The sequence below is a fragment of the Rhizobium sp. CB3171 genome, from assembly GCF_029714265.1.
GTDB lineage: Bacteria > Pseudomonadota > Alphaproteobacteria > Rhizobiales > Rhizobiaceae > Rhizobium.
Genome location: NZ_CP121652.1, coordinates 2,501,745 through 2,558,819, shown reverse-complemented (window position 1 = coordinate 2,558,819; position 57,075 = coordinate 2,501,745). Strand labels below are relative to the sequence as shown.

The 57,075-nt window shown below is 59.9% G+C and carries 53 protein-coding genes, 1 tRNA gene and 1 pseudogene (1 of these 55 cut by a window edge); 40 read left to right on the top strand and 15 right to left on the bottom strand.

Translation table 11 applies throughout. The annotated features are described in order from the left end of the window. Positions 1–432: 432 nt before the first annotated feature. Positions 433–813, bottom strand: coding sequence for a TM2 domain-containing protein (locus tag QA648_RS12510; protein WP_283047239.1), 381 nt, complete (start codon positions 811–813; stop codon positions 433–435). Between the two features lie 55 nt (positions 814–868). On the opposite strand from QA648_RS12510, the gene QA648_RS12505 reads away from it, so the two are divergent. Together QA648_RS12505 and QA648_RS12500 are read left to right on the top strand one after the other, a co-directional pair. Continuing rightward, a complete protein-coding gene (locus QA648_RS12505; RefSeq protein WP_283047237.1) occupies positions 869–1,117 on the top strand; it encodes a helix-turn-helix transcriptional regulator in 249 nt (82 codons plus the stop codon). Between the two features lie 330 nt (positions 1,118–1,447). Next, a complete protein-coding gene (locus QA648_RS12500) occupies positions 1,448–1,630 on the top strand; it encodes a hypothetical protein (RefSeq protein WP_283047235.1) in 183 nt (60 codons plus the stop codon). 431 nt (positions 1,631–2,061) lie between these two features. Here QA648_RS12500 and QA648_RS12495 read toward each other — a convergent pair whose 3' ends face one another. Beyond that, positions 2,062–3,861, bottom strand: a complete 1,800-nt coding sequence (locus tag QA648_RS12495; protein WP_283047233.1) for a chloride channel protein — start codon at positions 3,859–3,861, stop codon at positions 2,062–2,064. 118 nt (positions 3,862–3,979) lie between these two features. On the opposite strand from QA648_RS12495, the gene QA648_RS12490 reads away from it, so the two are divergent. Further along, the gene (locus tag QA648_RS12490) at positions 3,980–4,417 is read left to right on the top strand and encodes a helix-turn-helix domain-containing protein (protein WP_283047232.1); all 438 of its coding nucleotides are present in this window, start codon (positions 3,980–3,982) and stop codon (positions 4,415–4,417) included. 42 nt (positions 4,418–4,459) lie between these two features. On the opposite strand, the gene QA648_RS12485 is transcribed toward QA648_RS12490, so the two are convergent. Then, the gene (locus tag QA648_RS12485; RefSeq protein ID WP_283047231.1) at positions 4,460–5,176 is read right to left on the bottom strand and encodes an SDR family oxidoreductase; all 717 of its coding nucleotides are present in this window, start codon (positions 5,174–5,176) and stop codon (positions 4,460–4,462) included. A 40-nt stretch (positions 5,177–5,216) separates the two neighbouring features. Then, positions 5,217–6,035 carry an SDR family NAD(P)-dependent oxidoreductase gene (locus tag QA648_RS12480; protein WP_283047229.1) on the bottom strand — a complete coding sequence of 273 codons (819 nt, stop codon included), beginning with the start codon at positions 6,033–6,035 and terminating at the stop codon, positions 5,217–5,219. 101 nt (positions 6,036–6,136) lie between these two features. Here QA648_RS12480 and QA648_RS12475 point away from each other — a divergent pair, with 101 nt between their 5' ends. Beyond that, positions 6,137–6,994 (top strand): helix-turn-helix transcriptional regulator, encoded by an 858-nt coding sequence (locus tag QA648_RS12475; protein WP_104824166.1) that lies wholly within the window; start codon positions 6,137–6,139, stop codon positions 6,992–6,994. Between the two features lie 27 nt (positions 6,995–7,021). Here QA648_RS12475 and QA648_RS12470 read toward each other — a convergent pair whose 3' ends face one another. Then, complete coding sequence (locus QA648_RS12470) at positions 7,022–7,345, bottom strand: helix-turn-helix domain-containing protein (RefSeq protein ID WP_104824165.1); 324 nt, start codon at positions 7,343–7,345, stop codon at positions 7,022–7,024. A gap of 73 nt (positions 7,346–7,418) precedes the next feature. Between QA648_RS12470 and QA648_RS12465 the strand changes: the two genes are divergently transcribed. The 8 genes from QA648_RS12465 (at position 7,419) to QA648_RS12430 (ending at position 16,668) form a co-directional block, all read left to right on the top strand. After that, on the top strand, positions 7,419–7,901 hold the full coding sequence (locus tag QA648_RS12465; RefSeq protein WP_283047228.1) for an SRPBCC domain-containing protein: 483 nt from the start codon (positions 7,419–7,421) through the stop codon (positions 7,899–7,901). A 454-nt stretch (positions 7,902–8,355) separates the two neighbouring features. After that, positions 8,356–10,965: a bifunctional lysylphosphatidylglycerol flippase/synthetase MprF gene (mprF, locus tag QA648_RS12460; RefSeq protein ID WP_283047227.1), complete on the top strand. Its 2,610-nt coding sequence runs from the start codon at positions 8,356–8,358 to the stop codon at positions 10,963–10,965. Then, positions 10,962–12,359 carry an AcvB/VirJ family lysyl-phosphatidylglycerol hydrolase gene (locus QA648_RS12455; protein ID WP_283047226.1) on the top strand — a complete coding sequence of 466 codons (1,398 nt, stop codon included), beginning with the start codon at positions 10,962–10,964 and terminating at the stop codon, positions 12,357–12,359. The genes mprF and QA648_RS12455 overlap by 4 nt, the downstream gene beginning before the upstream one ends. A 279-nt stretch (positions 12,360–12,638) precedes the next feature. Further along, complete coding sequence (locus tag QA648_RS12450) at positions 12,639–13,259, top strand: HAD-IA family hydrolase (protein WP_283051321.1); 621 nt, start codon at positions 12,639–12,641, stop codon at positions 13,257–13,259. A gap of 105 nt (positions 13,260–13,364) precedes the next feature. Then, complete coding sequence (locus QA648_RS12445) at positions 13,365–13,952, top strand: 5-formyltetrahydrofolate cyclo-ligase (RefSeq protein ID WP_283047224.1); 588 nt, start codon at positions 13,365–13,367, stop codon at positions 13,950–13,952. Between the two features lie 3 nt (positions 13,953–13,955). After that, on the top strand, positions 13,956–14,780 hold the full coding sequence (locus tag QA648_RS12440; protein ID WP_104824160.1) for a YmdB family metallophosphoesterase: 825 nt from the start codon (positions 13,956–13,958) through the stop codon (positions 14,778–14,780). 125 nt (positions 14,781–14,905) lie between these two features. Next, complete coding sequence (locus QA648_RS12435; protein WP_283047222.1) at positions 14,906–15,748, top strand: MBL fold metallo-hydrolase; 843 nt, start codon at positions 14,906–14,908, stop codon at positions 15,746–15,748. A 173-nt stretch (positions 15,749–15,921) separates the two neighbouring features. Beyond that, positions 15,922–16,668 (top strand): YebC/PmpR family DNA-binding transcriptional regulator, encoded by a 747-nt coding sequence (locus tag QA648_RS12430; protein ID WP_104824158.1) that lies wholly within the window; start codon positions 15,922–15,924, stop codon positions 16,666–16,668. Positions 16,669–16,735: 67 nt separating this feature from the next. Here QA648_RS12430 and QA648_RS12425 read toward each other — a convergent pair whose 3' ends face one another. Next, entirely contained in the window at positions 16,736–17,734 is a 999-nt protein-coding gene (locus QA648_RS12425) for an LLM class flavin-dependent oxidoreductase (RefSeq protein WP_283047220.1), read from the bottom strand. Positions 17,735–17,928: 194 nt separating this feature from the next. Between QA648_RS12425 and ruvC the strand changes: the two genes are divergently transcribed. The 6 genes and pseudogenes from ruvC to QA648_RS12395 all read left to right on the top strand — a co-directional run bounded on the left by ruvC (position 17,929) and on the right by QA648_RS12395 (position 22,325). Continuing rightward, positions 17,929–18,441 carry a crossover junction endodeoxyribonuclease RuvC gene (gene ruvC / locus QA648_RS12420; protein ID WP_028754576.1) on the top strand — a complete coding sequence of 171 codons (513 nt, stop codon included), beginning with the start codon at positions 17,929–17,931 and terminating at the stop codon, positions 18,439–18,441. Positions 18,442–18,518: 77 nt separating this feature from the next. Continuing rightward, entirely contained in the window at positions 18,519–19,133 is a 615-nt protein-coding gene (ruvA, locus tag QA648_RS12415) for a Holliday junction branch migration protein RuvA (protein WP_104824156.1), read from the top strand. A gap of 161 nt (positions 19,134–19,294) precedes the next feature. Then, positions 19,295–20,338 (top strand): Holliday junction branch migration DNA helicase RuvB, encoded by a 1,044-nt coding sequence (gene ruvB, locus QA648_RS12410; protein ID WP_028754570.1) that lies wholly within the window; start codon positions 19,295–19,297, stop codon positions 20,336–20,338. Continuing rightward, positions 20,335–21,237, top strand: coding sequence for a metallophosphoesterase (locus QA648_RS12405; protein ID WP_283047215.1), 903 nt, complete (start codon positions 20,335–20,337; stop codon positions 21,235–21,237). Before ruvB ends, QA648_RS12405 begins: the two co-directional genes overlap by 4 nt. A gap of 4 nt (positions 21,238–21,241) precedes the next feature. Next, positions 21,242–21,751: an NUDIX hydrolase gene (locus tag QA648_RS12400; RefSeq protein ID WP_283047214.1), complete on the top strand. Its 510-nt coding sequence runs from the start codon at positions 21,242–21,244 to the stop codon at positions 21,749–21,751. Positions 21,752–21,766: 15 nt separating this feature from the next. After that, positions 21,767–22,325: pseudogene (locus QA648_RS12395) on the top strand (DinB family protein). On the opposite strand, the gene QA648_RS12390 reads toward QA648_RS12395, so the two are convergent. The 3 genes from QA648_RS12390 to QA648_RS12380 are packed head-to-tail and all read right to left on the bottom strand — an operon-like array spanning position 22,294 to position 25,300. Further along, positions 22,294–23,220: an NAD(P)-dependent oxidoreductase gene (locus QA648_RS12390; protein ID WP_283047213.1), complete on the bottom strand. Its 927-nt coding sequence runs from the start codon at positions 23,218–23,220 to the stop codon at positions 22,294–22,296. The pseudogene QA648_RS12395 and the gene QA648_RS12390 overlap by 32 nt on opposite strands. After that, positions 23,217–24,080, bottom strand: a complete 864-nt coding sequence (locus QA648_RS12385) for a glycosyltransferase (protein ID WP_283051320.1) — start codon at positions 24,078–24,080, stop codon at positions 23,217–23,219. The genes QA648_RS12390 and QA648_RS12385 overlap by 4 nt, the downstream gene beginning before the upstream one ends. Beyond that, positions 24,080–25,300 (bottom strand): NAD-dependent epimerase/dehydratase family protein, encoded by a 1,221-nt coding sequence (locus QA648_RS12380; protein ID WP_104824150.1) that lies wholly within the window; start codon positions 25,298–25,300, stop codon positions 24,080–24,082. The genes QA648_RS12385 and QA648_RS12380 overlap by 1 nt, the downstream gene beginning before the upstream one ends. A 137-nt stretch (positions 25,301–25,437) precedes the next feature. On the opposite strand from QA648_RS12380, the gene ybgC reads away from it, so the two are divergent. From ybgC to glmM, 12 genes are all read left to right on the top strand, one after another. After that, the gene (ybgC, locus tag QA648_RS12375; RefSeq protein ID WP_283047211.1) at positions 25,438–25,893 is read left to right on the top strand and encodes a tol-pal system-associated acyl-CoA thioesterase; all 456 of its coding nucleotides are present in this window, start codon (positions 25,438–25,440) and stop codon (positions 25,891–25,893) included. Positions 25,894–26,317: 424 nt separating this feature from the next. Next, positions 26,318–27,040 carry a protein TolQ gene (gene tolQ / locus QA648_RS12370; protein WP_283047209.1) on the top strand — a complete coding sequence of 241 codons (723 nt, stop codon included), beginning with the start codon at positions 26,318–26,320 and terminating at the stop codon, positions 27,038–27,040. Positions 27,041–27,067: 27 nt separating this feature from the next. After that, a complete protein-coding gene (gene tolR, locus QA648_RS12365; RefSeq protein WP_028754561.1) occupies positions 27,068–27,526 on the top strand; it encodes a protein TolR in 459 nt (152 codons plus the stop codon). A gap of 9 nt (positions 27,527–27,535) precedes the next feature. Then, positions 27,536–28,855, top strand: coding sequence for a hypothetical protein (locus QA648_RS12360; protein WP_283047207.1), 1,320 nt, complete (start codon positions 27,536–27,538; stop codon positions 28,853–28,855). A gap of 38 nt (positions 28,856–28,893) precedes the next feature. Beyond that, entirely contained in the window at positions 28,894–29,277 is a 384-nt protein-coding gene (locus tag QA648_RS12355) for a hypothetical protein (protein WP_283047206.1), read from the top strand. A 20-nt stretch (positions 29,278–29,297) separates the two neighbouring features. Continuing rightward, positions 29,298–30,602 carry a Tol-Pal system beta propeller repeat protein TolB gene (tolB, locus tag QA648_RS12350; protein ID WP_283047205.1) on the top strand — a complete coding sequence of 435 codons (1,305 nt, stop codon included), beginning with the start codon at positions 29,298–29,300 and terminating at the stop codon, positions 30,600–30,602. 271 nt (positions 30,603–30,873) lie between these two features. Continuing rightward, complete coding sequence (pal, locus tag QA648_RS12345) at positions 30,874–31,407, top strand: peptidoglycan-associated lipoprotein Pal (RefSeq protein WP_104824144.1); 534 nt, start codon at positions 30,874–30,876, stop codon at positions 31,405–31,407. Between the two features lie 160 nt (positions 31,408–31,567). Continuing rightward, complete coding sequence (ybgF, locus tag QA648_RS12340) at positions 31,568–32,611, top strand: tol-pal system protein YbgF (protein ID WP_104824143.1); 1,044 nt, start codon at positions 31,568–31,570, stop codon at positions 32,609–32,611. A gap of 5 nt (positions 32,612–32,616) precedes the next feature. Further along, on the top strand, positions 32,617–33,939 hold the full coding sequence (tilS, locus tag QA648_RS12335) for a tRNA lysidine(34) synthetase TilS (RefSeq protein WP_283047203.1): 1,323 nt from the start codon (positions 32,617–32,619) through the stop codon (positions 33,937–33,939). A gap of 124 nt (positions 33,940–34,063) precedes the next feature. Beyond that, positions 34,064–36,007: an ATP-dependent zinc metalloprotease FtsH gene (gene ftsH, locus QA648_RS12330; protein ID WP_104824141.1), complete on the top strand. Its 1,944-nt coding sequence runs from the start codon at positions 34,064–34,066 to the stop codon at positions 36,005–36,007. A 303-nt stretch (positions 36,008–36,310) separates the two neighbouring features. Beyond that, a complete protein-coding gene (locus QA648_RS12325; protein ID WP_283047200.1) occupies positions 36,311–36,535 on the top strand; it encodes a GDCCVxC domain-containing (seleno)protein in 225 nt (74 codons plus the stop codon). Positions 36,536–36,838: 303 nt separating this feature from the next. After that, complete coding sequence (gene glmM / locus QA648_RS12320) at positions 36,839–38,191, top strand: phosphoglucosamine mutase (RefSeq protein ID WP_104824139.1); 1,353 nt, start codon at positions 36,839–36,841, stop codon at positions 38,189–38,191. A 76-nt stretch (positions 38,192–38,267) separates the two neighbouring features. Here glmM and QA648_RS12315 read toward each other — a convergent pair whose 3' ends face one another. Then, the gene (locus QA648_RS12315; protein WP_283047198.1) at positions 38,268–38,822 is read right to left on the bottom strand and encodes an SH3 domain-containing protein; all 555 of its coding nucleotides are present in this window, start codon (positions 38,820–38,822) and stop codon (positions 38,268–38,270) included. Between the two features lie 581 nt (positions 38,823–39,403). On the opposite strand from QA648_RS12315, the gene QA648_RS12310 reads away from it, so the two are divergent. Both QA648_RS12310 and QA648_RS12305 read left to right on the top strand, forming a co-directional pair. Further along, positions 39,404–40,258: an outer membrane protein gene (locus QA648_RS12310; RefSeq protein ID WP_104824136.1), complete on the top strand. Its 855-nt coding sequence runs from the start codon at positions 39,404–39,406 to the stop codon at positions 40,256–40,258. Positions 40,259–40,507: 249 nt separating this feature from the next. Further along, positions 40,508–41,338, top strand: a complete 831-nt coding sequence (locus tag QA648_RS12305) for an outer membrane protein (protein WP_283047196.1) — start codon at positions 40,508–40,510, stop codon at positions 41,336–41,338. Positions 41,339–41,347: 9 nt separating this feature from the next. On the opposite strand, the gene QA648_RS12300 is transcribed toward QA648_RS12305, so the two are convergent. Further along, positions 41,348–42,142, bottom strand: coding sequence for a glycosyltransferase family 25 protein (locus QA648_RS12300; protein ID WP_283047194.1), 795 nt, complete (start codon positions 42,140–42,142; stop codon positions 41,348–41,350). Between the two features lie 260 nt (positions 42,143–42,402). Between QA648_RS12300 and QA648_RS12295 the strand changes: the two genes are divergently transcribed. From QA648_RS12295 to QA648_RS12260, 8 genes are all read left to right on the top strand, one after another. Next, positions 42,403–43,581 carry a phosphoserine transaminase gene (locus tag QA648_RS12295; RefSeq protein WP_104824133.1) on the top strand — a complete coding sequence of 393 codons (1,179 nt, stop codon included), beginning with the start codon at positions 42,403–42,405 and terminating at the stop codon, positions 43,579–43,581. Positions 43,582–43,665: 84 nt separating this feature from the next. Then, positions 43,666–45,261, top strand: coding sequence for a phosphoglycerate dehydrogenase (gene serA / locus QA648_RS12290; protein WP_104824132.1), 1,596 nt, complete (start codon positions 43,666–43,668; stop codon positions 45,259–45,261). 137 nt (positions 45,262–45,398) lie between these two features. After that, positions 45,399–46,091 (top strand): lysophospholipid acyltransferase family protein, encoded by a 693-nt coding sequence (locus tag QA648_RS12285; protein WP_283051319.1) that lies wholly within the window; start codon positions 45,399–45,401, stop codon positions 46,089–46,091. Next, positions 46,088–47,038: a phosphatidate cytidylyltransferase gene (locus QA648_RS12280; RefSeq protein ID WP_104824130.1), complete on the top strand. Its 951-nt coding sequence runs from the start codon at positions 46,088–46,090 to the stop codon at positions 47,036–47,038. The genes QA648_RS12285 and QA648_RS12280 overlap by 4 nt, the downstream gene beginning before the upstream one ends. After that, complete coding sequence (locus tag QA648_RS12275) at positions 47,035–47,421, top strand: hypothetical protein (RefSeq protein ID WP_283047190.1); 387 nt, start codon at positions 47,035–47,037, stop codon at positions 47,419–47,421. The genes QA648_RS12280 and QA648_RS12275 overlap by 4 nt, the downstream gene beginning before the upstream one ends. A 4-nt stretch (positions 47,422–47,425) precedes the next feature. Further along, positions 47,426–48,076, top strand: a complete 651-nt coding sequence (locus QA648_RS12270) for a CDP-alcohol phosphatidyltransferase family protein (protein ID WP_283047189.1) — start codon at positions 47,426–47,428, stop codon at positions 48,074–48,076. Between the two features lie 200 nt (positions 48,077–48,276). Continuing rightward, positions 48,277–49,476, top strand: a complete 1,200-nt coding sequence (mnmA, locus tag QA648_RS12265; protein WP_283047187.1) for a tRNA 2-thiouridine(34) synthase MnmA — start codon at positions 48,277–48,279, stop codon at positions 49,474–49,476. Positions 49,477–49,641: 165 nt separating this feature from the next. Continuing rightward, positions 49,642–49,718: transfer RNA gene (locus QA648_RS12260), tRNA-Met, on the top strand. Positions 49,719–51,008: 1,290 nt separating this feature from the next. Here QA648_RS12260 and QA648_RS12255 read toward each other — a convergent pair. From QA648_RS12255 to QA648_RS12240, 4 genes are all read right to left on the bottom strand, one after another. Further along, entirely contained in the window at positions 51,009–51,239 is a 231-nt protein-coding gene (locus tag QA648_RS12255) for a hypothetical protein (protein ID WP_283047185.1), read from the bottom strand. An 831-nt stretch (positions 51,240–52,070) separates the two neighbouring features. Continuing rightward, complete coding sequence (locus tag QA648_RS12250) at positions 52,071–53,321, bottom strand: hypothetical protein (RefSeq protein ID WP_283047183.1); 1,251 nt, start codon at positions 53,319–53,321, stop codon at positions 52,071–52,073. 39 nt (positions 53,322–53,360) lie between these two features. Then, complete coding sequence (locus QA648_RS12245) at positions 53,361–55,409, bottom strand: glycosyl transferase (protein ID WP_283047182.1); 2,049 nt, start codon at positions 55,407–55,409, stop codon at positions 53,361–53,363. A gap of 326 nt (positions 55,410–55,735) precedes the next feature. After that, positions 55,736–57,075 carry the 3' end of a hypothetical protein gene (locus QA648_RS12240; RefSeq protein WP_283047180.1) on the bottom strand. 5,119 nt of this gene lie beyond the right edge of the window, so the window shows 1,340 of its 6,459 coding nt (coding positions 5,120–6,459); its start codon lies off the right edge, out of view; its stop codon occupies positions 55,736–55,738.

The following is a 57,075-nucleotide window of genomic DNA, read 5'->3' as shown; positions in this document are numbered from 1 at the left end:
CCCAAACCAATTATAGATGAACAAAAAGAGGCTTAAAACCAGTGCTAATATTATGATATTTTTCATAAAAATTCCATTCAAGCAACTCCGAATATTGCCTTGGTTGCACGCGCGCTAGCTGAGAACGTGCCAAACATACTTCGCTTACTTCTATTTTTGATTGTATATTGTGGGCTGGCAACAGCGCCTCGTGTTAGCGGGATGCGATATGGTCGGACGCACCTACCTAAATTTTCAGGCAAGGCTCTTGGACGTTGAAGCGCAGAGTGCGAACCATCCTTGAGATGGCCCCCGAACATGAACAAGGTCTAATCAGCTATACGCGATGGATTGAATGCTTCGTTCGAAGCCGCCAAGCGTTGTATCAATTGCGGCAACACCAGCAACCGAAAGAACTTGAGCAATTGGGCTCTCAAAAATTTACGGGAATTGTCATTTAGAAGCCGGCTCTTCCGCCACAGCTTGTGCAGTCGCGGGAAGCCCAATTTGAATATTGAAAACTGGTGCAACGGCGTTTGAATTGGTGTTTGTGTTGACGCCCGCACCGGCTTTGAGCCCGTTCAGGATATTCGTTTGTCGCACCATCGATCCAAGAAAGAACAGGTCGAACAATGTGCCAAAGCCGATCAACCCAAACGTAAAAAGCCATAGAAGCCCGGTCCAAGTCCGCCCCAGATAAAAGCGGTGAAGCCCACAAATTCCAATCGCCCAAAACGCCCACAACAAGAATGCTGTCAGCCCCTTCTTTTCCATCAACGTCTCCAAAGCAAGCTCATCTTTAAATTCAGAATGTCTAATATGGAATTTTTCCATATTTGGTATGTACCTATACTTGGTTAGCCCGGTCAACAGGACGGGGCGCCGGATCGTGGAAAAAACTATTGGATCAAGGGGACACAAGGCGCTCGTGGAATTAATCTGTCAAAAGCGCAAGGCGGCAGGCCTTAAGCAAGAAGACCTCGCCATTGTCCTACATGAGACGCAGCCATGGGTCGCTCATTTGGAAAGTGGGCAACGACGTATCGACGTTATCGAGTTTGTGAAGTTGGCAAACGCCATTGGATTTGACGCGGTGGAAGAACTGGAAAAGCTTATTCCGACGATTCTGAAGCCATAGCTGCCATACAGCGGCAGTATATCAAGAGCTGACGCCATTTGGTGTCGAGAACAGGCGACGGCGTATCGACGTGATCGGGTATATTGCTTTAGCTGAAGCAATCGGCTTTGATGCTGGTGATGCGTTGCGCCTCTTGATCTACGACATACGCCACTCACGGACCTGACGAAATCTGCATGCTTCGGAGGACGCGTCGCGCAACGTTCGGCTGTATGCGTCGTTCTGACACCGCCACCCCCCACAATCCAAGCTTTTTGGCTTCAATTGAAAATCACACTGAACATCGAAAGAACCGATAGAGGCGTTCGCGTCGTCGCGGCTGGCGACTACGTGGACATTATCGAAACGACATTCGTCCCACGTGAGCGCATCGGCAGGTTCGTTGCCGATCTGATCCTCGACCGTGTTTATCTGAGAGGCGCGCAGGTCACCATCAACGGTGCCATAGCCTTCGAAGCATTCGATGCAGACGGTGACTTCGACGCCTTTGTTCAGTTCATCGATGCCGCGTGAGACAGGATACAAAAATAGAACCGGCAATATTACTGTGAACATCGACAGCCAGCGGAACACTTCTGCTGCCCTCTGCAGAAAAAGCAGCTCAAATCGAGTGGAAATTTTGACACCGAGTGTTACACTGCCCGTCAGTTAACCGGAGCCGCAAGCGGAGAAAGATTAGAGAAGAACGTCTAGGTTGAACTTGTTTTTAGTTCATTTTCTAACGTTAAAACAAAGAGTTGAACCACGGGGCCATACTCGATCCAAAGGGAGCTGTCCCTGACCAGGCTCGTGGGCCTGGACACACGGCGCCCACCTACGTTTGTAGGCGCCCAGGATCGTAAACATCCATCGGTCGTCGTGGATCGCTCTTCCTTTCCTGACTTTGCAAAGAAAGGCAGCGTTGCGGGATTGTTGTTGCCCCGCTGACGCCGTTCCTCCTCCTCTTAACGTTTCGCGCCGAGATAGGCACCGCGCTCGAATTCCGAGCGGTTGGCGGCGCTGCGTAGGCGCAACAGGTCCTTGCGGGCGATGAGACCGACAAGGATACCGGTCCGTTCGTCGACAACGGGAACACGGCCGGTATCGGCATGGATCATGATATCGGCGACGCGGCCAACCGTGTCTTCAGGATGAGCGACCGGAATGGACGTGTCCGAGATCAAGTCATAGAGCGTCTGACCGGCGAGATCGGGCTCATTCTGCCATCGTAGCGCATCCGCGCGCGAGATCATGCCGACCAAGCGGCCATCGGCCTGGACAACGGGATAGAAGCGATGGGCATCCGGCTGTTCGGTCAATTGCGCCAATGCCTCTGCGACCGGCATGGTGGCGGGAAGCGTATTCACCTTCGCAATCATGATGTCGGCAGCGCGGGTCAATTCGAACGGATCGATGCCATATTCGCGGGTGATGTGCTGGCCGCGGCGCGCGATCTTTTCCGTCAGGATCGACCGCTTCAACAGCAACACGGTGACCGCATAAGCGGCGACGGTGGCGGCAAGCAGCGGCACGAGCGCATGCATGTCGCCGGTCAATTCAATGGCGAAGAAGGTGCCGGTCAGCGGCGCGCGCATCGTGCCGCCCATCATCGCGGCCATGCCGAGCAGCGCCCAAAAGCCGGGATCTCCGGGCAGAACGAGGCCGACAAGCCAACCGAGCGTGCCGCCGAGGATGAGCAGCGGCGCAAGCACGCCGCCCGACGTTCCCGATGACAATGCCACCAGCCAGATGCCCGCCTTGACCAGGAGAATGGCGACCACCGCAACCGCGACGACATGGTCGTTCAGCAGGTCGGAGATGATATCATAGCCGACGCCGAGCGCGCGCGGCTCGATCAGTCCGCCGAGGCCGACAACGAGGCCGCCGAGGGCGGGCCACCACATCCAGTGAATGGGGAGTTTCTCGAAGGCGTCTTCGATGCGGTAGAGCAGCGTCGTCAAGAGGCCGGATTGCAGGCCGGACACGATGCCGAGGCCGGCGGCCAGCAGGATGCTCCACCAGTTGAGCGCCATGTCGAAATGGGCCGGGAAAAGCGGGCGGCTGCCGATCAGCAGGGGCCGCCAGGTGATGGAGACGCAGGATGCGATCACGACCGGAATGAAGCTGCGCGGCTTCCATTCGAACAGCAGCAATTCGACGGCGAGCATGACGGCGGCGATGGGCGAGCCGAAGATCGCGGTCATGCCGGCGGCGGCACCTGCGACCAGCAGCGTCTTGCGCTCGGCGGCGCTCAGATGAAAGAACTGTGCGAACAGCGACCCGATGGCGCCGCCGGTCATGATGATCGGCCCTTCAGCGCCGAACGGGCCGCCCGTGCCGATCGAGATGGCGGAAGAGAGCGGCTTCAGGACCGCCACTTTCGGCGACATTCGGCTGCCGCCGATCAAGATCGCCTCGATTGCCTCCGGAATGCCGTGGCCGCGGATCTTTTCCGAACCGTAGCGTGCCATGAGGCCGATGACGAGGCCGCCGATGATGGGCGCGGCCACCATCCAGGGGGAGCGCGCGACGGTGCCCAGCGACAGCGGTTCGACGCTGATCTTGAACAGCCAGACCGCGTTGGTGACGAGCGCAATGAGGTTGATCAGCGCCCAGGCCGACAGGGCGCCGCCCGTGCCCACGACCAACGCCATGGCCGCAAGCACTAGTACGCGCTTGTCCGTTGTAAAATCCCCATTGTCTTTCCGCGAAGCGCCACCCGAGAAATCATGGGCGGGCCGATGATGTACGTTGATATCCTGCATGGAATGCTTTCTGTGCTAAAGCGCGGCGGCAAACTGGCCGAAACTGCAATGGCAATTATATCGTAATGCGATATAAATCAACGGCTGAAAACAGAATGTATTTGTGAGGAAGATGGGATTGGCGCGGGAATTGGATGAGACGCTATCGCAGGCGGACTACGAGGCTCTGGCGACACTGCGCTATACGCTGCGGAAATTCATGGATTTCAGCACCTCCGCAGCCCATCAGGAGGGACTGCCGCCGCAGCAGCATCAGGCGCTGCTGGCGATCAAGGGCAATCCACAGAGCGAGACGATGACCATCGGCATGTTGGCGGAACGCCTGCTGATCGCGCCGCATACGGCGACTGAATTGGTCGGCCGGCTGATCGATGCCGGCTATGTCACCCGCCATCCCGATCCGGCTGACAAACGCCGGCAAACGCTGCAGCTGACGGAAAAATCGGAAGAGATACTGCGCCGGCTGACGGCCATTCACCTCAGGGAGATCCGGGACATGGCGCCGGAACTCATCGATATCCTGACGCATCTGCAGGCGGATGTCGGCGGCAAATGAAGAGGCCATTGCCGTAGATGATCGGCAATGGCGCGGTCGCAGTTATTGACCGAGACGGATGCCTCCGTCGCAGATCAGCGTGTGGCCGGTGGTGAAACCGCTGCCGATCAGGAAGGCGATGGCTTCGGCGATCTCTTGCGGCCGGCCGACGCGTCCGACCGGCGTGCGTGCGGCGAAGCTTGTAAAGGCCGGCGCCTTCTGTTCCTCGCCGAGGAAATCCCACCAGGGCGTGTCGACGACGCCGGGCGAGATGCAGTTCACCCGGATTGGCTTCAGCTCGACGGCAAGAACTGGCGCAAGGGCAGCGATGGCGGCGTTGACGGCTGCAAGCCCTGCTGTTCCCGGCAAGGCTGCCTGTGCCGAGACAGCGGAGACGAAGGTGATGCTGCCTTCTTTCGAGAGATAGGGAAGACAAGCCTGGGCGCAGGCAAAATGTGCCATCGTCTTCTGGTCGAAACCCTTCTTGAGATCGGCAAGGTCGACGGTTGCGAAGGGGCCACCGCCATTGCCGCCGCCGAGTGCCAGGACGAGATGATCCAAAGGCCCGATCGCCTGGAAAATCTTGGCAAGACCGGTGAGGTCGGCGGCGTCCATGGCGATTGTGGCGACATCGCCACCGAGGCTTTGTGCCGCCGCCTGGAGCTTTGTCTCATCGCGACCCGTGATCGTCACTCGATATTCTTTTTCGAGAAGATGGGCGGCGGTCGCAAGGCCAATGCCGGACGAGCCGCCAATGATGACGGTGTGTTGGGATGACATGGTTGTCTCCTTGTTGGATGGCGAAGATGGAGAGGTCTGTTCAGGCGAGACCTGTGAGCTCGTCGCTGAGACTGCGCAGCCGCTTGCGCGCGGCCGCGTCATAGGCCTGGGCATCGGCGCGGGAAGGGCGCTGCCCGTCGTAGTAGAGGCCGGTGCGTCCTTCGAGGTCGGCGCCCGCAACCAGATTGAGAATGGCGTCGGCGCCCTGATCGACTGTGCTCATGGGTGACACGCCGGCCTGGCGCACCATGGTGGTGTCCATGTAGGTCGCGGGGTGCAGGCAATTGACGGTGATACCAGAGCCCGCCAATTCCTCGGCGAGATCGAAAGTAAACATGATCTGCGCCAGCTTGCTCTGGCAATAGGCGCGCACGCCGCTATAGCCGTGCGTCAGCATGACATCGGAGAAGTCGATCGGCTGTTGACCAACCGAGGAAACATTGACGATGCGGGCGAGGCTGCTCGCCTTCAACAGCGGCAGCAGGCAGCGTGTCAGCAGGAAGCCGGCAAGATAGTTCACCGCAAAGCGCAGTTCGTGCCCGTCGCGGCTGACCTGACGTCCCGCATCGCCGCCGCCGGTGCCGATGCCGGCATTGTTGACCAGAATGTTGAGGCGCTCATGATCGCGCTTGATAGCGTCGGCCAGGGCACGGACCTCATCCAGCGATGAAAGATCGGCGGGATAAAAGGTGGCTTTTCCGCCCGCGCCGCGAATGCTGGAAAGCAGGCTTGCAGCGCGTGCCTTGTCGCGCCCATGCAACAGCACCATGGCGCCGGACGCAGCGAGCCTTTCGGCAACCCGGCGGCCAACGCCATCGGTCGAGCCGGTGATGAGGATCGTCTTGTCGCTCATGTCCATCGCAATCACCTCTATTTTGTACATGCGGTGATATTTGGCAGTTTGCGAAAGCGACAAACAGTTCCGGTTTTATCCTAGTATTCATCCTGCTATGATGAGCGATGACCATCAATCAAAACCAAACTATTCTGGACGCCAGGCGCCGCGAGTTCGGTGCTTTCCTGCGCTCCCGCCGCGAGAAGCTGACGCCGGCAAGCGTCGGTCTGCCGGATGGATTTCGCCGGCGGACGCCGGGGTTGCGGCGCGAAGAGGTAGCGCTGCTCGCCGGAGTCGGGGCCACCTGGTACACCTGGCTGGAGCAGGGGCGGGATGTGCGTGCCTCGGCGGAAGTGCTGTCGGCGCTTGCCGATGCGTTGCGGCTCGATCCGGCGGAACGACGGCATCTCTTCACCTTGAGCGATCGGCCATCAACAGAAGTTCCCTCGCGTGGTCCGGAAGAGGTGCCTGAATCGCTGCGACGGATGCTCGCGAGCCTCACTGGGCAACCCGCCTATGTCCTCGGCCGGCGCTGGGATGTGCTTGCCTGGAACCCGGCGGCGGTGGCTCTTTTCGGCGATTACGGCTTGTTGCAGGGCGACGCGCGCAATAGCGTCCATCGGGTGTTCACCGATCCCGCGCATCGTGTGCTATTGGTCGATTGGGAGATCGTAGCGGCAAATTCGCTCGCCATGTTCCGTGCTGATAGCGCCCGCTACGCCGGCGATCCCGATTTCGAACGGCTGATCGCCACGTTGACGCAGACAAGCCCGGAATTTCGCGCCTGGTGGCCGAGACAGGAAGTGCTGCGGCCGCTCGCAGGCTGCAAGCGATTGCGCCATCCCCAAGGTGGGCTGATGACGTTCGAATATACCGCGCTTGCCGTCATCGACCGGCCGGATATGAAGCTCGTTGTCTATACGCCCCTGGAGGAGGACGGGACCGGCGGGAAACTGAAAACACTCCTGGGCGCGAAAACCTGATTGCGGTTCATACCACCGCATAGGGCCTCAGCCCTCCAGATCGCTTTTTAGCCGGTCAAGGATCGACAAGGCGTGGCCGGCATAGGCGCTGATCCAACGGTCGTGAATCTGCTTGATCGGCAGGCTGTTGAGATGGTTCCAGCGCTCCCGGCCTTCCTTCTTGGCGATCACCAGATCGGCCTCCTCCAGCACCTTCAGATGCTGCATCACCGTGCAACGGTCCATATCCGCAAAGGTCTCGCAGAGCATGCCGGTCGTCCTCGGGGCTTCCTTGAGCAAGTCGAGGATTTCGCGTCGGCGACGGTGCGCCAGGGCTTTGAAAATGAGGTCGCTATCCGATTCGCTTGACATGTTATGTTTTTATAACATAAAATCCCTGGTCGCAATGGAAAAGCAACCACACTCGGAAAGCGGAGGAGAAGTCATGACCTTGAATGTTCGTATTTCGGGACGCATCGGCCGCAAAGTGGATGAGGTCTTCGATGCCGTTGTCAATCCGAAGAAGCTCTCGAGCTATTTCACCACCGTCGGCGGTGCCAGCGCGCCGCTCGTGGCGGGGACGACCGTGATCTGGTGGAAGAACGCGCCGGTCGAGGTCAACGAGGTGGAAACCGACCGGCGTATCGTCTTTCATTGGGATGGTGGTACCGGCGAAGACGGCGCGCGCTACAGGACGAAAGTTGAGATGACGTTCGAACCGCTCGACGACGGCGGCACCTTGGTAACGATCGAGGAATCCGGCTGGCGTGAGGACGCAGCCGGCCGACGTGGCACCTATCTGAACTGCGAGGGCTGGACGCAGATGCTCTGCTGCATGAAGGCCTTCGTCGAATACGGCATCAATCTGCGCGAGGGTTTCTTCCTGAGTGAAATGCGCGGCGAGCCAGCGGAAGCGCCGGATCGGTAAAGTGGCGGCAGCGCTCATGCGCCGCAATCAGACATTCTTCTCGGCGGCGCGTGCCGCCAGAAGCAGCGCTGACCTGACGCCAGGTACGACGGTTGTCGCGTCGACCTGCAGATCACCATTTTTCTGGCAACCAAATTGGCGGATGTCGCCAAAAGATGTGACCTGGCCAGAATTTCCTGATAGAGGGCTGCGTTGATCGCAGGCCACACAGTTCACTTTTCTGTGTGGAAAAGCTCAAAATCCGGGTGAATGACAAATTCCTTTAAATAATAACAGATTCATTGCTGGCGGAACGGGTCCTGCGCCAAAATTGCCCAAATTCAGAATGATGGGAGCGCTCGAGAAAAAGAGCCCGTCGAAAGAAGTGCTGGCGGTAACACACACAGACGCAGATTGCCGTTACTGCATATCCGAGCAAACGGGACCGGCGAAAGCCATTTCAAACAGGTAGAGCATGTCGACCCCAATCGATCTGGAAAAAGCCGATGAGGACCTAGAGACGCGCGGCGGCATAAGTGGGTTCTTGAACCGCAATCGCACGCTGATTGTCGCTATCCTTACCGTCGCCGTCTTCGGTATCGCTGCCTATGCGATCTTCGATCTGACGAACGAGGTGCGCTATGACGATGTCGTGCACGCGCTGGCGACGACGAAAGTCTCATCCATCGTGCTTGCCCTGTTCTTCACGGGTCTCAGTTTCTTTTCGCTGATCTTTTATGATCAGAACGCGCTGGAATATATCGGCAAGCGGCTGCCGTTCCCGCATGTGGCGCTGACCTCCTTCAGCGCCTATGCCGTCGGCAATACCGCCGGCTTCGGCGCGCTCAGTGCCGGCGCCATCCGCTATCGGGCCTATACCCGGCTCGGCCTGTCCCCGGACGACATTACCCGCGTTATCGCCTTCGTGACGCTGGCCTTCGGCCTTGGCCTTGCCGCGGTCGGCGCCATCGCGCTGCTGATCATCGCCGACGAGATCGGCCCGCTGATCAATGTCGACGGCCTTTGGCTGCGCCTGATTGCCGGTGCCATCATCGCTGCGCTTGCCTTCGTTATCATCGTTGGCCGCAATGGTCGCGAGGTGCGGATCGGGCCGATCGCCATTCGCCTGCCGGATTCGCTGACCTGGTCGCGGCAATTCCTGGTGACCGCGGTCGACATCGCCGCTTCCGCCTCCGTACTCTATGTCTTGCTCCCGGATTCGGCCATCGGCTGGCCGGGCTTCTTTGCCATCTACGCCATCGCCGTCGGCCTCGGTGTGCTGAGCCACGTTCCGGCCGGCTTCGGCGTTTTCGAGACGATCATCATCGCCTGGCTCGGCAGCTCCGTGAACGCCGACGCCGTTCTCGGTTCGCTGGTTCTCTACCGCGTCATCTACAACGTGATCCCGCTGGCGATCGCGATCCTTGCGGTCTCGGCGGCGGAACTGCGACGTTTTGTGGACCACCCGGCCGCCTCGAGCATGAGGCGTATCGGTGGCCGGCTGATGCCGCAGTTGCTGTCGACCTTCGCGCTTTTGCTCGGCATGATGCTGGTATTTTCGAGCGTGACGCCGACGCCGGACAGGAACCTGGAATTTCTTTCCAGTTTTCTGCCGCTGTCACTTGTCGAAAGCGCGCATTTTATCTCCAGCCTTCTCGGTTTGGCGATGATCGTTGCCGCCCGTGGCCTCGGCCAACGTCTCGATGGTGCCTGGTGGGTTTCGATCATCTCGGCGGTTTTTGCGCTGTTGTTCTCGCTGCTGAAGGCCATCGCAGTGGTCGAGGCTGCGCTGCTCGCCTTCCTCGTTTTCGGCCTTATCGTCAGCCGCCGATTGTTCACGCGCCCGGCTTCGCTGCTCAATCAAGCCCTGACCGGGGGGTGGCTGACAGCAATCGCTGTGATCTGCATCGGCGCCGTCGTCATCCTGTTTTTCGTCTATCGCGACGTCGAATACAGCAACCAGCTCTGGTGGCAGTTCGAATTCACCGAAGAAGCGCCGCGCGGACTTCGCGCCGTGCTCGGTATCTCCATCGTCTCGTCGGCGATCGCGATCTTCAGCCTGCTGCGCCCGGCGACCGCGCGCCTGGAGCCGGTTTCCGACCATGCCGTCGAACGGGCCGTTGAAATCGTTCGCAAGCAAGGCATTGCCGACGCCAATCTCGTGCGCATGGGCGACAAAAGCATCATGTTCTCCGAAAAGGGCGACGCCTTCATCATGTATGGCAAGCAGGGCCGTTCCTGGATCGCCCTGTTCGATCCGATCGGGCCGCGGCACGCGCTTCCCGAGCTGGTCTGGCGCTTCGTCGAAACCGCCCGTTCGGCCGGCTGCCGTTCGGTCTTCTATCAGATATCGCCGATGCTTTTGTCCTATTGCGCCGATGCGGGTTTGCGTGCTTTCAAGCTCGGCGAACTGGCGGTGGTCAACCTTTCCAATTTCGAGCTGAAGGGCGGCAAATGGGCCAATCTTCGCCAGACGGCGAGCCGCGCTGTGCGTGACGGACTAGAATTTGCCGTTATCGAGCCGCAGCATGTGCCCGATGTCATCGATCAGCTTGCCGAGGTTTCGGAATCATGGCTTGCCGATCACAACGCCAAGGAAAAGGGTTTTTCGCTCGGCGCTTTCGATCCCGACTACGTGGTGTCGCAGCCGGTTGGCGTGTTGAAAAAGGATGGTAAGATCGTTGCTTTCGCTAACATCCTGATGACGGAGACCAAGGAGGAGGGGTCCGTCGATCTGATGCGCTTTTCACCCGATGCGCCGAAGGGATCGATGGATTTTCTGTTCGTGCAGATCCTCGAGTATCTGAAGCAGCAGGGCTTCCAGCGCTTCAACCTTGGCATGGCGCCGCTATCAGGCATGTCGAGACGGGAATCGGCGCCGGTTTGGGACAGGGTCGGCGGAACCGTCTTCGAACACGGCGAGCGCTACTATAATTTCAAAGGGCTTCGTGCCTTCAAATCCAAATTTCATCCCGAATGGCAGCCTCGTTACCTGGCCGTTTCGGGAGGTGTCAGTCCAATGATCGCGTTGATGGATGCCACATTCCTCATCGGGGGCGGACTTAAGGGGGTCGTGAGGAAATGATCTTGAAATACGCAATGTCATTGGCTTTCGCATTCATGTTGACAACGGGCCTACTGGCATCAGGCGCGGCGAGAGCGGACGAGGACGATACCAAATACGATCTCGGCATGATCTCTCCGCCGCACATCATGCGTCCACAGGGCAAGGTGACGAGCGAGGTCGTGCTGATTTCCGACGCTGCCGGCTGGGGCGACAAGGAAAAGGGCGTCGCCGAAAAGCTCGTTGCCAACGGCACTCTGGTCATCGGTATCGATTACCCGTCCTTCCTGGCATCGCTCAATAAGTATGACGTCAATCAGAATGACGGCTGCATCTACATGGTCTCCGATCTGGAGTCGCTGAGCCAGCAGGTGCAGCGCTCTTTTGCCGACAGCACCTATCAATTGCCAGTCATCGCCGGTGTCGGCGCCGGCGCCGCCATGGCGCTGACCATCGCCGCGCAGACTCCGGACGCCACCGTTGCCGGCACACTCGCCGTCGATCCGACCTTCGGCATCGCGCTGAAGCAGGAGCTTTGCACGCCGGCCGAAAAGAAGACCGATGGCGACATGGTGTCCTTCGGCCTGCAAGATGGCGCGCTGCCGAACCCGATCCTTGCGACCTTCACCTCGAACGCGCCCAAGGATGGACGCGAACACGTCGAGGAGATCCAGAAGGAGCATCCTGATGTTCAGGTCACCGATTCCGACGAGGATGACACCTATGCGGCGCTGAGCGCCGGGCTGGTGGATCTGATGAAGACGATCGACAGCGAAAAGTCGCCGCTCGGTCTTCCGGTCGATGTCATGAACACCAAGCCGACGGAAGACACGCTGGCGATCGTCTATTCCGGCGACGGCGGCTGGCGCGATATCGACAAGGAAGTCGGCAGCTATCTGCAGGACCAGGGCATCCCGGTCGTCGGTGTCGATTCGCTGCATTACTTCTGGTCGGAGCGCGATCCACAGCAGACCGCCGACGATCTCGCCCGCATGATCCAGTACTATACCAAGCGCTTCAAGGTGAAGCATGTGGTGCTGATCGGCTATTCCTTCGGCGCCGACGTGCTGCCGGCGAGCTATAACCGGCTGAAGCAGCCGGACAAGGACAGGATCGTGCAGATGTCGCTGCTGTCGCTGTCGCGCAAGGTCGACTATGTGATCTCGGTCATGGGTTGGCTTGGCGCCGAAAGCGAAGGCAAGGGCGGCGATCCCCTCAGCGACCTGAAGTCGATCAATCCGAAGACGGTTCAATGCATCTACGGCAAGGATGACGACGAGGATGTCGCCTGCCCATCGCTGAAGGGCACGGGCGCCGAAGTCATCGCCATGGAAGGTGGCCATCATTTCGACGATGACTACGAGGCGCTGGCCAATCATATCATCGACGGCCTGAAGAGCCGGCTCGGCGAGTAATGTACCGATATGCGCGGCGGCCCGATCGTCGCGCATATCCGGCAATTGAGCTTCATGCCACGCGGAGCTCAGCGAGCGGAGCTTTTACCCGCCTGCCGCCCAGCATTCATTTGCTTCTAGCCGCCGCTATCGCTAGTCGGAGGAAGGACTACGCGAGTCAGACATGGCTTGTACCGACCGATCCCGCCAAAATGATCCCGCCAAACCGAAAGGGACTAAATCTTGTCCGTCGCATCGTCTCTCGCCTTCGATAAAAGCTATTCCGGATTCCTGTTCGATATGGACGGCACGATCATCAACTCGATCGCTGCCGCCGAGCGTGTCTGGGGCGATTGGGCGCGCAGCAAGGGGCTAGATGTCGCGGCATTCATGCCGACCATGCACGGTTCGCGCGGCGTCGATACGATCGGCCGCTTGAACCTGCCGGGTGTCGATCCGGTGGCGGAATCGCTGCTGATCATGGAAGCGGAAATCGCCGATGTCGAGGGCGTGGTGCCGCTCCCCGGCGCCATCGAATTCCTGGCCTCGCTGCCGCCGGAGCGCTGGGCGATCGTCACCTCCTCGCCGCATCGGCTGGCCCAGGCGCGCCTTGCCGCCGCCGGTGTTCCGGTCCCACGCTTCATCGTCACCGCCGAAGACGTCAAGATCGGCAAACCCGATCCGCAATGCTACATCCTCGGCGCCGAGCGTCTCGGTATGCGGCCGTCCGATTGCCTGGTCTTCGAAGATGTGATGGCCGGCATCAAGGCCGGCGAAACCGCGGGCGCCGACGTCATGGTGATTACGGCGACGCATTCCCATACTGTCGACACCAATCATTCGACGCTGCTGAACTACGAGAATGTTCGCGCCCATATCGATGATGATGGCCGGATTTCGGTGATGCGCAGGGACGGTTGACGTCCACCCGACCAGCATGCAATCACGGCATGTCGCTTTCACGCATTGCAATGGGCCGCCGGCTCATTATGTTTTCGTGATATTGTCGAACGCCGCGAAAGCCTGATGAACCCCAAAGAGCTGAAAACCCTATATCGCAACGAGCGCCTGGCAGCGCGTGACGCCATTCCTCCAGACGAGCGGATCGAGAAGGGGTTGGCGATGCTTGCGCATGCCGGCGATGCGATCGAGCTTCAGCCTGGAGAGATCGTGTCCGGCTTCCTGCCGATCCGGTCCGAAGTGGACATACGGCCGCTGATGGCGCGGCTGCGCGAGCGGGGTGCGCGGCTTTGCGTGCCGGTCATTCTCGATAAACGCACCATCGTCTTTCGCGAACTCGTTCCCGGCGCGGAGCTGGTTTCCAGTGGTTTCGGCACGGCGGGGCCTGGGCCAGAGGCTCCAGTGTTGGACCCGCATATCATGCTGGTGCCGCTTTCGGCTTTCGACAGCACCGGCCATCGTATTGGCTACGGCGCCGGCTACTATGATCGCGCCATTGATCATCTGCAGCAAAAAGGGCTGAATCCGCGGCTGATCGGCATTGCATTTGATTGCCAAGAAGTGCCATCAGTACCGGCTGAGCCGCATGATGTCCGTCTTGACGCGATTTTGACCGAGAGCGGCCTCAATTTCGTTTCCGTAGAGATTGGATAGGAAATGCGGCTGCTATTTTTAGGTGACATGGTCGGCAAGACCGGACGGGTTGCGGTATGGGATCGCCTGCCGGGCCTCATTTCCGATCTGAAGCTCGACTTCGTCATCGTCAACGGCGAGAACGCCGCCGGCGGCTTCGGCATCACCGAGGACATCTTTCTGGAAACGATCAATGCCGGCGCCGATGTGGTGACGACGGGTAATCACGTCTGGGATCAGAAGGAAGCGGTGGTGTTCTGTGGGCGCCACGACCAGTTTCTGCGCCCCGCCAATTATCCGGCCGGCACGCCCGGTCGCGGCTCCAGTATCTATTATGCCCGCAACGGCGCCCGGGTGCTCGTCGCCAACATCATGGGCCGCGTCTTCATGCATCCGGAGCTGGACGATCCTTTCAAGGCGGCGGAAGCGATCCTCGATGCCTGCCCGCTGAAAGAGCAGGCAGACGCCATCGTGTTCGATTTCCATGCGGAAGCGACAAGCGAAAAACAATGTTTCGGCCATTTCGTGGATGGCCGCGCCAGCTTTGTTGTCGGCACGCATACGCATGTGCCGACCGCGGACGCGCAGATCCTGAATGGCGGCACCGCCTACATGTCGGATGCCGGCATGTGCGGCGATTATGACTCGTCGCTCGGCATGGAGAAGGAAGAGCCGCTCAACCGCTTCATTTCGAAGATGCCGAAGGGCCGTTTCGAGGCTGCCTCCGGGCCGGCCACCATCTGCGGCGTCGGTGTCGAGATATCGGATGCGACGGGGCTTGCCGAAAAGATCGCGCCGCTCAGGATCGGGCCGCGCCTGGCGGAGACCATTCCAGAATTCTGGCGTTAGTTATTGTCTTGCCGTTGATCACGCGGCGGCGATGACGCGATTGTGAGCAATCCGATCGGATTGCCGCTGGACGCACCTCAGCTCATACCGCATCCTTCGCGGCTCTGTGGAGCTGAAGGGATGGCATGATGCTGCGATTTCCCGTCTTCGCTGTGATCTTCCTGCTGGCCGTGGCCGGTTGGAGTGCGGCAGACGCCCAGGAGAGACCGTCCCGCCCACACGTCAGCCAATGTCAGGCGATCGCGCAGTCGCTGCCGAAAGCGACATTCGCCAGCTTTTCCGGTTCAGCCCCGCTTCCGGCCAACGATCCCGTCGGCGGCGATGTAAAAATCACCTTCCTCGGTCATGCCACCCTCTTCATAGAGACACCCGGCGGTGTGTCGATCGCGACCGATTTCAGCGGCGCCTTTGTCCCGCCTTATACGCCGACCGTCGTGACGATGAACAAGGCGCATCCAAGCCATTACACGCTGACCCCGGATCCGGCGATCAAATATGTGCTGCACGGCTGGAGCGATACGCCCGGCGAGCCGGCGAAGATCAATCTGACTGTCGGCGATACGCTGATCCGCAACGTGGTGACCGATATTCGTGGATGGTCGGGAGGTGTCGAGGCGAACGGCAATTCGATCTTCATCTTCGAAGTGGCCGGGCTCTGCATCGGCCATCTTGGGCACCTGCATTTCGAGCTCAACGACAAGCAATATGCCGAAATCGGCCGGCTCGATGTCGTCATGGTGCCGGTCGATGGCGGCCTTACCATGGGCGCGGACAGCATGAGCCGGGTGGTGAAACGGCTGCGTTCGTCGCTCATTCTGCCAATGCATCGCTGGGGTCCGCCGATACAGCAATTCCTGGCGATGTTCGGCCCGGATTTCGACATCGCCTATGCGCCCACCGCAAGCACCACCGTTTCGCTGAAAACCCTGCCGCGCAAGCCGCTGATTTACGTGCTGAGGGGGCTTTGAGCCGATCAGCACGATGCCCGGGCGGCCCTCTCCCTCCGCCCGGGCACACCTTCGAAGGATATCGCTACCGGGCGCCCTGTCGTGGGCGTCCTTGCGGGCTTTTTGCTTGAATGAAAGCCACTTCGCTCTTATAAGGCGGCCCATTCCCAACAAAAGACGCGAACAGGGGTGCCATGGCTGGCCATTCACAGTTTAAAAACATCATGCATCGCAAGGGTCGTCAGGACTCGGTGCGTTCGAAAATGTTCTCGAAGCTGGCACGTGAAATCACTGTTGCCGCCAAGTCGGGTCTGCCTGATCCGAGCATGAACGCAAGTTTGCGCCTGGCGATCCAGAACGCCAAGGCGCAGTCGATGCCCAAGGACAATATCGATCGCGCCATCAAGAAAGCCTCCGGCGCAGATACCGAGAATTACGATGCGGTCCGCTATGAGGGCTACGGCCCCGGCGGCACCGCGATCATCGTCGAGGCTCTGACCGACAATCGCAACCGCACCGCGTCGAACGTCCGCTCGATCTTCACGAAGGCCGGCGGCGCGCTTGGTGAAACCGGCTCGGTCTCCTTCTCCTTCGACCATGTCGGTGAAATCACCTACAAGCCCGAGGTCGGCGATGCGGATAAGGTGATGGAAGCCGCGATCGAAGCCGGCGCCGACGATGTCGAGAGCGATGAGGAAGGCCACACCATCATCTGCGGTTTCGAAGCGATGAACGAGGTTGCCAAGGCACTCGAAGCAACGCTCGGCGAAGCCGAAACCGTCAAGGCGATCTGGCGTGCCCAGAACAATGTGCCGGTCGACGAAGAAAAGGCGCAGTCGCTGATGAAGCTAATCGACAGCCTGGAAGACGACGACGACGTGCAGAACGTCTATTCGAACTTCGAAGTCTCCGAAGAGATTCTGGCCAAGCTCTCGGCCTGATTTTTTCCTCTAAAAATAAGCCCCAGTCTCCCAGCTTTTGCCAAGGGAGACTGGGGCTTTTCTATTATTAGGCCGCCTTCTTGAATGACGGCAATTGCGCGAATAGCTCCACCGATCTCAGCCGCGCCTCGATGTCGTGGATCGGCATCGAAATGATCACTTCGTCCGCTTCCGTATCCTTGATGAACTGCGAAAGCTTGGCCTCGGCAGTCGCGGGTGAGCCGACAACGGCGTAACGCAGGGTGTGTTCGACATTCAGTTTTTCCATCGGCGTCCAGAAATCGTCCATGTCCCTGCGGGGGCGAGGGAAGGGGCCGCGGACATTGCGGCGCAGGTTGACGAATTGCTGCTGTGCCGAGGTGAAGTGATATTCCGCCTCTTCGTCGGTCTCCGCGGCCGAGCCCATGACGCCGACCATGACATAGGGTTTGTCGAGTGTTGCCGACGGCGTGAAGCGGTCGCGATAGATGGCGACGGCATCGAGCAAAGCTTCCGGCGCAAAATGCGAGGCGAAAGCATAGGGCAGGCCGAGCATGGCGGCGAGATGGGCACTGTAGAGGCTCGATCCGAGCAGCCAGATCGGCACTTTGGCGCCGTTGCCGGGTACGGCAAGGATCGATTGGTTCTCGTCGGCCGGGCTGAACAGATGCTGCAGCTCGACAATATCATTGGGGAAGCTCTGGGCGCCGGCATCGAGGTTGCGACGCAGGGCCTGCGCCGTGCGCATATCCGTGCCCGGCGCACGACCGAGACCGAGATCGACGCGGCCGGGGAACAGGGCTTCGAGCGTGCCGAATTGCTCCGCGATCACCAGCGGCGAATGGTTCGGCAGCATGACGCCGCCCGAGCCGATGCGGATACGCGACGTGGCTGCTCCGACATGGCCGATAACAACCGCGGTCGCGGCGCTGGCGACGCCGGGCATGCCATGATGCTCCGCCAGCCAGAACCTGGTGTAGCCAAGCGCTTCCGCCTTCTGCGCTAGGCGCTTCGAGCCTTCGAAGGATTGGCTGACTGTGCTGCCCTCGGCAACGGGCGAAAGATCGAGGATGGAAAAGGGGACCATGGCAAGAGACCTGCGTGGTGAAAGGGGAGGAGCAATTGTCTCCATGTAGGAGCGCCGACACTCCATTCCAAACCCTGCCCGGCAATTTCGTCACCCTAATTTCAAAGCTGCAGAAAGAGGCTGGGTTTGGGAGTTTGTTTTTGTTTTGTTCACATTTTGCTGGCACATCTGCAGCTCCAAAGATAGGTTGACGCATGCAGAATACGATTCGAATCATCGGCATCGATCCCGGCCTGCGCCGCACCGGCTGGGGCATTATCGACACATTGGGCAATTCCCTGCGTTTCGTGGCCTCGGGGACGGTGACGTCGGACGGCGAGATGGATCTCGCGTCGCGCCTCTGCCAGCTTCACGATGGGCTTGCCGATATCGTCCACAGCTACAAGCCGGATGAAGCCGCTGTCGAACAGACCTTCGTCAATAAGGATGCGGTGGCGACGCTGAAGCTCGGCCAGGCGCGCGGTATCGCCATGCTCGTGCCGGCGCGCGCCGGGCTGCAGGTTGCCGAATATGCGCCGAATGCCGTCAAGAAGGCAGTGATCGGTGTGGGTCATGGCGAGAAGCAGCAGATCCACATGATGCTGAAGATCCTGATGCCGAAGGTGGAGTTCAAAGGCAACGACGCCGCCGATGCACTCGCCATCGCCATCTGCCATGCCCATAATCGCGGCGCCAGCCGGATGCGTCAGGCGGCGCTGGCGGGGTAGTTTGTTTTCGTTATCGCTCTTACTTTCCTTCACTTGACCTTATCTCTCCCGAAACCCATCCCTGACGGACATCATTCATGATCGGCAAGTTGAAAGGTACAATCGAAGAGATCGGCGAGGACTATGCGCTCGTGGATGTGCACGGCGTCTGCTACGTCGCCTATTGTTCGGCGCGTACGCTGTCGAAACTCGGCTCCGTCGGCGAGGCCTGTGTTCTCTTCATCGAGACCTATGTCCGCGAGGACCAAATCCGTCTTTTCGGGTTCACGACGGTGCTTGAACGGGAGTGGTTCAATCTTCTGCAGACGGTGCAGGGTATCGGCGCGAAGGTGGCGCTGGCACTGTTGTCGACGCTGACGCCGTCGGAGCTCGCCAATGCGATCGCGCTGCAGGACCGCGGCGCCGTATCCCGGGCGCCGGGTGTCGGGCCGAAAGTGGCGATGCGCATCGTCACCGAGCTGAAGAACAAGGCGCCGGCGTTTGCGGGAGAGGCGATCAATATCGGCCTAAAGCAGGAATTGGGCGATGGCGTCGCTTCCGCCCCGGTCGCCGATGCCGTTTCTGCGCTCACCAATCTCGGCTATTCCCGCGACCAGGCCGCAAATGCGGTTGCGGCTGCGATGAAATCGGCGGGTGAGGAAGCAGACAGCGCCAAGCTGATCCGGCTGGGATTGAAGGAACTTGCACGGTGATCCTTTGCACCTTTTTCTATTCCTTACTATTGTCTCAAGGTAAGGAGATCGACTCATGGCGCTCCTCCACGAAATGGTGATCTAAGGGAGGGAGCCATGGTGACCGCCATGGTCTTCAGCATCAAAGCCGCAAAACGCATACCGGGAATGGAACGTCTGACATGAGCGAAGCCGCACGCTTGATATCGCCGGAAAAGCGGGGCGAAGACCTGGATGTGACGCTTAGGCCGCAGTCGCTGGACGAGTTTACCGGCCAGGCAGAGGCGCGCGCCAATCTCAAGGTGTTCATCGAGGCCGCAAAGGGACGCGGCGAGGCGTTGGACCATGTGCTGTTCGTCGGCCCCCCGGGTCTCGGCAAGACGACGCTGGCGCAGATCATGGCGAAGGAACTCGGCGTCAATTTCCGCTCGACGTCCGGCCCTGTCATTGCCAAGGCCGGCGATCTTGCCGCGCTTCTGACCAATCTCGAAGAGCGGGACGTGCTCTTCATCGACGAAATCCATCGCCTCAATCCGGCCGTCGAAGAAATCCTTTATCCGGCCATGGAGGATTTTCAGCTTGACCTGATTATCGGCGAAGGCCCGGCGGCGCGTTCGGTGAAGATCGATCTTGCCAAGTTCACGCTGGTCGCCGCCACCACGCGTCTCGGCCTGCTGACGACGCCGCTGCGTGACCGTTTCGGCATTCCTGTTCGCCTGAGCTTCTATACGGTTGAGGAACTGGAGCTGATCGTGCGCCGCGGAGCGCGGCTGATGGGGCTCGGGATAACCGAAGAGGGCGCGCGCGAGATTGCCAGGCGCGCCCGCGGCACGCCGCGCATCGCTGGCCGCCTGCTGCGCAGGGTACGTGATTTCGCCGAAGTGGCAAAGGCCGAGGCGGTAACCCGCGAGATCGCCGATGAGGCATTGACCCGGCTGCTGGTCGATAATGTCGGTTTCGATCAGCTCGACAAGCGCTATCTCAATATGATCGCCGTCAATTTCGGCGGCGGCCCGGTCGGCATCGAAACCATCGCCGCGGGCCTCTCCGAACCGCGCGACGCGATCGAGGATATCATCGAGCCCTATATGATCCAGCAGGGTTTCATTCAGCGTACGCCGCGCGGCCGCGTACTGACGGCGATCGCCTGGCGACATCTCGGGATGCAGCCGCCAAAGGACCTGGAGGCAGCACAGTTCAGGCTGTTCCAGGAGGAAGGCGAGTGATCGGCCGTCGCGGTTTCCTGAAGCTCTTCGGCAGCAGTATCGTCGGATTGATGGCGCTCGGTGGCTATGCCTTTGGATACGAGCCCGTCTTGCGCCTCAACGTGGCCCGCTACCAGTTGACGCCGCCTGGTTGGACGCCGGGGCTGAAACTGAGGGTCGTGGCACTGGCCGATTTTCATGCGTGCAGACCGTGGATGACGGCCGATCGCATCGCCTCCATTTGCACCCGTGCCAACGATCTCGGTGGCGATATCATCGTTCTGCTCGGCGATTACACGTCGGGGACGGATTTCGTAACCGGACGCGTCGATCATCGGGTATGGGCGGCGGAGCTCGCAGCCCTGAAGGCGCCGCTCGGCGTTCACGCGATCGTCGGCAATCATGATTGGTGGCACGATGCGGCGGCGCAGAAGCGCGGCTCAGGCCCGACCTTCAGTCACAAGGCATTGGCGGATGTCGGAATTCCGGTCTATTCCAATCGTTCGGCTCGTCTCGAAAAGGATGGACACGGCTTTTGGCTGGCAGGCGTCGAGGATCAGCTTGCTTTGCGCCGGAGCGTCCGCTGGAAGCGCCAGTTCACGACGGGGCTCGATGATCTCGACGGCACACTGGCGCAGGTGAATGACGAGGCGCCGGTTATCCTCCTCGCCCATGAGCCCGATATCTTTCCGACCGTGCCGTCGCGCGTGTCGCTGACTTTGTCCGGTCATACGCATGGCGGGCAGGTCAGGGTTTTCGGCTGGTCACCCTATCTGCCGTCGCGCTATGGCGACCGGTATGTCTATGGCCATATTGTCGAAGAGGATCGGCATATCATCGTCTCCGGCGGCCTGGGCTGTTCGGTGGCGCCGGTTCGCGTCGGCGTCCCGCCGGAAATCGTTGTGATCGATCTGGGATAGGGCGATGTCGAAACGCAGGGTCATCAGGGTGAACGCCGGTCATGCGCGATACCAGATGCGCGTAGCGGGCCTTGGTTTTCGCGAGGGGCATGTGCTCGTCCACCGCGCTGTGCATGAGCCGTTTTGGACCTTTCCGGGCGGCCGGGCGGAAATCGGCGAGACGTCGCAGGAGACGTTGCGGCGAGAGATGATGGAGGAGCTGGGCGTCGACGTTGTGGTTGGCCGGCTGCTTTGGATGGTGGAGAACTTCTTTCACTACGAGCGCCGTGATTGGCATGAGCTGGGACTCTACTATGTGATGGATATCCCCCGGGGTTTCCCGTTTCGGCCCGAGGAGATCGTTCATCGCATCCAAGACGGCGACAATCATCTCGAATTCAAATGGGTGCCGGCCACGCGCGAGGCGCTGGTTGCACTCGATATTCCGCCCTATTTCATTGCCGACGAAATCGAAAGCCTGCCGATAACCGCGCGCCATCTGGTTTGGCGGGATGGCGATCTCGACAAAGCGTAGAGGAGGGAGTGCAGCATGTCCGGTTTCGATCCGATCCGCGTGTTCAGCAAGCTCGCTTACAACAACGCCTTGGCGAATGTCCGATTGCATCGGGCCTGTGCGGCGCTTCGGCGCGGCGAGTTCGAGGCCAGGCGGGTTCTTTCCCTCAATCAAGTCGACCCTTAGTCACATCCTGACCGTCGACTGGTTTTATGTCGATGCGCTGGAGGGCGGTACGCTCGGTCTTAAGGCTTTCGACATCGAAGAGCCGTTCGATACGCTCGATGCATTGACGGTGGAGCAAGGCAAAGTCGACGCGCGGCTCGTGGTTCTTTGTGAGCATCTGAATCCCGAGGGGCTGGTGCGGGTGATCGATCTGCATCGCGGCGACCGCATCCAGAGGGAGCGTGCGGAGGATGTGCTGAGCCATCTTTTCCAGCATCAGACCCATCATCGCGGGCAGGTGCATGCCATGCTCGCCGGCAGCAGCGTCGCCCCGCCGCAACTGGATGAATTCATCGTTGCCGACGATGCGAGATTTCGGGGTGAGGACTTGGCGGCGCTTAGCTGGGACGAGACCATGTTGATGCGCTGAAACCCGCATGGCGCAGCGGCACCGCCAATCCGGCAATGGTCTCTTCCAGCAGTCTCGCGCCACCGCCACGCCAGCCGAGCGCGCGGATTTTCGACGTATCCATCGCGCTGACGACGCCTTGTGGCGCGGGTGCGGGCAGGGGGTTCGGACAGCCGGTTGCCCGCTGCAAGTGCGCAAGGATATTGTGCGTATCGGTGAGAATATCCGAGAGGTTGAAAGCCTCGCCGCTGATGCGGCTGGTCTCGGTTTCCAAGAGCAGGCGGACGGCGCGGCCGAGGTCGCGACCGTGGACTTCGGTTCCGGCGCGGGACGGAACCGGCTTTCCCGCAAGGTAATCCGTGAAAAGATCATCCCATTTGTTCGGCCGGAGATCGCCGTAGACCCCTGTCGCCCTTAGGCTCGCCGTCAGGAAGCTGGGCGCGGACAAGGAGAAGAGGGCGTGTTCGGCATCGCGCTTCACTTCGCCATAGAGCGTGTTCGGCGTCGGGATGATGTCTTCCGTCAGCGTCTCGCCGGCCAGCCGGTCACCATAGATGGCGCGCGACGAGAGAAAGATGCAGCGGCGGACGCCCGAGCGTTTTGCCGTTTCGAATAGCTTTATCGTGCCATCCCGATTGAGCCGGCGGAAGCTCTCGGGATCGTCGCCTTCGCCGCCGCGATATTTGCCGGGGACATGCGCGAAGGCCGCGTGCACGAAGAAATAGGCATCGTCGAAGACGTCGCTCTGATCCTCAGAAGGGTCGAGGCTAAATGGCACGAAGGTGACGGGCTGGGAGAAGAGGCTGGATTCCGGTGCGTTGCGGCCACCGACGGCAACCTGATATCCAGCAGCAAGCAGCTCCTCGACGATATAGCGGCCGACGAGACCTGTCCCGCCCGAGACCAGAACTTTCATGCCGCCTCTTTCGGATTGGCGAATGCGGTGATGTCTGGCACGTCACGCCCGGCATGGAAATGGTGCCACAAATCGATCAGCGGTTTCAGTTGATCGGCCTTCGGGTGGTTCTTCTCCCAAGGCTTTTCATATTGGTAATGCAGGATCGAAATGCTGTTCCAGTCCCAAAGCGTGGGCATGGTGAACCATACATATTGCAGCATATTCATGAAGACCGGCAGGCCGTGCCAATCCGGGAAGAATGTCTCGAGAAAGGTTTGGTCGGTGCGCCGCCAGAAAATGCCGGGACGATCGAGCAGCTTCAGCATGTCCTTGAAGGTCGCGAGCGACGGCTTGGCGACGAAGACGCCGGAATTCATTCGATGAAAGTCCGTAAGGCTTTCATACACGTTGGGTGCGGCGGAAAATTCCGGATAGTCGAAGAGCCTGTCGACATTCTTCAGCACCAATGCATCCGCATCGATGAAGACACAGGTGTCATAGTCGATGAGCTGCCAGAGCCTGAGCTTGCAGAAATTATCGAGCGGCGAGTGGAAGGAAGGCTTGCGACCCTTGGTGAAAGGAGCGTTGGCATGGAGATTGCCGCGCGCGTGGCGCTCGTTGAATTCGTCGGAGAGCGCCAGATGTTCCACCTCCACCAGCCGGCAGCCGAGCCCTTCCAGCGGCGCAAGATCGCTGTCGTCGACGCCTGCCGTGTGTAGAACCACCATATCGGCTCTGGTGCTGGTGCGCGAAATCGAGTGCATCAATGCCAACGCGCCCATGGCGTAGTCGGCATTGGTGACGAGCGTGACGAAGGCTTGCCGCGCTTGCGGGGTGGAGCGCGGCCGTATCCCCTGCAGGATTTCGCTTCCGAACATCATGAGACCGACTTCAATCGCTTGCCTTCGGGATCGTGGTTGACCGTCGCCGCGAGATCCTTGGTCCAGGCGGAAACGGCCGGAACGCGCGATCGGTCGACGCGATAGGCATATTTCCTGGCGACATCGACGATTTCGCTCAAAAGACCCGCTTGCAGGGTGATCGGGGCTAGGCCGAGATCGAGGAACTTGTCGTTCTTGACGATCAGGTCGTTCTCAGGCGCTTCCTTTCGTGGGTTGGGCAGCCGGACGATTTCCGCACCGCTCAACTTGGCGATCATCTCGGCGAGATCGCGGACCCGATGCGTCTCCGTCATCTGGTTGAAGATCTCGACACGGGCATTGCGCGGCGGTGGGTTCTTCAACGCCAGCTCGATGCAGCGCACCGAATCCTGGATGTGGATGAAAGCGCGGGTCTGGCCGCCGGTGCCGTGCACGGTCAAGGGATAGCCGATCGCCGCCTGGATGAGGAAGCGGTTCAGCACCGTGCCGTAATCGCCGTCATAGTCGAATCGATTGATCAATTGTTCGTGACGGCGCGTCTGCTCCGTATGCGTGCCCCAGACGATGCCTTGATGCAGGTCGGTAATCCTGAGACCGTCGTTCTTGGCATAGAACTGGAAGAGGAGTTGATCCAGGCATTTGGTCATATGGTAGATCGAGCCCGGATTGGCCGGATAGAGAATATCCTGATTGACGGTCCGGCCATCGACGGTCTCGATGCCGACGGGCAGGTAGCCTTCCGGAATGGCGGCGCCGACCGTGGAATAGCCATAGACGCCCATGGTGCCGAGATGGACGAGATGGGCGTCGAGGTTGAGTTCGACGAGCGCGTTCAGGAGATTATGCGTGGCGCTGACATTGTTGTTGACCGTGTAATTCTTGTGGCGGTCGCTCTTCATCGAATAGGGCGCGGCGCGCTGTTCGGCGAAGTGCACGATGGCGTCGGGGCGATGCTCGGCGAGCCACTTTTTCAGAAGCTCATAGTCTTTTGCGAGATCGATGAGGTGGAAGTGGATGCGGCGGCCGGTCTCCGCATGCCAGATGCGGGTGCGTTCCTGGATCGAATCCATCGGCGTCAGCGATTGCACGCCGAGCTCCGTGTCGATCCAGCGGCGGGAGAGATTGTCGAGAATATGGATCTCATGACCGGCATCGGAGAGATGCAGCGAGGTTGGCCAACCAATGAAACCGTCGCCGCCCATAACCGCTATTTTCATGAGATCGTATCCTTCTGCGTCGATCGCTATCCGGCACCATTCCGGATAGTCAGTATTTATGACAATCGTTCAAAGCTTGCTTGATGGCAGAAGTTCGGCCAAAGAGGGTCCCCAGATTTTTTGGAGATGCGGCGACGATGAACAGCCCCTTTCTGATTGCCGGGGAACTGGAAGCCGGTAGCCACCGGCTGGTGCAGCGAGTCTATTATGAGGATACGGATTTTTCCGGCCTCGTCTATCATGCGCGCTACCTCCACTTCCTCGAACGCGGCCGCACGGACTATCTGCGCTGCCTCGGCGTGGAACAGCGCGAGCTCCTGAATGCCGACGAGGAGGGGCTGGTTTTCGTCGTTCACCGTATGGAGATCGACTTCAGGGGGCCGGCGCGAATGGACGACCTGTTGGTGATTCGCACGACGACCGAGAAGGCTGGCGGCGCCAAGATGGTGCTGTCCCAGGAAATCCGCCGCGGTGACACGCTGCTGATCGCGGCCAAGGTCATTATCGCCGTGATCAACGCCAAGGGAAAACCGCGGCGGTTACCGGAAAAGCTGGCTGCGCAGATGCTGGTGGCGTCCGAGGCTGTGGTTTAGTGCCACAAGGGAGGCTGCTTAGAGCCAGCAGGCAGCCGTGTGTGGCGATGTCGGAGGCCTCGAAAAGTCTCCTTGCTAAAACTTGAGTTTTGTGTGAAGGAATTTCCGCGCGCAAGAACTGTTTTGTGCCTGCCGCCGGTTTCGTCCGGTCCGTTCTTTCCAGGAGACAGAATAACCTTCGTCACCGTCAAATCTTTCATGCTCCGACGCTAACATTCTTTTAACCATAATAGTGTCTTACTGCCGTTGTCGGAGTTTGTGCGGCGCACGCCTTCCTTTGACCAAATTTGACGGCAAGAAGGCAGTTGTAAGCTTGGAAGGCTTTGACCAGGGCGTTCAGCGGCGGCTGCCAAACATTTCTTGTGAGATCACTTTTAGCCGCCCGGTCTAGCGCCGGGCGTTTGGATTCGGGGATTTTGGATCAATGGAACAAGTAGCATTGGCAGCGGCCACCACACCGGACATCACCCTCTGGTCGCTTTTCATGCAGGCAGGCTTGGTGGTCAAGCTCGTCATGCTCGGACTGCTCGCGGCCTCCGTATGGACCTGGGCGACCGTCATCGACAAGTATCTGAGCTACGCCCGGGCACGCCGGCAGTTCGATCATTTCGAGCAGGTCTTCTGGTCGGGCCAGTCGCTCGAGGAACTCTATCGCACGCTTTCGGAGCGTACCAATACGGGACTGGGCGCCATCTTCGTCGCCGCCATGCGCGAATGGAAGAAGTCGTTCGAGCGCGGCGCACGTTCGCCGATCGGCCTGCAGATGCGTATCGATCGCGCCATGGACGTGACGTTGGCGCGTGAATCGGAACATCTGGTCGCCCGCCTCGGATCGCTTGCGACCATCGGTTCGGCCGGCCCGTTCATCGGTCTCTTCGGCACCGTCGTCGGTATCATGACCTCGTTCCAGGCGATCGCCGGTTCGAAGTCGACCAATCTCGCGTTCGTCGCCCCCGGCATCGCAGAAGCCTTGCTCGCGACCGCGATCGGCCTCGTCGCCGCTATTCCCGCGGTTATCGCCTACAACAAGTTCTCAGCCGACGCCGGCAAGCTCTCGGCGCGCATGGAAGGCTTCGCGGACGAATTCTCCGCGATCCTGTCGCGCCAGATCGATGAGAAGCTGCAGCCGCGCCAGGCTGCGCAGTAAATCGCAGACGGAACCGGAGTAAATCACATGGCAATGTCTGTTGGAGGCAAGGGTGGCGGCGGTGGCCGCCGGGGCGGGCGTCGCGGCGGTGGCCGAGGCGGTCCGATCGCCGATATCAACGTGACGCCGCTGGTCGACGTCATGCTCGTGCTGCTGATCATCTTCATGGTGGCCGCGCCGATGATGACATCCGGCGTGCCGATCGACCTACCGCAAACGCAGGCCGGCGCATTGAACGCCCAGACCCAGCCGATCACCATTTCCATCAAGCAGGACGGTCAGGTCTTCCTGCAGGAAACGCAGATCGAAGCGGCCGACATTGCCGCCAAGCTGAAGGCGATCGCGACCACCGGCTACAATGAACGCATTTTCGTACGCGGCGACGGGAAAGCGCCCTATGGCGTCATCGCCGACGTCATGTCGCGCATCCAGGAGGCCGGCTACAAGAATATCGGCCTGGTTACGCAGCAGATAACGGACCATTGACGGATCGACATGAAGCGCAGCATCGCCACATCTGCCGTCATTCACATCTTGGTGCTGATCGGCGCCATGCTGACGCTGAGTGCGCCTGCGCCTTTGGAGACGCCGGAGAGCACGGCGATGGACGTCGATATCGTCCCCGCCGATCAGCTTCAGCAGGGTGAAAAGAATGCGCCGGTGACGGATCACGCTGCGCGTAAGCAAACGACGAAGCAGACGCAGGTCGCCAATGCCCAGAATGTTGGCGACAACAATGTTGACCTGAAGAACCCAGCTGTGCCGACGCAGCGCCCGCAGGATGAGAATGCGGCGGCTGCGCCGAAGAAGGCCGATATTCCCGTTCCGAAGGACGATCCGCGGCCGAACGATGTCAAGACGATCGAGCAGCAGGATACGGAAGCCGCGCCGAAGGAAGTGGCTGCTGTTCCGCAGCAGAAGCCGGATGTGACCCCAACACCGACGCCGACGCCCACCCCCACGCCGCAGAAGACGGAGCCGACGCCGCAGAAGAGCGAGGTCACGCCTGCGCCGACCCCAACACCCACGCCGACTCCGACTCCGCAAAAAGCTGATCCGAAGCCCGTAACCGAAAACCCGACTGAGCAGGCAGCCCAGCCGCCGGCGGACAAGGTTCCCGTTCCCGATGTGAAGCCGCAGCCGGTGCAGCCGCCGAAGACTGCCGAGGCGAAGCCGGACCCGAAGCCGGAGCAAAAGCCTGTGGTGAAGCCACAACAGGTGGCAGACGCGAAGCCATTAACCAAGCCCACGGACAAGACGACGACGCAGAGCACCAGCAAGAATACATCTGCCGACGATGGTAAGAAGGATAGCGACAAAAAGCGCGAAACCGCCAAGGGCGCGAATTCGCCGGATAGCGATTTCAACGCCGATCAAATCAGTGCCATGCTCAATAAGTCCTCTTCGGGCGGTGGCGCTAAGCGCTCCTCGCAATCGGCATCCGCTGGCGCCGACACCCAGGTTGCTTCACTTGGTGGCAAGAAATCGCTTGGTGGTGGCAAGCTCAGCCAGAGCCAGCAGGACGGTCTGCGTGACCTGATTGCCAAGTACTGGAACCTTATGCCGGGTATGGAAGGCGCAGGCGATGTGAAGATCAAAGTCCATTTCAGACTCGACAAGTCTGGGCAGATCGTGGGTGAACCGGAGGCGACGACGAGCGGCGGACCGGCTTCGACGCAGGCCGCCATGCAGGGAGCTGCGGTGCGTGCCGTGCAGCGGGCGCAGTCGGATTACCTAAAAATTCTGCCGGCAGATAAGTATGAAGATTGGCAAGAAGTCGTCGTCAACTTCAGCGCAGCGGATATGGGGATGTGATGACGAACCACTGTCCCCGTTTCGGCCTGAGCTTGCTTATGGCTCTTGGGATCATACTGGCAGGTTCCGTGCTAGCCCAGCCGGCGAATGCTGCTGGCGCGCGTCAGCTTGAGCGAGCGGCTGCAGAGAGTGTTCGCGAGAAAGTCGCGGAGAACTGGAACCTCGTACCGGGGCTGCCCGGCATAAAGAATGTCCACGTTCGGATTCGCATCAGGCTCGATCGCACTGGGCAGATCGCCGGCGAGCCGTATGTCACGACAAGGGGTGGCCCCAAAAAGACGCAGATTGCTGCTGCGGCAAGCGCTGTGCGTGCTGTCCTTCGGGCGGCACCTTTCAAGAACCTGCCGCAAACTCAATTCGACAATGAAACTAGCTCGGTGGAAGTCATACTGAACTTCACATCGGGCGACATGGCGCTTTAATGCTGAAAGGCTTGGCACATATGATCAGAAAATCCCTCGTTCGTCTCCTGCTGGTGCTGGCAGGCCTGACGGCAGCCCTCGCCACTCCGGCCTATGCTGTGGTCGAACTCAATATCAACAAGGGCAACGTCCAGCCGATGCCGATCGCCATTACCGACCTTCTGTCGAATGATGGCCTTGGTGCACAGATTTCGGGCGTCATCGCCGCCGACCTGCAGCGGTCCGGCCTGTTCGCCCCGGTCAACAAGCAGGCCTTCATCGAGAAGATCAGCAATCCGGATGCCACGCCGCGCTTCCAGGACTGGACGGCGATCAACGCTCAGGCGCTGGTAACCGGCCGAGTGACGCAAGAGGGCGGCCGCCTTCGCGCCGAGTTCCGCCTGTGGGACACCTACGGCAGCCAGCAGATGATCGGCCAGCAGTTCTATGCGCAGCCGGACAACTGGCGTCGCGTCGCCCACATCATTGCTGACGCGATCTATGAAAAGATCACCGGCGAGAAGGGCTATTTCGACACCCGTGTCGTCTTCGTTGCCGAGAGCGGCCCGAAGACCGCCCGCAAGACGCAGCTCGGCATCATGGACCAGGACGGCTTCAATGCCCGCATGCTGACCGACGGCAGCGACCTCGTGCTGACGCCGCGCTTCTCGCCGAACCGGCAGGAAGTCACTTACATGTCCTTCGCCAACCAGCAGCCGCGCGTCTATCTGCTGCAACTGCAGACGGGCCAGCGTGAACTGGTGGGCAACTTCCCGGGCATGACGTTTTCGCCGCGCTTTTCGCCGGATGGCCAGCGGGTGATCATGAGCCTGCAGCAGGAAGGCAATGCCAACATCTATACGATGGACCTGCGCTCGCGCACCACGACCCGCCTGACCTCGACGGCCGCCATCGACACATCGCCCTCCTATTCGCCTGACGGCACGCAAATCGCCTTCGAAAGTGACCGCGGCGGCAAGCAGCAGATCTATGTGATGAATGCGGATGGTTCCAACCAGCACCGCATCTCCTTCGGCGACGGCTCCTATTCGACACCAGTGTGGTCGCCGCGCGGCGATCTCATCGCCTTCACCAAGCAGTCCGGTCAGACGTTCTCGATCGGCGTCATGAAGACGGATGGTTCGGGCGAGCGGCTGCTGACCACGGGCTTCCACAATGAAGGCCCGACCTGGGCGCCGAACGGCCGCGTCATCATGTTCTTCCGCGAACCGCAGGGCTCCAGTGGTCCGCAGCTCTATTCGATCGATCTGACGGGCTACAACGAGCAGAAGATTCCGACCCCGGGCTTCGCTTCCGACCCGGCCTGGTCGCCGCTCCTCGAATAGCGGCGGGCCAGGCATGATCCCGAACCCACGATTCGCGCTATGAAAAGCGCGACGCGGTATCGAATAAGATCATGCAAAGAGAATAGCTTGGGCGGGTGGCGGCTCGAAAAGTCGCTGATCCGGTCGAGCGTCACTTTGTCGCCGCAAAGTCCTGTGAGTGGACCACTTCGGGACAACTTTAGGACATCATTAACCATATTTGTTGGAATCGGATTAACCGAACCCGGTTACAGTCTGGCAACCCTGATAGAGACTTAAGGAGAGACCGGCAATGAGCCGCATCGCAACCCCGGCCGTTGGCCATATGCAGAACCTCGCCCGCAACCCGATCATGATCGCGCTTTTCGTCGGCCTTTCGCTTGCCGGCTGCGCCTCCAAGAAGGGCTTGCCGAACGATGCAAACGGCCTTGGCCTCAATGGCGCCGGCAATGCCGCTCCGGGTTCGCCGCAGGATTTCACGGTCAACGTTGGCGATCGCATCTTCTTCGATACCGATAGCTCGTCGATTCGCGCCGACGCTTCCCAGACGCTCGACCGTCAGGCTCAGTGGCTCGCTCGTTATCCGAACTACGCAATCACCGTCGAAGGCCACGCCGACGAACGCGGCACGCGCGAATACAACCTGGCTCTCGGCGCCCGTCGTGCTGCCGCCACCAAGGACTACCTCGCTTCGCGCGGCGTTCCGGCTCAGCGCATGAAGACGATTTCCTACGGTAAGGAACGTCCGGTCGCGACCTGCGACGATATTTCCTGCTGGTCGCAGAACCGTCGTGCCGTCACCGTGCTCAACGGCGCCGGCTCCTGATAGGCCGAATTTGCGGCCGAAATGCACAAAGGCGGTCCGCGTGGCCGCCTTTACTTTTTTGACCACACTTTGGCCGAACTCCGTTGCTTTTTGAGATTAATTGTAAAAATCTCCTGTTCGCGCCCTGGGGCGCGAAGAATCAATGGGCAGGATGATCCGTATGAGAAAACTTGTCGTGGCGAGCTTACTTTGTCTCGCCGCCGTCGCCGGTAGTGAGCGTGACGCCTCTGCCTTGTCGCTTTTCGGACTTCACTTAGGTGGCCGCAGTGCACCGGAACAGGCCGTTCCGAACAATGCGGCTCCCCAGAGGCAGTTCGGGCAGGCACCCGTCATCAACGTTCAAAACAGCGATGCCGAAGTCCGTCTGCAGCAGCTTGAAGACCAGATGCGCCAGTTGAACGGCCGCGTCGAAGAGATGAGCTATCAGTTGCTGCAGATGCAGGAGCAGATCCGCAAGACGCAAGAGGACAATGAATTCCGCTTCCAGCAGCTTGAAAAGCGTGGCGGTGGGGGCACTGGCGGTGCGGCTGGGACTGGCGGCGGCGCGGCCCCGATGAAGAAGAGCGAAGCGGATGCCCCGGCGCAGGGCGCAGGCGGCGGTCAGCAACAGGACGACATCGCCGGTGTAATCAGCGATTCGCAAGGTGGCGACGCGCCGAATACGGCGCAACAGGGCGGCGGTTCTGGCAAGCCGCCGACGCAGCTCGGCTCGATCCAGTTCGATCAGAGCGGCAAGCAGGTCGGCGCAACGGCGACGCGCGCCAACAACGGTTCGGGTGCTGCGCCGGCCGCCGGCTCAGGCACGCAGACGGCCTCGCTCGGCAGCGAAAACGATCAGTATAAATCGGCCTATGGCCACGTCCTGTCCGGCGACTACAGTGTCGCCGAACAGGAGTTCCGCCAGTATATCGACAGCTACCCGAATAGCGCCCGGGCGCCCGATGCCAACTTCTGGCTTGGCGAAGCGCTTTATTCGCAAGGCAAATATAATGATGCGGCCAAGACCTTTCTGAACGCGCATCAGAAATACGGCACCTCCGAAAAGGCGCCGGAAATGCTGTTGAAGCTTGGCATGTCGCTCGCTGCCCTCGATAACAAGGATACGGCCTGCGCAACGCTGCGCGAAGTGACCAAACGCTATCCGAAGGCTTCGAAGGCCGTTACCAACAAGGTAGCCAGCGAACAAAAGCGTCTTGCCTGCTGATTGCGATGTCCGGTGACGCTGTGACTGTTGCTGCCACGGCCCAGATGCCAGCCGCTGCAGCGGCCGATTTTATTTATTCCCTTTTCAAGCCTGCCCATATTCTGGTCGCCATTTCCGGCGGCAGCGATTCCACCGGCCTGCTGGTTGCCCTTTCCGAACAGTTGCGGTCCTTCCCGGATTCAAGCATCACCCTTTCCGCCGCCACGATCGATCATGGTTTGCGGTCGGAGTCTGCCGGTGAAGCGCGCGATGTCGCCGCTCTCTGCGCATCGCTTGGCGTGCCCCACATCATTCGTCGCTGGGAGGGCGAGAAGCCGAAGAGCGGTATCATGGCTGCAGCCCGCGAGGCGCGCTATGGGCTGCTTGCCGATATCGCGGCTGATATCTCTGCCAACGTGGTCGTTACCGCGCATACGCTTGATGACCAGCGCGAGACCTTGGCCATGCGCGCGGCACGTTTAAGCGAAGGTGAGGGCGTTGCCGGCACCGGCATTGCCGATGCCATGCTCTTCGATCGGCGCCTCTGGATCGTCAGGCCGTTTCTCGCCTGCCGGCGGGCCGATATCCGCGCCTATCTCACGCGGCGGGGCATGTCCTGGTTGGATGATCCGAGCAATGAGGATGTCCGCTATGAGCGCGTACGCATGCGCAAACGCCTGGCGGAGGATGTCGTGCCGCTCTCTGTGCTTGATGATGGCGCGGCTCGCGCGGCGCTCTCGAAGGAAGCCGCCGCCTGGCTGGATAGATATGTGACTGTTCATGCGAGCGTGCTTTGCGTCGTCAGCCGCGATGGGCTGGCGGTCGATGAGGTCGTGCTCTCCTATGCGCTCTCCTATCTCGCCGCCGCATTCGGCGGTGAGCCCTATGGTCCGGGCCGCGAGCGGATGCGTCGTATCCTGGATTTCATCGGCGAGGGAAAGCCGGGGCGGCGTACGGCGGGCGGTGTCGTCTTCGACCTGCGCCGGGACGGGCTTTATCTCATGCGTGAAAGCCGCGACATCCAGCCCCTTGTGCTTGCGCCGGGAGCCGATGGCATATGGGATGGCCGCTTCCGGATCGTCAATCACGATCCGGCCACTATCCGCATCGAAGCGGCGGGGGAGAGGGGTGCGGCGGAGTTTCCGGAGAGGCTGCCGAAGGGCGCTGTGCAGCGTGCTCGGGCCGTGTTGCCACGGGTGACCGCCGGCGCTGGCCGGAGCACCGTGTCGGCCACAATTACACCCCATCTTGCGCCTTTCGACCGCTTTTTGACACGATTCGATCTCACATTTGCGGATCGGTTGGCGACTTGCTTTGGCCGTGAACCCTATACTCGGCCGCCACTTTGAGAGTTATTGACGGAAAAAACATGTGGCGATGCGGTTTGCCTTGGCAAGGGCTTGGCGCAACCCTATGTTAGGGATCAAGTAATGCCGCCGCTCAGCGGCGGAAGTTTCAGTGCTGGGGAGTTCGATGAACCCTAATTTTCGTAATTTCGCTCTGTGGGCAATCATAGCTTTGCTGCTGATTGCTCTGTTCAGTATGTTCCAGAACGCGCCGGCACAAACAGGCTCCAGGGAAATTCCGTATTCGCAGTTCCTTCGGGAAGTTGATTCAGGCCGCGTCCGTGACGTCACCGTCACTGGCAATCGCGTGGTCGGCAGCTATGTCGAAAACGGTACAACCTTCCAGACCTATGCCCCGGTCGTGGACGACAGCCTGCTTGATCGCCTGCAAAGCAAGAACGTCAACATTGTCGGCCGTCCGGAGTCGGATGGCTCCTCGAGCTTCCTGAGCTATCTCGGCACGCTGCTGCCCATGCTCCTGATCCTCGGTGTCTGGCTGTTCTTCATGCGGCAGATGCAGGGTGGTTCGCGCGGTGCAATGGGCTTCGGCAAGTCCAAGGCGAAGCTTTTGACGGAGGCGCATGGCCGCGTCACCTTCGATGATGTTGCCGGTGTCGACGAAGCCAAGCAGGATCTGGAAGAAATCGTGGAATTCCTGCGCGACCCGCAGAAGTTCCAGCGCCTGGGTGGCCGTATTCCGCGCGGCGTTCTGCTCGTCGGCCCTCCCGGCACGGGTAAGACGCTTCTGGCGCGCGCCATTGCCGGCGAGGCCAATGTGCCGTTCTTCACCATTTCCGGTTCCGACTTCGTTGAAATGTTCGTCGGCGTCGGCGCAAGCCGCGTCCGCGACATGTTCGAACAGGCGAAGAAGAATGCGCCCTGCATCATCTTCATCGACGAAATCGACGCCGTCGGGCGCCATCGTGGCGCCGGTCTCGGCGGCGGTAACGACGAACGCGAGCAGACGCTGAACCAGTTGCTGGTCGAAATGGACGGTTTCGAAGCTAATGAGGGCATCATCCTCATCGCCGCTACCAACCGCCCTGACGTTCTCGATCCGGCGCTGCTGCGTCCCGGCCGCTTTGACCGCCAGGTCGTCGTGCCGAACCCGGACATTGTCGGCCGTGAACGTATCCTGAAAGTACACGCCCGCAACGTTCCGCTGGCTCCGAACGTCGATCTGAAGACGCTTGCCCGCGGTACGCCCGGCTTCTCCGGTGCCGACCTGATGAACCTCGTCAACGAAGCCGCCCTGATGGCCGCGCGCCGCAACAAGCGCCTGGTCACCATGCAGGAATTCGAAGACGCCAAGGACAAGATCATGATGGGCGCCGAGCGCCGCTCTTCGGCGATGACCGAGGCGGAAAAGAAGCTTACGGCCTATCACGAAGCTGGCCATGCGATTACGGCGCTCAATGTCGCCATCGCCGATCCGCTGCATAAGGCGACCATCATTCCGCGCGGTCGTGCGCTCGGAATGGTCATGCAGCTTCCCGAGGGCGACCGCTACTCGATGAGCTATAAGTGGATGGTGTCGCGCCTCTGCATCATGATGGGCGGCCGCGTTGCGGAAGAACTGACCTTCGGCAAGGAGAACATCACCTCCGGCGCGTCCTCGGACATCGAGCAGGCGACCAAGCTTGCTCGCGCCATGGTCACGCAATGGGGCTTCTCCGATGAGCTCGGCCAGGTTGCCTATGGTGAAAACCAGCAGGAGGTCTTCCTCGGCCACTCTGTTTCGCAATCGAAGAATGTCTCGGAGGCGACCGCTCAGAAGATCGACAACGAAGTTCGTCGTCTGATCGACCAGGCTTACAAACAGGCTATGGACATCATCACCACCAAGCACGACGAGTTCGTGGCACTGGCCGAAGGCCTGCTCGAATACGAAACGCTGACCGGCGAAGAGATCAAGGCGCTCATTCGCGGCGAAAAGCCCGCCCGCGATCTCGGTGACGATACGCCTCCGAGTCGCGGCTCGGCGGTCCCGAAGACCGGCGCCAAGAAGGACGGTCCGCTCGGCACCAAGGGTGATGAGCCCGAGGGCGGTTTCGAACCGCAGCCACGCTGACGCACAGAGCCGATTGAACATGTAGACGAAGAGGCCAGTTCCTTTTTTAACAGGGAGCTGGCCTTTTTCTTGATAGCCGGGGTGACGAACGGAGACGGTTCGATACCGGTGATGACCGGAACGTCGAAGTTCAAGCGGGAAAGCGGGTTGCTACGTGTGACTCGAGGTGTCGACAGCGAACAGCGCATCGCCCTGCCTGTATTCATGTCGCGGAGGCATCGATGCTGAGCGTGCGCCAGGTGTGTAACCCGTTCCCTGGCGATCTCATCACCGGTGTTGCCCTAATGACGATTGGATATCTTTATGCGTGAAGTATCCGTGATCCTCAGCTCAACGATTACCTGTCCAATCTGCGGCTTCAAAGCGTCAGAAACAATGCCAACTGACGCGTGCCAATATTTCTACGAGTGCAAAAGCTGCGGTGCCGTTCTTCGACCGAGGGCGGGCGATTGTTGCGTGTTCTGTTCGTTTGGAACAGTTCCTTGCCCGCCTGTTCAGGCTCAAGGCAAACAGGGCCGTTGCTGTTGATCGGTGTGACGTCGGGCTGCCAGTGCGGTTCAGTCGTCTGGCTTCCAACCGCTGCCGTCCCAACGGCCACCCGATTTACGCCGATAGACTAGGAGGCCGGTCTGTTTCAGTGGAGAACTGACCTTTTTTAGTGCTTATTAACAGTAACGCGTTGTAATACGTTTTCTTGGTAATTTAAGTGCCGAGGTTTGCAATCTATGGCATGAGCCTCAAGCATCGATGTTCGCGCCGCCCATGGAATTCCGGGGAGGAGAACGGGATGCCGCAGTCCCTCAAAGGGACGCTGCAATCACGGGAGTGCATATGAAACGTCGCTATTTCGGAACGGACGGAATCCGCGGACAATCCAATATCTATCCGATGACGCCGGATCTCGCCATGCGCGTGGGTATCGCCGCCGGCACGATTTTCCATCGGGGCAGTCATCGCCATCGAGTGGTCATCGGCAAGGATACGCGTCTCTCCGGCTACATGCTGGAAAACGCCATGGTGGCGGGTTTCACCGCAGCCGGTGTCGACGCCTTCGTTCTCGGTCCGATTCCGACGCCTGCCGTCGCCATGCTGACGCGGTCACTGCGCGCCGATATCGGTGTGATGATCTCTGCTTCGCACAATCCTTACGAAGACAACGGCATCAAGCTTTTCGGCCCCGATGGCTACAAGCTGTCCGACGATCTCGAAACGAAGATCGAGGATCTGCTGGAAAAGGACATGACGGCGCATCTCGCCAAGTCGGAAAACATCGGCCGCGCCAAACGCGTCGACGGCGTGCATGACCGTTATATCGAACATGCCAAGCGCACGCTGCCGCGCGATGTGACGCTGCAGGGCCTGCGCATTGCCATCGATTGCGCCAATGGCGCCGCCTACAAGGTCGCGCCCGCCGTACTGTGGGAACTCGGCGCCGATGTCGTTACCATCGGTAACGAGCCGAACGGCACCAATATCAATCTCAATTGCGGCTCCACCAGCCCGGTCGCGCTGCAGAAGAAGGTGGACGAAGTGCGTGCCGATATCGGCATCGCGCTCGATGGCGACGCCGATCGCGTCATCATCGTCGACGAAACCGGCACGATTGTTGACGGTGACCAACTGATGGCCGTCATCGCCGAGAGCTGGGCCGAGAGCCAGTTGCTGCGCGGCAATGGCATCGTCGCGACCGTCATGTCTAATCTCGGTCTGGAACGCTTCCTGGAAGACAAGGGCATGGCGCTTGCCCGCACCGCGGTCGGCGACCGTTATGTCGTCGAGCATATGCGCCAGCACAATTACAATGTCGGCGGCGAGCAGTCCGGCCATATCGTGCTCTCCGACTATGGCACGACCGGCGATGGCCTTGTGGCGGCGTTGCAGATCCTGGCTGCGGTCAAGCGCACCGGCAAGCCGGTCAGCGAAGTCTGCCGCCGCTTCGAACCGGTGCCGCAGCTTCTGCGCAATGTCCGCATTTCCGGCGGCAAGCCGCTGGAAGACATGCAGGTGCGCAAGGCGATCGCCGATGCCGAAAGTGAGCTTGCCCGCAATGGCCGCCTCGTTATCCGCCCCTCCGGCACCGAGCCGCTGATCCGCGTCATGGCGGAAGGCGACGACCGTGGTCAGATCGAGCGCATCGTCGGCGGTCTGATCGATGTGATCTCGAGCGTTCGCAACGCTGCCTGATTAAGCTGTCGGTTATCGGCAAGAAATCCGCGGCCGCCTGATGGGGCGGCCGTTGATATTGCTCGCGGCAAGAGGATCACCGAAACATTTCGCCGGGATAAGCACCCCAGAGCATGTTCTGCCTGACATAGCCGCTCGCGGAATGCTTCTGCACGGAGACGCTACACCAAGCGCCGGTACAGGAGCGTAGCGACAGCAAGACGCCGGGCTGCAGTTCAGCGATGAGTGTGGCCGTCGTTTCCGGGCTTCCGCGCAGCATCGCGTTTGTCTTCAGCCATGGCCCGACGACCGCCGTGCGCAGCCCCGAAAGAAGGGCGCTATGCATCCATCCGGTCGTGCCGATATCATCGCGCACCTGTCGCCAATGGCCGTATTCGTCGATGATCTCCAGCGGCAGGCCGGGTTTCATATAGATCCATTTGGTTGGATAAATCGTCGATGGCCCAACGCGCATACGCGCTTTATACGCTTTCAGCGACACGTAGCGAGGGATGGGTAATCCCGTCTCTCGTCCCTTGTTCCAGCTCGTCGCTGCGGCCGGCAGTGTGGGAACTGGGCCGGCGAGGGCGGCGGTCGCCAGAAAGCTAAATGCAAGGCACAGGCCGGCACCCAGATTGCGAAAGTAAGTCAACGACTTCCTCCATACTTGCGCCCCCGGCTGCGGTCATGGTAGCGGCCCGATTATTGCCAATTGGTTTAAAAGCTGGGAAACATCTTGATGCCTGGGGCAGCTACCTCACTTGGGTGGAGGCCAATCCGAAAGCAAGGTTACGCCAAACCTTGGCGAAGCCTGCGGAGAGGCTCGATCTCCGCGGCCGTCGGCGATCCGACAGCGACGATCAACGCCGTGATGCGCCGGCTCCGTATCATCCACGGATTGCGTTTCGCATCTCCATGGAGCAAGTCCTGGGCGAATAATTCTGAACCAGATATGCGATATAAGAATGGCCGGGTGCGCGCGCTCTGGCTTTTCCTGCGGCGCGAGGTGTCCTGTTCCTGTAACGGGAAAAGCCAAGTCAATCAAAGACATTGCGGTTTCGTACGCCTAGTTTTACGAATCGCTAATGTACAGAGTCAAGTATATCCGCCGACTGAATAGAGTAAATATTCGTAGTTAATTGGGTTTTAACCCTTATCATTCATTATCCATATCATGTCTTTCGGTTGGCAGGCTTTTGCCGTGCCAATGGCAATAAATTTGGAGCCAAAGCCATGATGAAAACTTTGATTGGGGCCGCTGCTGCTCTCTTTGTCGGCACATCCGCTTTTTCGGCCGATCTCTATACGCCGGAACCGGCTCAGCCGGCGCCGGAAGTTGCCGTCAGCCAATCCAGCGGCTGGTATCTGCGCGGCGATGTCGGTTATGCCTTCACCGATCTGCGTGGCGCCAACTATTTCCAGGGCTCCAATTCCAGCCTTGTCGATTTCGACAGCGCAAAGCTTGATGACAATTTCACGCTGGGTGGCGGTGTCGGTTACCAGATCAACAACTACCTGCGCACGGACGTGACGCTGGATTATCTCTTCAAGTCGGATTTCAAGGGCTCGACAAGCGGCGATTGCGGAGCCTGCGGACCTGGTTTCACCGCCGTGCCCGCGACCTCCCGAGATGTGGCGTCGCTGACGGCCTATAGCTTGCTTGCCAACGCCTATGTCGATATCGGCACCTACGGCATCTTCACCCCCTATGTGGGCGGTGGTCTTGGCGGCACTTACGTTAAATGGAGCAACCTGAAGAATACCTCCTGCTCCAACGCCGATTCGAGCTCCTGCGACGAAACCGTTACCCACAATGGTCGCGGTAGCTGGCGCTTCACCTATGCGCTGATGGCCGGTACTTCGATCGATCTCTCGTGCAATCTCAAGGCCGATGTCGGCTATCGTTACCGCCACATCGAAGGCGGCGATATGTTCGGCTATGCGGAAAACGGCGGTCCGGGCTACGACAAGGGCCTCAACCTGCATGAAGCCCGCCTCGGTGCCCGCTATACGTTTGGCGGCTGCCAGACAGCCAGCTACATGCCGCCGGCCGATATCCCTGTCCAGCCGCAGCCGGTCTACAAGTAAGCCTTTCCACGCCCAAGCCCTTGAAAAGCTGTCCGGTTCGTCCGGGCGGCTTTTTACTTTTTTCTGTCGCTGTTAAGCAATTCAACCGCGTTTTAAACCTTCGTTAACCATGAATTCCCTATGGTTAATGAAATGACAATGGCTGTGGCTCAGCCCGGTCTCTCCTCTCGGAGAGCCAGAACGGCGGGTACGACAAGGGCAGGCCGGCTTGAAAGCGGGTATCGGCCCGAGGTTGGAAGGCGAGGGGTAATGATCCGTTTCGACGCTTTTGCGCTGGCCGCGATGATGGCGAGCGCGGTTGCGGGCACTGCTTTTGCGGGTGATCTGCCGCCGGAGATCAAGATGCCCGAAGTCAGCGTCAAGGATGCTAGGGGCTGGTACGTGCGGGGCGATCTCGGCTATGCGGTCAACGCCAGCCACAACGACACAACCTTCCGCGCTTATGACCCCACCAGCGGCGATTACAGCTCCAGCCGCTTTGATTCCAACCGCTTCAGCGGCGATTTTTCGGGTGGCCTCGGCGTTGGTTATCAATTCAACGACTTGCTTCGTGCCGATATCACCGGCGACTATTTCAGCGGCGATTTCGATGGCCGGATTTCGAGCGCGTCGCCCTGCGCAGGCGGCGCAGCCGGTACGGGTTGCTCCACCAAAGCGCGCTCTTCTTTCAAGGCGGGTAGCCTGATGGTGAACGGCTATGTCGATCTCGGCACGCTGGCCGGCTTTACGCCCTATGTCGGTGCCGGTCTCGGCGCGACGAGGGTTTCCTGGAACAGCGTCAATGCTGTCGGCTCCTGTGTCGACGGTGTCTCCGGCTGCGGTGGTGCTGCTTCGGTCAGCGCGCGTTATCCCGGCGAAAGCGATTGGCGCATGACCTATGCTTTGATGGCCGGAGTCGCCTATGAAGTGGCCCCGAATGTGAAACTCGATCTCGGCTATCGCTTCTCGCATATCGCCGGCGGCGATATGTTCGGTTATTCGGCGGCGGATGCGTCGGCCGGCGCCGGCGGCACGATGGGTCGCGACGGTGCACTGTCGCGGCACGAGATCCGTATCGGGTTGCGAATCACCACCTGGTAGGGTCGCTGCCTACGGCGTCGTGAGCACGTAGGCGATGCGGCGGAAGAAATCCAATGTGCGGAAGAGATGCGCGGGAACGCGCCGCCAGGCAGCGGATTTCGCGGCACGATAGTCACGACGCCAGCCGATCATCGTGCTCCGCTGCAGCGGGCTGAAGCCGACGATGTTGGCGCGCGTCGTGAAGATGGATGTGTGCATATCCCAGCCGCGTTCCACAGCGACATCCCAGGGCAGGGACATGACCGCGAGCGCCTTGACGATCTTTTCGGCGCCACTGCGCGTTACAAGGTAGCATGCCGTCGAGCCCTGTGGGCCGAAAAGGCAGCGGCCGATCACGTCTCCCGTGCGGCTTTGGGCCGCGGCGCGGAAGCCGCCCCAGCGATGGTTCACGAGCTTGATGACCTCGGCGTTCGGGATAGCTTCCTTTGCCGCCATGGCACGGGCGAGGAAATCGCCGTCCAGCGCTATGTCGTCTTCAATGATGACAGCCGCTTCGCTGCCGTCGGCAAGAAATTGGCGCAACGCCATCAGATGACTGCGGTAGCAGCCATATTCGCCGGGCAAAATGACCCTGCCGTGCCGACGTCGGAAACGGTCGTGATCGACGTCGATCCATTGCTCCCGCGGCAAAAGAGCGCCGTCGACGCCGTCGACGCGCTCGATCCTGATGCCGAATTCATCGCTCTGCCGCTTAATTTCCGCCAGTCTGTCCGTCGCTCGATCAATATTGATGAGGTAAACGAGTAGCGGCTGCGCGGGCGTGCGAGGGCTTTCGGACAGTGCGGCTTGGTACATTAAAGACATTTGTTCTTCATCTGTTGGCGCAGAGCCATTCAACGCCGATACATATGGGTGTGTCTCCGCAAAGAAGCCAGCTTTTCTGTGACTAACCTAGCGTGATTTTGCTGTGCGAAGCTTATCCCATCGGCATCATTGCTGCACGAATGCGTGAAGCATTGTCCATCCGCCCAATTTACCTATTGCACCGGCAGGCCGCTTCCAATATATCCGACGGCGGGACACTCCTCCCCAACGAGGAGCTTTCTATCTGAGAGGATAGCATCATGACTAAGCTCGCCAAGCCGGACATCCGTCCGAACAATACCCATTTCTCTTCTGGCCCCTGCTCGAAGCGCCCCGGTTGGACGCTCGATGCTCTTTCCGACGCGGCTCTTGGCCGTTCGCACCGCGCGAAAGTCGGCAAGGCCAAGCTGAAGCAGGCCATCGATCTTACCCGTGACATTCTGGAAGTGCCCGCGGACTACCGCATCGGCATCGTTCCGGCTTCCGATACCGGCGCCGTCGAAATGGCGCTCTGGTCGCTGCTCGGAGAACGTGGTGTCGACATGCTCGCCTGGGAAAGCTTTGGCGCTGGCTGGGTCACCGACGTCGTCAAGCAGCTTAAGCTCAAGGATGTCCGCAAGCTTGAGGCCGGTTACGGCGAGCTGCCCGATCTTTCCGCCGTCGATTTCGACCGCGACGTGGTCTTCACCTGGAACGGCACCACTTCTGGTGTCCGCGTTCCGAATGCCGATTTCATTCCGGCCGATCGTAAGGGCCTGACAATCTGCGACGCCACCTCGGCGGCTTTCGCCCAGAACCTCGATTTTGCCAAGCTCGACGTCGTCACCTTCTCCTGGCAGAAGGTGCTGGGCGGCGAGGGCGCGCATGGCGTCATTATCCTTAGCCCCCGCGCTGTCGAGCGCCTGACGACCTATGTACCGGCGTGGCCGCTGCCGAAAATTTTCCGCATGACCAGCGGCGGCAAGCTGATCGAAGGCATCTTTACCGGCGAGACGATTAACACGCCGTCGATGCTTTGCGTCGAAGACTATATCGACGCTCTCCTCTGGGCCAAGGAGCTCGGCGGTCTCAAGGCGCTGATCGGCCGTGCCGATGCCAACGCCAAGGTCATCCATGACTTCGTTGCCGCTAACGATTGGATTGCCAATCTCGCCGTCAAGGCCGAGACGGAGTCCAACACCTCCGTCTGCCTGAAGATCGTCGACAAGGACGTTACGGCTCTCGATGAGGACGGCCAGGCGAATTTTGCCAAGGGCCTCGTCGCGCTGCTCGAAAAGGAAGGCGTCGCCTATGACGTCGGCCATTACCGCGACGCGCCTTCGGGCCTGCGCATATGGGCGGGTGCGACAATCGAAGCTGCCGACATGCAGAAGCTGATGCCCTGGCTCTCCTGGGCTTTCGAAACGCAGAAGGCGACGCTCTCCCAGGCTGCTGCCTGAGATCATGGCGTCCACAGGCTCCGCCAGGAAGGCGGAGCCCAGCATTCGCATTTCAATCACAGTTGACCCTTTCAGGAGGCCTCCATGGCACCCCGCGTTCTCGTATCCGACGAACTATCGGAAACCGCCGTCCAGATCTTTCGCGATCGCGGCGTCGAAGTCGATTTCCAGCCGCAGCTCGGCAAGGACAAAGACAAGCTGCTCGAAATCATCGGCAATTATGATGGCCTCGCCATCCGTTCCGCCACCAAGGTGACGGAGAAGATTATCGAAGCGGCGAAGAACCTCAAGGTCGTCGGCCGCGCCGGCATCGGCGTCGACAATGTCGATATCCCTGCCGCTTCGCGCCGCGGTATCATCGTCATGAACACGCCCTTCGGCAATTCGATCACGACCGCAGAGCACGCTATCGCGCTGATGTTCGCCGTTGCCCGACAGCTTCCTTCCGCCGATGCCTCGACCCAGGCCGGCAAGTGGGAAAAGTCGAAATTCATGGGTGTCGAAATCACCGGCAAGACGCTCGGTGTCATCGGCGCCGGCAATATCGGTTCCATCGTCATCGCCCGCGCCATCGGCCTGAAGATGCATGTCGTTGCCTATGATCCGTTCCTTTCCAAGGAACGTGCCGAGGAAATGGGCGTCGTCAAGGTGGAACTCGACGAACTCTTCGCTCGCGCCGATTTCATCACGCTGCACGTGCCGCTCACCGACAAGACGCGCAACATCATTGACGCTGACGCACTCGGCAAGACGAAGCCGGGCGTGCGTATCATCAACTGCGCTCGCGGCGGTTTGGTGGATGAGGCAGCCCTTGCCGCCGCCATCAAGTCTGGCCATGTCGCCGGCGCCGCCTTCGACGTCTTCGAAGTCGAACCCGCCAAGGAAAGCCCGCTATTTGGCCTGCCGAACGTCGTCTGCACGCCGCATCTCGGCGCATCGACTACCGAAGCGCAGGAGAATGTCGCCCTGCAGGTGGCCGAGCAGATGTCGGATTATCTCGTCAAGGGCGCGGTTTCCAACGCCATCAACATGCCCTCGATCACCGCTGAGGAAGCGCCGATCCTGAAGCCGTTCATCAAGCTTGCCGACGTTCTCGGCGCTTTCGTCGGCCAGGTGACGGACGATCCGATCAAGGAAATCGAGATTCTCTACGACGGCGTTACCGCGGGCATGAACACCAAGGCGCTGACGAGTGCGCTGCTGGCCGGCCTCATCCGCAATCAGGTTGCCGACGTCAACATGGTTTCGGCGCCGATCATGATCAAGGAAAAGGGCATCGTGCTCGCCGAAGTCAAGCGCGACAAGACCGGCGTCTATGACGGCTACATCAAGCTGACCGTCACCACCGACAGCATGACGCGCTCGATCGCCGGCACCGTCTTCTCCGACGGCAAGCCGCGCTTCATCCAGATCAAGGGCATCAATCTCGACGCCGATGTAGGCAACCACATGATCTATATCGCCAACACCGACGTTCCCGGCATGATCGGCTTCATCGGCACGACGCTCGGCGCGGCCAATGTCAACATCGCCAACTTCCAGCTCGGCCGCGACAAGCAGGGCGGCGATGCCATCGCGCTGCTTTATGTCGACGGCGCGATCAACGATGAGGTTCTGGCCAAGCTGGCCGCCCATCAGGCGATCCGTCAGGCAAAGCCGTTGGTGTTCAACGTCGACTAAGTCAAGCTCCTCCCAAGAGCGACACGAAGGCCCGGCGCAACGTGAGTTGCACCGGGTTTTTCATGATTGCAAACGGGTTGTGGATAAGTTTGCGCAAGAGACTATCGGCACCCGTGGAACGCGCCTATCTCTTAGTCATGGGGGCGTCACAACGGAATATTTTCGAAAATATCACGGGTAGGCCGGAGACGGCCTGGCTTGCGAAACCGGCCGCGGTAGCGATCGTGCTATTTGCGCGCGCTATTACTGCCGTGCGGGCGATCTGGTGGGAAAGTGGCGTGCCCACAGGCCGCTGCGTCTATTTCGCCAATCACTCCAGCCATGGCGATTTCATCCTCATCTGGGCGGTGCTGCCGCCACGGCTCAGGCGGCGAACACGCCCAGTCGCCGGCGCCGATTACTGGCTGAAATCGAAGCTGAACAGCTTCATTGGCCGCGACGTCTTCAAAGCCGTGCTGATCGAACGGGACCGGGAGGCGCGGACGGAAGATCCGATCGAGCAGATGGCTGCCGCTATCGACGAAGGCTCTTCGCTGATCCTGTTTCCCGAGGGCACGCGAAACCTGACCGACGCACCCCTGCAACCCTTCAAGAGTGGGCTATTTCATCTGGCGAGGATGCGCCCCGATATCGATCTTGTTCCCGTCTGGATCAACAATCTCAATCGTGTCATGCCTAAGGGCGAGTTCGTGCCCATTCCGTTGATCTGTACCGTGACCTTTGGCGAGGCGCTGCGCATCGGTGCAGACGAAGAGAAGGCGGATTTTCTGGCGCGGGCGCAAGCGGCGCTGCTGACCCTCTCGCCCAAACAAATGGGGAGCGGTGAATGAGCGCAGCAAGCTCCGATCTCATCCACCTTATCCTCGGTATCCTCGGCGTTCTGATCGTCGCATCCGTCGTCGGCTATGTGCTGCAGCGGCGCCTATCGCCCGATGGTTCCAACGCGGCGATCGAAAACCTCAATGCCCGCATCAAGGCCTGGTGGGCGATGGTGATCCTGATCGGCATCGCCTTTCTGGCGGGCCGCGCCGGCGTCATCCTGCTCTTTGCCTTCTGCTCCTTCGCGGCGCTACGCGAATTCATCACGCTGATCAACACCAGGCGCGCCGACCATTGGGCGCTGGCGGCAGCCTTTTTTGTTGCGCTGCCTGTGCAATATTATCTGCTCTGGGCCGAGCAATACGGCATCTTTTCCATCTTCATCCCGGTCTATGCCTTTCTCTTCATGCCTATTATCGCGGTCTTGCGCGGCGATACCGAGCGCTTCCTGATCCGCATTGCTGAGGTGCAATGGGCACTGATGATCTGCGTCTTCTGCGCGTCGCATGTGCCGGCATTGCTGACCCTGCACATACCGGGCTATGAGGGCCGCAATGTCCTTTTGATCGCGTTCCTCGTCATCGTCGTGCAGCTCAGCGATGTCCTGCAATATGTCTGGGGCAAGCTGTTCGGTCGCCGTAAGATCGCGCCGAAACTATCGCCGTCCAAAACGGTCGAAGGCTTTGTCGGCGGTGTCGTCAGCGCGACCTTGATCGGGGCTGCGCTCTGGTGGATCACGCCGTTCACGCCGCTGCAGGCAGGCTTGCTTGCCTTCGTGATTACCCTGATGGGCTTCTTCGGCGGGCTGGTGATGTCGGCGATCAAGAGGGATCGCGGCGTCAAGGACTGGGGGCATCTGATCGAAGGCCATGGCGGGCTGATCGACCGGCTCGATTCCGTCGTCTTCTCAGCACCGATCTTCTTTCATCTCGTGCGCTATTGGTGGTCGGTGTCATGACGGCGCGGGTGAGGGCGCTGGCCGGTAGCAGCATCGTGCACGTGCTTTTCGCTTTCCTTGCCATGGGTGGATGGGCCGTCTTTGCCAACCGTCTGCATCCAATGCCGCAGCCGGTGATCTCCGGTCTCGTCCAGGGCATTCTTTCCGGCTGCCTGACGCTGTTTTTGAAATCGGTGGTGGAAGCCCTGTCCAAACGGTTCCGTGGCTTCACCGTTCTATGGGCGCCGCCATTGATCGCCTGTCTCGGCTCAACGGCCATATTGGTGACGATCCACGCGCTCAGCGGCACGCCGGAGATATTGAAGACCATCGCGGTGCCGCTGCTGGTTTCGACCAGCTATGCGGCGATCTACAACTATTCGATTTCCGGCGGGAGGCGTTAGGTCCATGGCGGGCGAGGGAATGGGCGACAGGCGGCCATTGGCAAGCCGCAACACGCGCTGGGCGCAGGGGCTGGCGCGGCAGATGACGAATTTGTCGGTGACACCGAACCAGATATCGCAGGCGAGCATCGTCATGGCGGCACTGGCCGGCGGTTCTTTCTGGCTGTCGGGGCAGGGCAGTGGCGGGCTGCGCGCCCTATTCCTGATCCTTGCGGCACTCTTCTGCCAACTTCGCCTGCTCTGCAATTTGCTGGATGGCATGGTCGCCGTCGAGGGCGGCAAGGGCGCGGCGGATGGGCCGTTCTGGAATGAATTCCCGGATCGCGTCGCCGATATCTTGATCTTCGCTGGCGTCGGCTATGGCATTGGCGCCCCCGGCCTTGGCTGGGCTGCCGCCGCCTTCGCCGTTCTTACCGCCTATGTCCGCGAGCTTGGCCGCGCCACCGGCAATCCCAGCGATTTCGGCGGGCCGATGGCCAAACAGCATCGCATGGCAACGATGACCGCGGCCGCTCTGCTCTCGGTTGTCGAAGTGCTCTGGAGCGGCGGCTCCTGGATACTGACCATCGCGCTCTGGATCGTCGCGGTCGGCGCAGCGGTGACGGCTCTTCGCCGCAGTCTCTATCTTATCGAGCGGCTAAAAGCCAAAGGTTGATTGGCGGCCTCGTCCGCTGTCGCGAAGCCGGTGATTCGCCGCCCCTTGCGCCGGGCAGCAATCCTTTCTATATCCCTGATCCATCAAGGCCGGGCGGCCAAGCCGCCGCGTGCCGCAGACGATAGAAATCCGCCGCTTTTGCATGGCAACCGGTGGACAGAAGACAGCACCGAAGATCGACTGAGATTGGCGGCAAGACCGTGAACACACTGGATTTTGACAAGAGGCCGGAAGATACGCGCGTTGTCGTCGCCATGTCTGGCGGCGTCGATAGTTCCGTCGTTGCCGGCATTCTGAAGCGCCAGGGCTATGATGTGCTCGGGATCACGCTGCAGCTTTACGATCATGGCGCCGCCGTGCACCGCGCCGGCTCCTGTTGCGCCGGCCAGGATATCGACGATGCCCGCCGCGTCTGCGAAACGCTTGGCATCCCGCATTATGTGCTCGACTATGAAAAGCGCTTCCGCGAGACGGTGATCAATCCCTTCGCCGAAAGCTATGTTGCCGGCGAGACGCCGATCCCTTGCGTTGCCTGCAACCAGACCGTCAAATTCGCCGATCTCCTGGCGACCGCCAAGGAACTCGGCGCCGATGCGCTGGCGACCGGCCATTATATCCGCTCCCGCCCGAACCCGTCGATCGACCATCCCGGCCGCCGCGCACTCTATCGCCCGGCCGATGCCGATCGGGACCAAAGTTATTTCCTCTTCGCCACCACGCAGGAGCAGATCGACTATCTGCGTTTTCCGCTCGGCGGCATGCCGAAATCGGAGACGCGTGCGCTTGCCGGGGAGATGGGCCTCGTCGTTGCCAAGAAGGCCGATAGCCAGGACATCTGTTTCGTGCCGCAGGGAAAATATTCCGACGTGATCGCCAAGCTGAAGCCGAATGCGGCGCTCGCCGGCGAGATCGTCCATCTCGACGGACGCGTGCTCGGTCATCACGAGGGCATCCTGCACTATACGATCGGCCAGCGCCGCGGCATCGGCATCGCCACCGGCGAGCCGCTTTATGTCGTCTATCTCGACGCCCGCTCGCGCCGCGTCATCGTCGGCCCGAAGGAGGCGCTGGAAACGCACCGCGTCTATCTCCGTGACGTCAACTGGCTGGGCGACGAACCGCTGGCGCAGGCGGCTTCCGGCGAGGGTTTTGCCTGCTACGCCAAGGTCCGCTCGACCCGTGCGCCGGCCCCTGCCGTGCTGCATGCCGATGCGACTGGCATCTATGTCGACCTGACGATCGGCGAGGCAGGTGTCGCTCCGGGCCAGGCCTGCGCTCTCTATTCCGCCCCGGGTGATGACGCCCGCGTCTACGGCGGCGGCTTCATCGAACGCTCAGAGCGCGAACCGACGGCAGAAGCCTCGCTGAAGGCATTGCTGGCCAGCCCCGTCGCGGCCTGAAGGCGGCGGTGCGGGGCGTGGGGGAAAGCATTGATTTTTCCAAATCATCCGCTTGACACAAAGCCGAACCGCACCTTATAAGCCGCTCAACCGACGAGCCAACGCTCCTCGAGCGGCGGTTTCGTTTGGCCCTTGCGTATAGTCCAGGGGACTATGCGCTGAAGTGGCGGAGTAGCTCAGTAGGTCAGAGCAGAGGAATCATAATCCTTGTGTCGGGGGTTCAAATCCCTCCTCCGCTACCAAAATTTCTCCAGTGAAATCAGTGGGTTGGCCGGTCAACGTTGAAGATGGCTGATACGCTCGGCTTCTACGCAAATTTAGTCTGCGACACTGCCTTCAAATACCCGAAATCGCATCAATCTGAGCAATCAGGGTGGCATAGGTTTCGATATGTCGGCGGTACTCCGCCTCGATTTCCTCCCAGCTCCATTATCCTCTTTGCGAAAATGGCTGATGTCTGGCTCTTCGATCAACTGAAGATGTTCTTGATACTCTGCAATCTTCTGCTCTTAGCTTTTCAGTGGTTCATGCAAACCCATTCTCCATTCGGTAAAGCGATCATTTGCGAAGATAGCTCTTTCGGCCGTCATCGGTAAGACAATAGTGGCCGCCACGGGGGCCGACGCAATACGATCCGCCTCGGCAGGAGCAATCTGTTGAAGTCGTCGGTTCCATTTCTCCAGGTGCTGATCCGAAAAGGGATGCGCCGCCCATATAAGACTCGCACGATTGCTTGCTCGCGCTGACGGATCCGTCACTGCAGATGAAAGTTGACCCCTGGCAGTGATCAATGCCGCCTTTTTGACCGCTACAGGGAGTGTTTGCCGCCACGCAATAAGCCGGCAGCAAGATCAAAGTCGCTTCGCAAATTGCAATCCATGCTCGCATCAAGTCCCCTATGTGCGAGAACTATCCGATCACTGCGGTGAGACGCGAAAATGGAGCCGCCGCCGATAAGAGGCCACTTCGCCCTAAACTATGACGACTTTATCCGGAATGGCGCGAAAATCGAGTGCGAGAATTCGCCGACAAGTCGCGAACGTCGGCGCAACGTCTCAGAAGTCAATGAAGAAGCTGCAGCACCATGAGCGCTATCGTGGTTATGCCCGCACACACCGTCATGGCCGTCAAAATTGAAGTCGACATCATCTCGCTCCTCAATCGAATTTTCGGAATTGATTACAGAAGCGAGAGCGGGATGTCGCGTGACAGATCGCGTGACGGTAGCGAGAGGAGCGGGAAGACTTCGCAGCCTTCATTTGTTCAGCCCCGCACGAAACCAAGCAGGAACGATGGCACCTTAAAAAAAGCCCCCGCCTACTTGCGTTTCGGCGGGGGGAGGAAATATGGCAGAACTCTTATATTAGAATGATCGAATTCTATATCAAAGGCGAAAGCGGATTCAAAAAACCCCATTCGACCAGTTTGGGTAACTTTTTGTTTCTGCAATGGCCCAAGAGACTGGCTGCGACCGCAACAGCGCAGCGAGTGACGCCTACTTGGATCTTCGATGCCGACGAGGCGAGGCCAGCTCAGCCTTCACCCTTATCAATGCGGCGTCTCAAATCCTCGGCGAAATATTTGTAGTTCTCCAGCATATCCTCATAGTGCGTGAGGACGATTGCCGTAATATCCTCCCAGGGGCCGTCACCGAATCTGGCTTGATGTTGGATCTCTCCGGCCTGAATACGAGAGATGCGCTGCGAGAACTCCTCGATCTGCCCGACGCAGTCGGCCAAACGTTCGACAAGCGATTTATCCATCTTCCCCTCCATCGTGCTGGCATCATGATTGTTTGGAAGTCAACAATGATAGACGCGGAAAGACAAGCTCTCCAAGAGGGCATAAGCCCGTCAGTCAGCCTTTGGGCAACGACGACGGGACGCTGATAGGTCTTGCGCGGCGTCATTGGCAGCGGTCAGCGAGTCTCGCGTGTCCTCACATATTGCCGCGATTGTGCCGTCCCCCGAACGCAATGTCGCCTTGAAGCTATGAGACGTCCCGCGGCGACGGTTGCCGGAGCCCGGCCGCTTTTATCAGGAATTATGAGGCCAGCGATGCTTTGGGATCTAATAACAATCGCAGCAATTTTTGCTCTATTTGCCGCCGTCCGCGAGGGCCGACTTATTATTGCCAAGGCAAGAGCTTCGCATTGGAATAACTTCCAACTTCGATAGAGCGGTTCAGCTTTTCACGGAAGCGCGCAACCGCTCTATCTCTTTATTCTCGTAATTTCCGGACCGAAAGCCGCTGCGCATTTTTCCTGGAATTGCTTTAGCCGCTGACGATCTCCGAAACGCTTCACGATAACGGCATGAGTCCAGGCGACAGAAAAAGTGCGCGAAGCGTTCTTTCTTGCGTCTTTTTTGTGACCATTATGACTCCTTGACCGCGTTGGTGCGGAAAGGGGGTGCAATATGGATTACTACGTGACACTCGCAGTCTGCGTTACCGCTGGGTCGTTCGTCTTTGCCGTCATGAATATTCGCTAGACTGGCGCGCAGAAGCACGGCCGACACCGTACAGGCGCGAGTCAAGACGAAACGCGCACCTATATCGGTCGAGAGATGCCTGAGCTTCCAGCGTCGGGCGGACTAAAGTCGGGAAGAGCTCAGTGCATCATAGGCGTTGATCAAGCGATCCACGTCCAGCCCGTGTTCCTGCGGTCCGAAGCTGAGGTGGCTGACGGTAAAATCCGCATAGATTGCGGTGGGCCGATCGAGGAAAGTCGGCAGGTCGACCGTCAGCGCAAATTCATCGTCGCCTTTCGGAAGAGCCATATGCAGAAGGTCTTTTCCGAGCCAGGATATGAAGTTGATCGACTGGCGCTCCGTCCATTCGATGACCTTGTTCGGCAAAGGCAGATGCTTCTCGTCCTTTTCCAGGAAGTAATCGTGAAGCCGGGTTGCGCGCTCGGCGCTTTGCCACAGGCTTCCCCCGAACCCTCCAGGCGGGCGCTCGAAATGACCGAGGTCATCTGGAAGTCCGCCCCCTTGTTGCTGCCAATAGGCGCAGACGCCGTTGTTCACGACATTTGCGGAGACGACGAAGTAGTTCGGGTTGGCTCTTCTGAATTCAATAAATTCATTGAGTTTTTCTATGTCCAGATAGACGATGTCATCGTCACACTTCAGAAATACCGCGCTGGAAAATCTCTCCAGCCGCTTCGCGTAGTAGTCATAGGCCTGCCAATAGGGCAGTTTTTCATTTGGGTTTCCGACATAGCGTCGTACGGGGGCATTTATATCGCAAAGTTCCAAATCGGCGCCCCATCCGCCGCGCACCATCACCGATGCGCCGGAGCCCAGGTTCAGCTCAGGCCACTTGCCGATCGTCACGCCATTGACCTGAAGTGAGGGAGCACCCGCCGAGTCGATGCTGAGCACGACCTGGTTCGGCAGGCTTGGCGAAAGAACGCTGGGTGTCGATTTGCTCCAGATGGTCGTTGTTTCACCCCGGCTCCCAAAGTTATTCAGTTCGCTGCGCTTGACGCTGCGAAGAGCGGAATGGGTGTTCTGCCAGCCACCGACGACAATTTCGAAGCAACTATCATCGTCACCATTCGGAAGAACGGCGATATGTAGATCGTGGTCTATCTTGGCATTCGCACGGAAGGAGGAGCGCGGCGTGACCGCTCCCTTCAACTGGTACGGCGCTTCGGACCCCATATATCGCGCCGGGCCGAATTCGCGCGTGACCCACTCGTTATCTTCAGAGGAACGCGTGAAATCCCATATGTGCCATTCATCAATGATGCCTTCATTGATGGCCTTGCGGATGTATTTGGTCAGAATCTCCATTCGCTTTTGCCGCCCGGCGAATGTCACAAGAATAACAGGAGTCATAATATCCTCTTCGCTTGCAGCCGTTGCCGCAATTCAACTTCAAAGTGATTCCGGCTCTCTCAGCAGACGGCTGTCGTGCGCAAGCGGCGCGTAATCGTTCCATTGGGCCAGTTTCTCGAGATAGCGGCGCCGGTAGGCTTGATCGTCCTCGAATTCGATATTCTCCAGAACGATTTCGGCGCCGACCTCGTAGTAGACATCAAGATTGCGCGTGTCCGGCGCCGGCGTTTCTCCGCGCTCGATTTCGCCCTGCATCTGCCAAAACAGGTATTCGAGGCGCCGCGCGAGGCCTGGAATATCGCGCAATGCACTCGTCTCGCGCTGGCGCTGCAAGGAGTCCCTGATCGCGGTCAGGCTCTCGCGGTCCTGCGCGAAGGCGATGGCCCGGCTTACATAATCCTCCGGCCCGCTGCAGATCAGTTCCGGAACGCCGGCGGCTGCGACGATGCTGCTGCAGAAACGCGAGGCAAAGCTTTTTCCGGGCATAGTCAGGACCGGCAGCCCGACGGTGATCGCGTCCGCCGCCGTGGAGTGCGCCCCATAGGGGAAGGTGTCCAGGAAGAGATCGGCCAGTGCCATTCGCGCGAGGTGGTTCGGATTGGCCGCCTTGGACGCGAAAATGAGGCGCTCGGGCGCCACGCCGGCTTGCGCGGCCAACTGGCGCAGGCGCTCGTTGACATCCGGGGCCTCCGCAAGCAGCCACAGCACGCTGCCGGGTGTCGCAGAAAGGATCTGCATCCAGCGCGCAAAGCAGTTGGCGGTGATCTTCTGCATCCCGTTGAGGCAAGCGTAGACGAAGGCGTCCTCCGGCAGGCCGGCTTCCGCGCGGGTCGGCCGTGCGGCGATCAGCCGTTTGCGGTCGATGGGCTGGTTGCAGGCAATCCGCAGCACCTTTTCCGTATAGTAGATTTCGTTCTCCGGCGGGATGATGTGCTCGTCCGCGATGACGTATTGATGAAACGGGCTGGCCGTCGTGCCGGGATAGCCGCAGAAATTGACGATGACCGGCGCAGGCCGGTAGGCGAAGATCTTCGCCCGCGCATGCTTGGTGTAGCCGTTGACGTCGACGAGAATGTCGATCTCGTCAGCACGGATTTGCTTTGCTGCGTCGATATCGCTGAGCGTGGAGATTTCCCGCCAGCAATCCACCGCGTTCTTGATCCGCGTTTGCGTCGCGTCGTTGGAGCGCGGCTCGCCGCAGTAATAGGCGAAAACCTCGACGCTGCTCTTGTCATGCAGCTCCAGCACTTCCCTGAGCGCAAAACCGACCGCATGGTCGCGCAGATCCGATGAGACGTAGCCGACGCGCAAACGCTCTCCGGTCTCCGATTTCTGTTTCGGCGGAAGGCGTGGGAAGTCACGGAGATCGGGCCGGCCGATCAGCGATTTGTGATAACGGTAGGCCTTGCCGAGCTGGAATAGGGGATCGTCGCTATAGCAGCCGAGGATCAAGGGCGACATCGCATCCAGCAAGTGCCGGGCCGAAACATGTTCGGACGTGATGAGCGTCGGCCACTTGCATTGATGCTGCCGCAACGACGTCCAATGCTGGCCCGCCTCCGTCTTGCTGGGCTGCAGCTCGATCGCTTGCCACAAAGCTGCTTCCGCCTCTTCCAGCAAACCGCCGGCTTCGAGAACGCGGCCGATATGCTGGAGCGCCATCAGGCGATAGCCGATCTTGTCGGCCGTGATCTCGGCGGTCGCTTTTGCGAAGTCTCGCCATTGTTCGACGGCCCGGCCGGTTAGGCCGCTGTCTTCCAGAAGGCGGCCGAGGTTGATGTGCGCTGGTCCGAACTCCGGGGACAGCTTCAAACAGGCGCGAAGCGCGTGGATCGCCGCGGCCGCATCGCCAGTTTGGTTGGCGGCGACAGCGTAGTTGAAATAAGCGAGATGCAGCAGGGGGTTAGCGTCGTTGAACGCGATCCAGGTCTTGTAAAGCTCGACCGCTTGCGACTGTTTTCCTATGCGACCTAAAACTTCAGCGATCTGAAATAGCTCGGCAAGCGGCAATTGCTGATTCCGGGCCCTCTCCGATGCGCTGACGAGCGGCGAGGCTTGGGTCGAGACAGGTGCAATATTGACGGTCATGGACATCCTGCGGCAAGGCGGCCTTGCGGCCGAGGGAAACTGACGAGCGAAAGCGTCATCCCTTCTAGTGCAGCTAGCTTGCGTCGGACTGATTGTTTTTCAGGAGAGGCGCCCGTGGGCAGGAGCGTGACGTCGTCCGGCATGGGGGTGGCGAACGGTCAAAACGGGAAGTAGCGGCCGCTCTGCCGCTCGCCGTCATGACGGTCGAATCGCAAACGAACCCGGATTCTCGGAGTGTCTCGCAAAAGAATAGCGCCGCGCAATTTCTCGCGCGGCGCCGAGGTCTTTTGCGGCGCGGGTGAAACCGCGCCGCAATCCGTCAGATTTTAGTTGTAGGCCGCGTAGGCAGAGATGACCGCCGCGACTTGTCCTTCATCCAGTGCCTGCACCTGTGTCGTGGTCAGGGCATAGAGCTGGGCGCTGGAGAGCGAAGCGATGTCATCGGTGGACAGTCCGCCCAGACCCGCCGTGCTGATCGCGGCAATCTCGTCGGTGGAGAAGGTTGCGATGTCGGCGGTGGAGAGGGCGCCGACTTCGGTTGCCGTCAGAGCACCGATCTGCGAGCTCGTCAGAGCGGCGACCTGATCGGTGGAGAGCGCTTCGATCTGCGAGGAGCTCAAGGCGGCGACCTGCGTGGTCTTCAGGACACCGATCTGAGTGGTGGACAGAGCGGCGACGTCATCGGTGGAGAGCGCACCGATCTGGGTAGAGCTCAGGGCGGCTACCTGGTCGGTGGTCAGGACCTTGGCCTGATCGGTGGAGAGCGCGCCGATCTGGCTGGTGCTCAACTTGGCGATCTGGCTGGTCTTCAGAGCGGCAACCTGATCCGTGGAGAGCGCTGCAACCTTTTCGGAGGAGAGACCGGAGAGGGCTGCAGTGCTGATCGCTGCGATCTCGTCCGTCGAGAAGGTCGCGAGGTCGGCGGTAGAGAGCGCGCCGACTTCGGTTGCCGACAGGGCACCGATTTGCGTCGAGCTTAGAGCGGCAGCCTGATCCGTGGAGAGGGCTTCGATCTGCGAGGAGCTCAGCGCGGAGACCTGGCCAGTCTTCAGCACACCGATTTGAGCGGTGGAGAGAGCGGCGACGTCGTCGGTGGAGAGCGCCCCGATCTGCGAGCTTGTCAGAGCGCTGACCTGGTCGGTGGTCAGAACCTTGGCCTGGTCGGTCGAAAGAGCGCCGATCTGGCTGGTGCTCAGCTTGGCGATCTGACCGGTGGTCAGAGCGGCCACTTGGTCAGTCGAGAGTGCTGCAACCTTATCGGATGTCAGACCCGACAGAGCCGAGGTGCTGATTGCTGCGATCTCGTCGGTGGAGAAGGTTGCGAGGTCAGCAGTGGAGAGCGCGCCGACTTCGGAGGCCGTCAGGGCACCGATCTGCGAGCTCGTCAGAGCGGCAGCCTGATCCGTGGAGAGGGCTGCGATCTGCGAGGACTTCAGAGCGGCGACCTGTGCAGTCTTCAGGACACCGATCTGAGTGGTGGACAGAGCGGCGACGTCGTCGGTGGACAAGGCTGCGATCTGGGTCGAGCTCAGAGCAGCGACCTGGTCGGTGGTCAGAACCTTGGCCTGGTCGGTGGAGAGCGCGCCGATCTGGCTGGTGCTCAACTTGGCGATCTGGCTGGTCTTCAGAGCGGCAACCTGATCCGTGGAGAGCGCTGCAACCTTTT

Coding starts and splice junctions, on each gene's coding strand:
- QA648_RS12510 (WP_283047239.1), bottom strand. CDS start 813: ATGGAAAAATTCCATATTAGACATTCTGAATTTAAAGATGAGCTTGCT.
- QA648_RS12495 (WP_283047233.1), bottom strand. CDS start 3,861: ATGCAGGATATCAACGTACATCATCGGCCCGCCCATGATTTCTCGGGT.
- QA648_RS12485 (WP_283047231.1), bottom strand. CDS start 5,176: ATGTCATCCCAACACACCGTCATCATTGGCGGCTCGTCCGGCATTGGC.
- QA648_RS12480 (WP_283047229.1), bottom strand. CDS start 6,035: ATGGACATGAGCGACAAGACGATCCTCATCACCGGCTCGACCGATGGC.
- QA648_RS12475 (WP_104824166.1), top strand. CDS start 6,137: ATGACCATCAATCAAAACCAAACTATTCTGGACGCCAGGCGCCGCGAG.
- QA648_RS12470 (WP_104824165.1), bottom strand. CDS start 7,345: ATGTCAAGCGAATCGGATAGCGACCTCATTTTCAAAGCCCTGGCGCAC.
- QA648_RS12465 (WP_283047228.1), top strand. CDS start 7,419: ATGACCTTGAATGTTCGTATTTCGGGACGCATCGGCCGCAAAGTGGAT.
- mprF (WP_283047227.1), top strand. CDS start 8,356: ATGTCGACCCCAATCGATCTGGAAAAAGCCGATGAGGACCTAGAGACG.
- QA648_RS12455 (WP_283047226.1), top strand. CDS start 10,962: ATGATCTTGAAATACGCAATGTCATTGGCTTTCGCATTCATGTTGACA.
- QA648_RS12450 (WP_283051321.1), top strand. CDS start 12,639: ATGGACGGCACGATCATCAACTCGATCGCTGCCGCCGAGCGTGTCTGG.
- QA648_RS12445 (WP_283047224.1), top strand. CDS start 13,365: ATGAACCCCAAAGAGCTGAAAACCCTATATCGCAACGAGCGCCTGGCA.
- QA648_RS12440 (WP_104824160.1), top strand. CDS start 13,956: ATGCGGCTGCTATTTTTAGGTGACATGGTCGGCAAGACCGGACGGGTT.
- QA648_RS12435 (WP_283047222.1), top strand. CDS start 14,906: ATGATGCTGCGATTTCCCGTCTTCGCTGTGATCTTCCTGCTGGCCGTG.
- QA648_RS12430 (WP_104824158.1), top strand. CDS start 15,922: ATGGCTGGCCATTCACAGTTTAAAAACATCATGCATCGCAAGGGTCGT.
- QA648_RS12425 (WP_283047220.1), bottom strand. CDS start 17,734: ATGGTCCCCTTTTCCATCCTCGATCTTTCGCCCGTTGCCGAGGGCAGC.
- ruvC (WP_028754576.1), top strand. CDS start 17,929: ATGCAGAATACGATTCGAATCATCGGCATCGATCCCGGCCTGCGCCGC.
- ruvA (WP_104824156.1), top strand. CDS start 18,519: ATGATCGGCAAGTTGAAAGGTACAATCGAAGAGATCGGCGAGGACTAT.
- ruvB (WP_028754570.1), top strand. CDS start 19,295: ATGAGCGAAGCCGCACGCTTGATATCGCCGGAAAAGCGGGGCGAAGAC.
- QA648_RS12400 (WP_283047214.1), top strand. CDS start 21,242: ATGTCGAAACGCAGGGTCATCAGGGTGAACGCCGGTCATGCGCGATAC.
- QA648_RS12390 (WP_283047213.1), bottom strand. CDS start 23,220: ATGAAAGTTCTGGTCTCGGGCGGGACAGGTCTCGTCGGCCGCTATATC.
- QA648_RS12385 (WP_283051320.1), bottom strand. CDS start 24,080: ATGTTCGGAAGCGAAATCCTGCAGGGGATACGGCCGCGCTCCACCCCG.
- QA648_RS12380 (WP_104824150.1), bottom strand. CDS start 25,300: ATGAAAATAGCGGTTATGGGCGGCGACGGTTTCATTGGTTGGCCAACC.
- ybgC (WP_283047211.1), top strand. CDS start 25,438: ATGAACAGCCCCTTTCTGATTGCCGGGGAACTGGAAGCCGGTAGCCAC.
- tolQ (WP_283047209.1), top strand. CDS start 26,318: ATGGAACAAGTAGCATTGGCAGCGGCCACCACACCGGACATCACCCTC.
- tolR (WP_028754561.1), top strand. CDS start 27,068: ATGGCAATGTCTGTTGGAGGCAAGGGTGGCGGCGGTGGCCGCCGGGGC.
- QA648_RS12360 (WP_283047207.1), top strand. CDS start 27,536: ATGAAGCGCAGCATCGCCACATCTGCCGTCATTCACATCTTGGTGCTG.
- QA648_RS12355 (WP_283047206.1), top strand. CDS start 28,894: ATGGCTCTTGGGATCATACTGGCAGGTTCCGTGCTAGCCCAGCCGGCG.
- tolB (WP_283047205.1), top strand. CDS start 29,298: ATGATCAGAAAATCCCTCGTTCGTCTCCTGCTGGTGCTGGCAGGCCTG.
- pal (WP_104824144.1), top strand. CDS start 30,874: ATGAGCCGCATCGCAACCCCGGCCGTTGGCCATATGCAGAACCTCGCC.
- ybgF (WP_104824143.1), top strand. CDS start 31,568: ATGAGAAAACTTGTCGTGGCGAGCTTACTTTGTCTCGCCGCCGTCGCC.
- tilS (WP_283047203.1), top strand. CDS start 32,617: ATGTCCGGTGACGCTGTGACTGTTGCTGCCACGGCCCAGATGCCAGCC.
- ftsH (WP_104824141.1), top strand. CDS start 34,064: ATGAACCCTAATTTTCGTAATTTCGCTCTGTGGGCAATCATAGCTTTG.
- QA648_RS12325 (WP_283047200.1), top strand. CDS start 36,311: ATGCGTGAAGTATCCGTGATCCTCAGCTCAACGATTACCTGTCCAATC.
- glmM (WP_104824139.1), top strand. CDS start 36,839: ATGAAACGTCGCTATTTCGGAACGGACGGAATCCGCGGACAATCCAAT.
- QA648_RS12310 (WP_104824136.1), top strand. CDS start 39,404: ATGATGAAAACTTTGATTGGGGCCGCTGCTGCTCTCTTTGTCGGCACA.
- QA648_RS12305 (WP_283047196.1), top strand. CDS start 40,508: ATGATCCGTTTCGACGCTTTTGCGCTGGCCGCGATGATGGCGAGCGCG.
- QA648_RS12300 (WP_283047194.1), bottom strand. CDS start 42,142: ATGTCTTTAATGTACCAAGCCGCACTGTCCGAAAGCCCTCGCACGCCC.
- QA648_RS12295 (WP_104824133.1), top strand. CDS start 42,403: ATGACTAAGCTCGCCAAGCCGGACATCCGTCCGAACAATACCCATTTC.
- serA (WP_104824132.1), top strand. CDS start 43,666: ATGGCACCCCGCGTTCTCGTATCCGACGAACTATCGGAAACCGCCGTC.
- QA648_RS12285 (WP_283051319.1), top strand. CDS start 45,399: ATGGGGGCGTCACAACGGAATATTTTCGAAAATATCACGGGTAGGCCG.
- QA648_RS12280 (WP_104824130.1), top strand. CDS start 46,088: ATGAGCGCAGCAAGCTCCGATCTCATCCACCTTATCCTCGGTATCCTC.
- QA648_RS12275 (WP_283047190.1), top strand. CDS start 47,035: ATGACGGCGCGGGTGAGGGCGCTGGCCGGTAGCAGCATCGTGCACGTG.
- QA648_RS12270 (WP_283047189.1), top strand. CDS start 47,426: ATGGCGGGCGAGGGAATGGGCGACAGGCGGCCATTGGCAAGCCGCAAC.
- QA648_RS12255 (WP_283047185.1), bottom strand. CDS start 51,239: ATGGATAAATCGCTTGTCGAACGTTTGGCCGACTGCGTCGGGCAGATC.
- QA648_RS12250 (WP_283047183.1), bottom strand. CDS start 53,321: ATGACTCCTGTTATTCTTGTGACATTCGCCGGGCGGCAAAAGCGAATG.
- QA648_RS12245 (WP_283047182.1), bottom strand. CDS start 55,409: ATGACCGTCAATATTGCACCTGTCTCGACCCAAGCCTCGCCGCTCGTC.